The organism is Wolbachia endosymbiont (group A) of Sympetrum striolatum (genome assembly GCF_947250715.1).
Classification (GTDB): domain Bacteria; phylum Pseudomonadota; class Alphaproteobacteria; order Rickettsiales; family Anaplasmataceae; genus Wolbachia.
Genome location: NZ_OX366342.1, coordinates 461,372 through 519,042, shown reverse-complemented (window position 1 = coordinate 519,042; position 57,671 = coordinate 461,372). Strand labels below are relative to the sequence as shown.

The 57,671-nt window shown below is 35.0% G+C and carries 46 protein-coding genes, 1 tRNA gene, 2 pseudogenes and 1 riboswitch (2 of these 50 running past the window's edge); of the genes and pseudogenes, 19 read left to right on the top strand and 30 right to left on the bottom strand.

What is annotated here, in order from left to right; translation table 11 throughout:
- From OOK87_RS02490 to OOK87_RS02470, 5 genes are all read right to left on the bottom strand, one after another.
- Positions 1-476, bottom strand: partial view of a lysophospholipid acyltransferase family protein gene (locus OOK87_RS02490; RefSeq protein WP_319604560.1) — the 5' portion only. Its footprint begins 250 nt before the window's first position; only the first 476 of its 726 coding nucleotides appear in the window; the start codon lies at positions 474-476; its stop codon lies beyond the left edge, outside the window.
- A 55-nt stretch (positions 477-531) separates the two neighbouring features.
- Entirely contained in the window at positions 532-1,518 is a 987-nt protein-coding gene (locus OOK87_RS02485) for a tyrosine recombinase (protein ID WP_253309350.1), read from the bottom strand.
- 367 nt (positions 1,519-1,885) lie between these two features.
- The gene (locus OOK87_RS02480; RefSeq protein ID WP_253309351.1) at positions 1,886-2,521 is read right to left on the bottom strand and encodes a DnaA ATPase domain-containing protein; all 636 of its coding nucleotides are present in this window, start codon (positions 2,519-2,521) and stop codon (positions 1,886-1,888) included.
- A gap of 129 nt (positions 2,522-2,650) precedes the next feature.
- Positions 2,651-3,724: an AI-2E family transporter gene (locus OOK87_RS02475; RefSeq protein WP_264687965.1), complete on the bottom strand. Its 1,074-nt coding sequence runs from the start codon at positions 3,722-3,724 to the stop codon at positions 2,651-2,653.
- Between the two features lie 49 nt (positions 3,725-3,773).
- The gene (locus tag OOK87_RS02470; protein WP_264687964.1) at positions 3,774-4,682 is read right to left on the bottom strand and encodes a PGAP1-like alpha/beta domain-containing protein; all 909 of its coding nucleotides are present in this window, start codon (positions 4,680-4,682) and stop codon (positions 3,774-3,776) included.
- An 84-nt stretch (positions 4,683-4,766) separates the two neighbouring features.
- On the opposite strand from OOK87_RS02470, the gene ispF reads away from it, so the two are divergent.
- Together ispF and prmC are read left to right on the top strand one after the other, a co-directional pair.
- Positions 4,767-6,095 (top strand): 2-C-methyl-D-erythritol 2,4-cyclodiphosphate synthase, encoded by a 1,329-nt coding sequence (gene ispF / locus OOK87_RS02465; protein ID WP_253309354.1) that lies wholly within the window; start codon positions 4,767-4,769, stop codon positions 6,093-6,095.
- Positions 6,096-6,692: 597 nt separating this feature from the next.
- A complete protein-coding gene (gene prmC, locus OOK87_RS02460) occupies positions 6,693-7,532 on the top strand; it encodes a peptide chain release factor N(5)-glutamine methyltransferase (protein WP_253309355.1) in 840 nt (279 codons plus the stop codon).
- A 193-nt stretch (positions 7,533-7,725) separates the two neighbouring features.
- Here prmC and OOK87_RS02455 read toward each other — a convergent pair whose 3' ends face one another.
- From OOK87_RS02455 to OOK87_RS02420, 8 genes are all read right to left on the bottom strand, one after another.
- Complete coding sequence (locus OOK87_RS02455; RefSeq protein ID WP_264687963.1) at positions 7,726-8,577, bottom strand: P44/Msp2 family outer membrane protein; 852 nt, start codon at positions 8,575-8,577, stop codon at positions 7,726-7,728.
- Positions 8,578-8,699: 122 nt separating this feature from the next.
- The gene (locus OOK87_RS02450) at positions 8,700-10,715 is read right to left on the bottom strand and encodes a type IV secretory system conjugative DNA transfer family protein (RefSeq protein ID WP_253309357.1); all 2,016 of its coding nucleotides are present in this window, start codon (positions 10,713-10,715) and stop codon (positions 8,700-8,702) included.
- Between the two features lie 30 nt (positions 10,716-10,745).
- On the bottom strand, positions 10,746-11,738 hold the full coding sequence (virB11, locus tag OOK87_RS02445; protein WP_253309358.1) for a P-type DNA transfer ATPase VirB11: 993 nt from the start codon (positions 11,736-11,738) through the stop codon (positions 10,746-10,748).
- Position 11,739: 1 nt separating this feature from the next.
- Positions 11,740-13,236, bottom strand: a complete 1,497-nt coding sequence (locus tag OOK87_RS02440) for a TraB/TrbI/VirB10 family type IV secretion system protein (RefSeq protein ID WP_264687962.1) — start codon at positions 13,234-13,236, stop codon at positions 11,740-11,742.
- Between the two features lie 16 nt (positions 13,237-13,252).
- Entirely contained in the window at positions 13,253-14,068 is an 816-nt protein-coding gene (gene virB9, locus OOK87_RS02435; RefSeq protein ID WP_264687961.1) for a P-type conjugative transfer protein VirB9, read from the bottom strand.
- The gene (locus tag OOK87_RS02430; RefSeq protein ID WP_253309360.1) at positions 14,055-14,735 is read right to left on the bottom strand and encodes a VirB8 family type IV secretion system protein; all 681 of its coding nucleotides are present in this window, start codon (positions 14,733-14,735) and stop codon (positions 14,055-14,057) included. Before OOK87_RS02430 ends, virB9 begins: the two co-directional genes overlap by 14 nt.
- A gap of 72 nt (positions 14,736-14,807) precedes the next feature.
- Positions 14,808-15,890 (bottom strand): GTP cyclohydrolase II, encoded by a 1,083-nt coding sequence (locus tag OOK87_RS02425; protein ID WP_253309361.1) that lies wholly within the window; start codon positions 15,888-15,890, stop codon positions 14,808-14,810.
- A gap of 31 nt (positions 15,891-15,921) precedes the next feature.
- Positions 15,922-16,009 (bottom strand) — tRNA-Leu (locus OOK87_RS02420).
- A gap of 190 nt (positions 16,010-16,199) precedes the next feature.
- Between OOK87_RS02420 and OOK87_RS02415 the strand changes: the two genes are divergently transcribed.
- On the top strand, positions 16,200-17,465 hold the full coding sequence (locus OOK87_RS02415) for a metallophosphoesterase family protein (RefSeq protein WP_264687960.1): 1,266 nt from the start codon (positions 16,200-16,202) through the stop codon (positions 17,463-17,465).
- 27 nt (positions 17,466-17,492) lie between these two features.
- Here the strand turns inward: OOK87_RS02415 and dnaA are convergent, their stop codons facing one another.
- Positions 17,493-18,875, bottom strand: coding sequence for a chromosomal replication initiator protein DnaA (gene dnaA, locus OOK87_RS02410; protein ID WP_264687959.1), 1,383 nt, complete (start codon positions 18,873-18,875; stop codon positions 17,493-17,495).
- Positions 18,876-19,201: 326 nt separating this feature from the next.
- On the opposite strand from dnaA, the gene OOK87_RS02405 reads away from it, so the two are divergent.
- Positions 19,202-19,939, top strand: coding sequence for a type I glutamate--ammonia ligase (locus tag OOK87_RS02405; RefSeq protein ID WP_264687958.1), 738 nt, complete (start codon positions 19,202-19,204; stop codon positions 19,937-19,939).
- A gap of 3 nt (positions 19,940-19,942) precedes the next feature.
- Here OOK87_RS02405 and OOK87_RS02400 read toward each other — a convergent pair whose 3' ends face one another.
- A complete protein-coding gene (locus OOK87_RS02400; RefSeq protein WP_253309365.1) occupies positions 19,943-20,506 on the bottom strand; it encodes a hypothetical protein in 564 nt (187 codons plus the stop codon).
- A 175-nt stretch (positions 20,507-20,681) separates the two neighbouring features.
- On the opposite strand from OOK87_RS02400, the gene OOK87_RS02395 reads away from it, so the two are divergent.
- The 5 genes from OOK87_RS02395 (at position 20,682) to ubiA (ending at position 29,028) form a co-directional block, all read left to right on the top strand.
- Positions 20,682-23,756, top strand: coding sequence for an efflux RND transporter permease subunit (locus OOK87_RS02395; protein WP_264687957.1), 3,075 nt, complete (start codon positions 20,682-20,684; stop codon positions 23,754-23,756).
- 88 nt (positions 23,757-23,844) lie between these two features.
- Entirely contained in the window at positions 23,845-25,407 is a 1,563-nt protein-coding gene (gene nusA / locus OOK87_RS02390) for a transcription termination factor NusA (RefSeq protein ID WP_264687956.1), read from the top strand.
- A gap of 9 nt (positions 25,408-25,416) precedes the next feature.
- Positions 25,417-27,741 (top strand): translation initiation factor IF-2, encoded by a 2,325-nt coding sequence (infB, locus tag OOK87_RS02385; protein ID WP_264687955.1) that lies wholly within the window; start codon positions 25,417-25,419, stop codon positions 27,739-27,741.
- A gap of 9 nt (positions 27,742-27,750) precedes the next feature.
- Positions 27,751-28,167 (top strand): ribosome-binding factor A, encoded by a 417-nt coding sequence (locus tag OOK87_RS02380; protein WP_164225054.1) that lies wholly within the window; start codon positions 27,751-27,753, stop codon positions 28,165-28,167.
- Between the two features lie 3 nt (positions 28,168-28,170).
- Positions 28,171-29,028 carry a 4-hydroxybenzoate octaprenyltransferase gene (gene ubiA / locus OOK87_RS02375; RefSeq protein WP_264687954.1) on the top strand — a complete coding sequence of 286 codons (858 nt, stop codon included), beginning with the start codon at positions 28,171-28,173 and terminating at the stop codon, positions 29,026-29,028.
- Positions 29,029-30,165: 1,137 nt separating this feature from the next.
- On the opposite strand, the gene OOK87_RS02370 is transcribed toward ubiA, so the two are convergent.
- Positions 30,166-31,584: a hypothetical protein gene (locus OOK87_RS02370; protein ID WP_264687953.1), complete on the bottom strand. Its 1,419-nt coding sequence runs from the start codon at positions 31,582-31,584 to the stop codon at positions 30,166-30,168.
- Positions 31,585-31,706: 122 nt separating this feature from the next.
- Here OOK87_RS02370 and OOK87_RS02365 point away from each other — a divergent pair, with 122 nt between their 5' ends.
- Positions 31,707-32,984 carry an APC family permease gene (locus OOK87_RS02365; RefSeq protein ID WP_264687952.1) on the top strand — a complete coding sequence of 426 codons (1,278 nt, stop codon included), beginning with the start codon at positions 31,707-31,709 and terminating at the stop codon, positions 32,982-32,984.
- Positions 32,985-32,992: 8 nt separating this feature from the next.
- Here OOK87_RS02365 and OOK87_RS02360 read toward each other — a convergent pair whose 3' ends face one another.
- The gene (locus tag OOK87_RS02360; RefSeq protein WP_253307368.1) at positions 32,993-33,439 is read right to left on the bottom strand and encodes a hypothetical protein; all 447 of its coding nucleotides are present in this window, start codon (positions 33,437-33,439) and stop codon (positions 32,993-32,995) included.
- Between the two features lie 140 nt (positions 33,440-33,579).
- Here OOK87_RS02360 and OOK87_RS02355 point away from each other — a divergent pair, with 140 nt between their 5' ends.
- On the top strand, positions 33,580-34,614 hold the full coding sequence (locus OOK87_RS02355; protein ID WP_253307369.1) for an aspartate-semialdehyde dehydrogenase: 1,035 nt from the start codon (positions 33,580-33,582) through the stop codon (positions 34,612-34,614).
- 975 nt (positions 34,615-35,589) lie between these two features.
- Here OOK87_RS02355 and OOK87_RS02350 read toward each other — a convergent pair.
- Entirely contained in the window at positions 35,590-35,796 is a 207-nt protein-coding gene (locus OOK87_RS02350; RefSeq protein ID WP_264687951.1) for a hypothetical protein, read from the bottom strand.
- A 54-nt stretch (positions 35,797-35,850) separates the two neighbouring features.
- On the opposite strand from OOK87_RS02350, the pseudogene OOK87_RS07410 reads away from it, so the two are divergent.
- From OOK87_RS07410 to OOK87_RS02340, 3 genes and pseudogenes are all read left to right on the top strand, one after another.
- Positions 35,851-36,135, top strand: a pseudogene (locus tag OOK87_RS07410) (DnaJ domain-containing protein); the annotation flags it as partial.
- A 72-nt stretch (positions 36,136-36,207) separates the two neighbouring features.
- Entirely contained in the window at positions 36,208-38,112 is a 1,905-nt protein-coding gene (locus OOK87_RS07405; protein ID WP_406719584.1) for a TomO hydrophobic C-terminal domain-containing protein, read from the top strand.
- A gap of 87 nt (positions 38,113-38,199) precedes the next feature.
- A pseudogene (locus tag OOK87_RS02340) lies at positions 38,200-38,412 on the top strand (toprim domain-containing protein); the annotation flags it as partial.
- 535 nt (positions 38,413-38,947) lie between these two features.
- Here the strand turns inward: OOK87_RS02340 and OOK87_RS02335 are convergent.
- Entirely contained in the window at positions 38,948-40,012 is a 1,065-nt protein-coding gene (locus OOK87_RS02335; RefSeq protein ID WP_253309191.1) for a 5-(carboxyamino)imidazole ribonucleotide synthase, read from the bottom strand.
- Between the two features lie 96 nt (positions 40,013-40,108).
- On the opposite strand from OOK87_RS02335, the gene apaG reads away from it, so the two are divergent.
- Positions 40,109-40,510: a Co2+/Mg2+ efflux protein ApaG gene (gene apaG / locus OOK87_RS02330; protein WP_253307374.1), complete on the top strand. Its 402-nt coding sequence runs from the start codon at positions 40,109-40,111 to the stop codon at positions 40,508-40,510.
- A 341-nt stretch (positions 40,511-40,851) separates the two neighbouring features.
- Entirely contained in the window at positions 40,852-41,793 is a 942-nt protein-coding gene (locus OOK87_RS02325) for an Rpn family recombination-promoting nuclease/putative transposase (protein WP_264687950.1), read from the top strand.
- A 10-nt stretch (positions 41,794-41,803) separates the two neighbouring features.
- On the opposite strand, the gene OOK87_RS02320 is transcribed toward OOK87_RS02325, so the two are convergent.
- Complete coding sequence (locus tag OOK87_RS02320) at positions 41,804-43,402, bottom strand: ABC transporter permease (protein ID WP_264687949.1); 1,599 nt, start codon at positions 43,400-43,402, stop codon at positions 41,804-41,806.
- 129 nt (positions 43,403-43,531) lie between these two features.
- On the opposite strand from OOK87_RS02320, the gene trhO reads away from it, so the two are divergent.
- Entirely contained in the window at positions 43,532-44,359 is an 828-nt protein-coding gene (gene trhO, locus OOK87_RS02315) for an oxygen-dependent tRNA uridine(34) hydroxylase TrhO (protein WP_264687948.1), read from the top strand.
- Positions 44,360-44,523: 164 nt separating this feature from the next.
- Here the strand turns inward: trhO and topA are convergent, their stop codons facing one another.
- Both topA and OOK87_RS07505 read right to left on the bottom strand, forming a co-directional pair.
- A complete protein-coding gene (gene topA / locus OOK87_RS02310) occupies positions 44,524-46,974 on the bottom strand; it encodes a type I DNA topoisomerase (protein WP_264687947.1) in 2,451 nt (816 codons plus the stop codon).
- A 123-nt stretch (positions 46,975-47,097) separates the two neighbouring features.
- On the bottom strand, positions 47,098-47,193 hold the full coding sequence (locus tag OOK87_RS07505; RefSeq protein WP_425244434.1) for a TomO hydrophobic C-terminal domain-containing protein: 96 nt from the start codon (positions 47,191-47,193) through the stop codon (positions 47,098-47,100).
- Positions 47,194-47,266: 73 nt separating this feature from the next.
- Here OOK87_RS07505 and OOK87_RS02305 point away from each other — a divergent pair, with 73 nt between their 5' ends.
- Complete coding sequence (locus tag OOK87_RS02305) at positions 47,267-47,389, top strand: hypothetical protein (RefSeq protein WP_264687946.1); 123 nt, start codon at positions 47,267-47,269, stop codon at positions 47,387-47,389.
- 301 nt (positions 47,390-47,690) lie between these two features.
- Positions 47,691-48,704, top strand: a complete 1,014-nt coding sequence (locus OOK87_RS02300) for a pyruvate dehydrogenase complex E1 component subunit beta (protein ID WP_253309186.1) — start codon at positions 47,691-47,693, stop codon at positions 48,702-48,704.
- Between the two features lie 43 nt (positions 48,705-48,747).
- Here OOK87_RS02300 and OOK87_RS02295 read toward each other — a convergent pair whose 3' ends face one another.
- The 8 genes from OOK87_RS02295 to OOK87_RS02260 form a co-directional block, all read right to left on the bottom strand.
- The gene (locus tag OOK87_RS02295; RefSeq protein WP_253309185.1) at positions 48,748-49,089 is read right to left on the bottom strand and encodes a TrbC/VirB2 family protein; all 342 of its coding nucleotides are present in this window, start codon (positions 49,087-49,089) and stop codon (positions 48,748-48,750) included.
- A gap of 1,078 nt (positions 49,090-50,167) precedes the next feature.
- A complete protein-coding gene (gene lepA / locus OOK87_RS02290) occupies positions 50,168-51,964 on the bottom strand; it encodes a translation elongation factor 4 (protein ID WP_264687945.1) in 1,797 nt (598 codons plus the stop codon).
- A gap of 79 nt (positions 51,965-52,043) precedes the next feature.
- Positions 52,044-53,447, bottom strand: a complete 1,404-nt coding sequence (locus OOK87_RS02285; RefSeq protein WP_264687944.1) for a malonyl-CoA decarboxylase — start codon at positions 53,445-53,447, stop codon at positions 52,044-52,046.
- Between the two features lie 867 nt (positions 53,448-54,314).
- On the bottom strand, positions 54,315-55,004 hold the full coding sequence (locus OOK87_RS02280) for a thiamine diphosphokinase (protein WP_264687943.1): 690 nt from the start codon (positions 55,002-55,004) through the stop codon (positions 54,315-54,317).
- A 13-nt stretch (positions 55,005-55,017) separates the two neighbouring features.
- Positions 55,018-55,260: a SemiSWEET family sugar transporter gene (locus OOK87_RS02275; protein ID WP_253309181.1), complete on the bottom strand. Its 243-nt coding sequence runs from the start codon at positions 55,258-55,260 to the stop codon at positions 55,018-55,020.
- Positions 55,249-55,351, bottom strand: a riboswitch (TPP riboswitch). (Overlaps the previous gene by 12 nt.)
- A gap of 76 nt (positions 55,352-55,427) precedes the next feature.
- Positions 55,428-56,273: an SPFH domain-containing protein gene (locus OOK87_RS02270; RefSeq protein WP_264688468.1), complete on the bottom strand. Its 846-nt coding sequence runs from the start codon at positions 56,271-56,273 to the stop codon at positions 55,428-55,430.
- A 7-nt stretch (positions 56,274-56,280) separates the two neighbouring features.
- Positions 56,281-57,219 (bottom strand): M23 family metallopeptidase, encoded by a 939-nt coding sequence (locus OOK87_RS02265; RefSeq protein ID WP_253309180.1) that lies wholly within the window; start codon positions 57,217-57,219, stop codon positions 56,281-56,283.
- On the bottom strand, positions 57,216-57,671 hold the 3' portion of the coding sequence (locus OOK87_RS02260; RefSeq protein WP_253309949.1) for a YebC/PmpR family DNA-binding transcriptional regulator. The gene runs 285 nt beyond the window's last position; 456 of the gene's 741 nt are visible here — the last part of the coding sequence; its start codon lies off the right edge, out of view — the gene reads right to left on this strand; the stop codon is at positions 57,216-57,218. The genes OOK87_RS02265 and OOK87_RS02260 overlap by 4 nt, the downstream gene beginning before the upstream one ends.

Sequence of the window (57,671 nt, the reverse complement as noted above, 5' to 3'; positions counted from 1 at the left end):
TTTATATTTTGGTTTATAGTCGTTCTTGTACCTTCAGGAAATATTATTATGCTTCTATTTTCTTTTATACGCATTTTTGCTAGTTTAATTATATGGCGTATAGAACTGATACCATCTGAACGGTTAATAAAAATCATTTTCAGCGCTATAAGATGTAAACCAATGAATGGAATCCATTTCAATTCACGTTTTAAAATAAAAACCGCTTTTCTAAATAGTAGTATAAAAATAAATGTTTCAAATGGAGATTGGTGTTTAGATGCAATGATAAAAGGTTGCTTAGGAATGTTTTCCATTCCCCTCACTTCATATTTAATGCCACATAATAAACGCAGCATGAATAATACAACTCTCACCGAACAGACGAGGAAAATGGTTATTACATACTCAGGAAAGAAAATTACAGGGAGAGCAATTAAAGTATAGAATACTTCCCATAATATAAGGAAGAAATTAAACAATAAACTTGAAATCACAAACTCACATAAACTTATTTGAATTTAACTTTACTACAAATTAAAAGCAATAAGTTTAATTATTGATCATCTGAGTAATAGGATGCGAATCAGCTAATTTGTCCTTTAACTTTTCGTTAGCAATATGAGTATATATTTGTGTTGTAGAAAGGTTAGTATGGCCAAGAACTTTCTGTATCAACACAATATTTGCTCCGCTATCCAGTAGATGGGTAGCAAAAGAATGCCTAATCACGTGTGGAGAGATCTTATTTTCATCAATATTGCATTTTCTTGCTAACTCCTTCATTAATTGACCGACCCTCTGCCTTGTAATTGGTTTATTAGGTTTATCACCTGGGAATAGCCAATCGGATTCCTTTTCGTTAGGGATCAGATTGTCACGAACTGATAAATAATTTCTAAGGCTCTGCAATGCTTGTTCATTAAAAAGAATTTGCCTCTCTCTACCACTTTTTCCTTTTATTATTATATAGCATTCTTTGTTATTACTGTTTATTAAATGTGACACTTCACATAACTTCATATCAATTAGTTCAGAAACACGCATTCCAGAAGAGTAAAGGATATCTAAAATCGCACATAGCCTTTTACTGCTTATCTCTTTATTCGATTCGCTTGCTGATTTTCTCACTGCGTCCATTAGCAAAAATATTTCTTCGACACTTAAATACTTAGGCAAAGGACGAGAAACTTTTGGATTCTTTAATTCAGCATCATTAGCCGGTGCTGGATTAAAATCTATTATTCCGTCATTAAATAGACACTTATAGAAATTTTTCATAGCGGATATTTTTCTTGATATAGAGCTACTTTTATATTTTTTTTGTGTACATAGATATTTCACATAATCTTTAATATTGGTTTTGTTTACGCCAACCAAGGTAGTGCCGCTTTCTAATAAAAATTCTTCAAACTGGTGTAAATCCGAACGATAACTTTCCAGAGTATTTTGTGTAGCGGACCTCTCTGAAGCCAAAGCATCTATGTAATATGTTATGTAAAGATTTTCTTTTTTATTTTGCGACTGTTTATTTTTCATTATCAGCTCCTATATTTATTTCTTTGGCTATAATTTGATTGGAAGTGTTTCCTATGTGTCTTATGAGAAAATATGAGACAAATAAGGCATTTATCAATAGAGTGAACATCACAAACCTTTGCTTTAACCTTGCTTTAACCTTTTTTTTAAATTTAATCTTACTCTTATCATAGTTAAATTATAACGTCAAATCTATAAAAAACACCTTATAAAGTGAGCTCTACTATAAATATAGAATACTTCTTAGCTGTATCTATCTATATTTATTATAATTCTAACATGGACAGATAGAGATTTCAATTACGTTAGTGTTATGGGTGTTAATAAATTTTTAATATATACAATGAGTACTTTACAAAAGAAGAAATCAAATGGCATCTTTTTTAAATAAAGTGCTAATAAAAGGAACGGTCACATTTGACCCTATAGATTCATTATCTATCTTCTCTATAATTTTATCAATGCTATAGAAAGAACGTTCTATTCTTGCTAAAATATAATTAATCACTTTTAAATCAATTTTTAACTGTTTATCTGAAAATCGTTTTATTAGCATGATTCTTAATAATTCTTCGCTTGCAGGCAAAATTTTTACGCTGATAGTTGATAATATTCGAGAACTTAAATCTCTTAGTTTGAAGTTAAGTTTTTTTGGCGAAATTGAAGAAGTGATTAGCAGCTTCTTATCATTTTCTTTCATGTAATTGTAACAATGTAATAACATTTCTTCATCTTTAATGTTTTGTACGTCTTCTAAAATAAAAGCATCGCTATACCTAATCTCGCTTACAAAGTTATTCACATTGATAAAAATTGCATCGTTTATTGACTGCCAAATATGAGCAAGATGAGTTTTACCAGAGCTTTTAGGTCCAAAAAGAATGAGAGATTTCCAAGATAAATCCTCAATTACTGAATTATATATGTGCTTATTTTCATCTAAGATGATGTAATTTTGCCGACTATAATCAGCTTGATTGTTGTTAAATAAATTTAATTGCACATTAAACCTCTTACGTAACCTCTTTCTGGTAGTAATTTTTGCGCAGAAATTTACTTACGCTCCTCAAATATCTCAGGTATTCTGGGCTCATTTCTCCTCTTACCATAAATTGATTATGCAAAAGGTCTGTTAGCCGTTTTTATAAAGCTCACTTTTAAAATATTTATTGATTGCATATTCTACTGATACATTGAACATTGCTATTATTGGAATAAAAAGTAATATACCTGTAAATCCAAAATATGAAGCGCATATAGTAATTCCCAGAATAATTACAGTTGGATGTATATGAACTTTTTTTCCTATTAATAAAGGAACTAATATGTTTGAATCTATTAATTGTCCAACACCAAATAATAGCAAAACGGCAGCACTTTCAAACCATTCACTAAATTGAGTAATAGCGCTCAAAAACCCAATAATGGTATATAATAATGGTCCTATGTAAGGTATGAACGTTAATATTCCTGATAAAATTCCAATAACAATAGAGTGTTTCAATCCGATTATGCTCAGGCTCACAGAGTAAAAGACCATCATGACAATACATACATTTACCTGCCCCTTTAGATAATTAGATATGATGAAATCCACTTTGGAAAAATAATTTGCAACTTTTTCTCTATAAGAAACAGGAATTAATTTATTAGCTTTTTCTATAATTAAAGGCCAATCACGTAATATATAGAAAAACACTACAGGAGTAATCACCATTAATGATACCGTGTGAATCAAGCTAAAGCTTGAACTTAACACTTGGATTATAAAGTTACTAGCAATATCAAGAGCATTTATGAAATAAGATACATAGTCGCTGTAATTTTCTGCTAGATTTTTAGATAAGTGATCAAATAAGCTATCCTCGATTTTTATATTAAGAAATTCTAATACAGAGGGGATTACTTTAAGTTTTAATGAAGGCACTTTACTCACTAAGAAATTTAATATTGAAGTAATTTGAACATATATAATAGGTAAAACAAATGTTATAACTATTATAAAAGCTATTAATAAAACAAGTATTATAAAAATTACAGAACATGAACGCGGTATTCTATACTTTTCAAACTTGACTACTAGCGGATTAAACAAATATGCAATAACAATAGACATTAAACATGGAAAAATCATAGGACGCATCAGGAATAACATCCCTATTATAAAAAGCAGTATAAAACAAATAGTTATATGACGTTTTTGCATTCGTTTAGCATAGTCAATTTACTGAAAAATATACAGTTTATTGTAAATACTATCTATTCATTGTTTTATCAATTTTATTAAGTATTAGGTCAATCAAATTTTCACCCAATTCCCAACTAGATAAAACTCCGTTATGTGGATCATCTTCATACCTTTTCGAATTAACAATCTTGATCAATTTTCCACGTAGCAATACATCATTTTCTATTGCGTGCGCCAATTGTGCAGGTTGTGGTATTAAGTAATCTCTTTTGCTATTAATAACTATTATTGGCATATTCAATTTTCCCTCATCTCGCAACTTTCGTATATCGTTCACTAAATCAAAATCTAGATCTAAAGTCTTTAGCAATTTTTTAAAAATGGATGAGGGCAACATACTTAAAATTTTTGCTTGAGGGATCGGAAAATGCCCTATTGCTGTATGAAAAGAGCTGAAAGTGCTAGTAAAAATAACACTTCCAAGTTTAACGTTTTTGTCTGCAAAGTGCTTCAAAACTGCCGATGCAACTGCTCCTCCAAAGGAATGGCCAAAAAGTATAATGTTTTCAGGCCTCACACCCTTGTCCATTAATTCATTGATTTCTTCTATCGAGGGCTTAAGCAAACTTTGATCTCTATTTATAAAGGGAATAATAATAAGCATTACGGATAAAAAAATGCAAGTTAGAGCAGCTAAGCTTGCTAAACCAACTACTCCAGCTGTTATGGGGCTTATAAGTAGTAATATTGCAATGGGCGCTGATACAGATGCCACGAGGAACAAAAAGCTAACTGCAGCATAAGTTATGTAGTTTTGGAATATAGCCGAATATTTATGTGTATGAGCAATAGCTTTTAGCCTATTTCTGCCACATAAATGCTGTAAGCATTGTTGAGCATTTTTATGATTATCCCCTATTCCATGAAAGAATATAAGGTGTATCTCATTTTCTTTATTACACTTAGTAATGTGCATTCTAGCATCGTATTATATCTTATAAGATAATACACTCTTTTTTTAAAACTGTAAATAACTTGTTACTATACACTTACGCTGAAAATGATAAATATGCACACTAACAGACTTAAGAAATACAAAATAGCAGCATTAATAGTTGCAGCAGGAGTAGGCAGTAGATGCAGTAACACAATTCCTAAGCAGTATACAAAACTTGCAGGTAAATCTGTTTTATTTCATGCAATTAAAAGATTTCTGGCTAACCAATATATAGATTACATAAGAATAGCAATTAATAGAGACCATGAAAGTTTTTATAGGGAAGCAATGGATCTCTTATCCAACCATTATTTAAGTGAAAAATCAGCAGTACACTCCTTCCAGCGCGTGACGCTGGAATCTAGAAAAAAAGAAAGTATGGATCCAAGTAGTCAAGCTACTTGGATGACAGGAGGTGTAGATACTAAATTACTAAGTCCAATATATGGAGGAGAAAACAGGCAAAATTCAGTTAAACTAGGGCTTGAAAGCTTACAAAAAATTAACCCAGATTTTGTAGTTATACACGATGCTTGTAGGCCTTTTGTGTCAGATGTTCTGATAGATAACTTGGCTCAGTCCATGATTAATGATCAATATACAGGAGTAGTACCAGCAATAGAAGTCGAAGACACTATGTCATTGGTGGGTAATAATTTCGTTGAATCTACGATTTCAAGAGGAAAACTCAGAGCCATACAAACTCCTCAAATTTTTAATTTCAAAGAATTATTATCGTGCCATCAATCAGACAAAGAATTTACTGACGATTCATCACTAATGGTAGAGCACAAAAAACATGTTGCGATTATTAAAGGTGAGAAAAGCAATTTTAAGTTAACCACAAAAGAGGATATCAATATGGCAAAGCTTCTCTTTGAAGAGCCAAAATTTCGTGTCGGAACTGGTTATGATATACATAAGTTCATTAAAGTTCAAAATGGTGCTGAGAGCTTTATAAAAATTTGCGGTGTGAAAATTGAACACAACATGGCAATAGAAGCGCACTCTGATGGTGATGTTGCAATACATGCAATCGTTGATGCAATACTCGGAGCACTGGGATGTGGCGACATAGGAGAGCACTTTCCTCCTAGTTCCTCTGAATGGAAAGATTGCAATTCATCTCACTTTCTTGACTTTGCTGCTAAAAAAGCAAAGGAAAAAGGGTACAGCGTGTCTAATTTAGATATTACTATAGTTTGTGAGGAGCCTAAAATATCGCCTTACAAAGTAGAAATGAAGAAATTCATATCAAAAGCATTAGAGATTGATGATGAATTCGTAAATGTCAAAGCAACCACTGCAGAAAAATTAGGTTCTCTTGGAAGAAATGAAGGAATAGCAGCATATGCTTCTGTGTTATTGCATACAAACTTTTATTGGGAATAGAAACGAAAAAACTTCCTTGACAAACTCCGCCAACCCCCTTATCATGAAACTGAAGGTATTCAGTTATCTTCATCTGTGCAGATTAAACAGCAAGAAAACAACGTAGTTGGCGTCTTATTTTTAATTTTTTGCACTATGTGCACCTTATGTCTTCACAACATTTCTGGGTTTTTACCTATATAAGCTGAAACGCGCTTATAAGTCGTTTAAGACAGTATAGTACGCCAATTTGCAGGATTAGAGAGTGACAACTAGCTAACACGGGATTTCTTTTGCCTTTTTTTCTGCTTAGTAAGTTTCTTAAACATTTAAACTAAGGTGAGTTGCATTTAAAAGCAGCTAAATTGCAGTGTTTAAGACTTAAAAAACGCCATACTTGAAAGTATAATGTAAGTAATTAGCCAACCACGGGGCTTCTTTTGCCTTTTTTTTCATTTGGTAAATTTCTTAAATATTTATAGCTTATATCTAAAATAATACCTTGTATCTTTTTTCTGTTTAGGTTATGCAAGAACCCATGCTTGACACTTGGATTTAGTGCAGCTACCCTAAATTGGAATTGCTATTCTTGGCTGAAAGGAACACATTTTTAGAATAATGAAAACAATCAGCACTTTAATTCAAGAAGGATCGGAGTTATTATCGTCACATAAAGTTGAATCACCACATTTAGATTGTGAAATCATCATGCAGCACGTACTTGGAGTGGAAAGATCATTCATAATTATGAACCATGCTGATCAAGTGCCGATGGAGAAAGAACTTTTATTTTGGAAATTAACAAAAAAAAGAGCGGAAAGATATCCAATATCGCAAATAATAGGTAATCGTGAATTCTGGAGTAAAAATTTTATAGTTAACCAGCATGTTTTGGATCCAAGACCGGATAGTGAAACAATAATCCTAGCAGTGTTAAAATATTACCCAAATAAAAAGCAGAGACTAAAAATTGCAGATTTTGGTACAGGCACAGGTTGTTTATTGATATCCGTACTTAGTGAGTATGAAAATGCCGTTGGGATCGGTTTTGAAAAAAGCTTGGAAGCATACAAAGTTGCCTATCAGAACACAAAGAAACATAATCTTCTCAGCAGAGCCAAAATATTTCCAAGCTCATGGACAGAGTGCAGAGGTTCATTCGATCTTATAATCAGTAATCCTCCATATATTAAAAGAAGCAAATTGAAAGACCTGCAAGCCGAAGTGCAAAAGGAACCAAGAATTGCTCTTGATGGTGGAATTGATGGTTTAAACTGTTACTTGAGTATTTTTTCAATATTAAGGAGGTGTCTTAAAAAAAATGGGTTTGCGATATTGGAGATAGGTGAAGATCAAAATGATATTGACAAAATAATACCCTCATACAAATTAGCTTTTCAGGAATATGTACATGATTTGGCAGGAATGAAGAGGTGCATTGTTGTGCAAAAAACATAGCTAATGTTTTCTTGTATTATCTCCTTCATCCCATATTATCCTATGTCATTCCAGTACCCTCTACCTCGTCATCCCAGTACCCTCTCCTCGTCATCCCAGTGCGTGACACTGGGATCTATATTTAACTAGATCCTATGGTCAAGCCATAGGATGACAGGAACGGTTTTATGCATTTTTTAAAAGGGCAACATGTTTAAGCTTTGCTGGCAAAGTGGAAAGTAAGGCCAGCCTCTATGCCGTGTGTATGAAAAAAGCCATTCTGTATGGTAGTAGATACTTGATTATCACCTGTTTGTTCAACCATTTTACCTGTTGGCTTACCTACGCCATTATTAAAATTGGGATCCCACTTTGAGGTTTCTAGTTTGAACTCACTGCTACCAATAGCACCAAAACCTCTATATCCAATATGCATATTTACATCTTCGTTTATGCGATAATCAAGGCCAGCTTTTAATTGACCTGCGGGTCTTATTGACGATTTTTCAAACATTTTCATTCTTGTTGCACCGACTCCAATACCAACGTAAGGAGAAAAAGAGAAACGGTCACTTTTCCAATGATGATAAACATTTGCCATTAAAGACGCGTTTTCTATCTGGTCATGATTGACTATTGCTCCATATCTCTCTTCTGGGTTAGCTTTATCCTTTATGTAGGATATTGTTATCTGGCTGCTTGCTAAACCAATATTATCCACTTTTACAGAAGAATACATTCCTTCCAATTCAGCTCTGTAGCTATTGCCATTCAATTCCCCTGTATAACCAAGTGCCACATTTGCAGCAAAAGGTGGATTATAATCTCCTTTATACTTACTTAGTGATTGACCTTCTGTATTCTGAGCACTCCTGTCATTTACAGATACATTATTGTCAGCTGTAGCAGCAGTATCTCCAATTTTTGCTTTCAACTCACCCATGTAATTTAAATATTGACCGTAATACCCACTGCCAAAGTAAAACCCTTCTGTTTCACTTGCAAAAGATTGTTGTGACAACAGCAAAGCAAGTGCTGTAACCGCTAATGTTTTTTTACTAATCATTACTACTCCCCTAGTTAAAATAGCTAATCTAATACTAATTAATTAAAAATGGCTTAATATGAAAAACCTAATTATTTGCATAACTTGCACTTTTCTGAGCTAAAAATAGGCAAAGTTAACCTTTATTTTTGATCATTTTTTAATTTATCGTCAATATCCTCATCTTCAAATTCATCCTCCTCGTCTTCGTCATCAAACCCATCATCGCTCCTCTCGTCATCAAACCCGTCATCATCATCTTCAAACTTATCGTCAATATCTTCATCATCAATATCTTCGTCTGCAAATTCATCTGATTCATCATACACTGCATCCTCTGTTTTAGTTTCAGCAGGATAATCAGCAGCGCTAGGCCCCTCAAGAGCATTATTCCCCTCGTTATTAACCTTATCTTTGCTCGCAGCAGCAGAAAGAACTTTGTTTGGGTCATATGGTTCTTGTGTAGGCACACGAGTTTGCTTGAGCAGTCTTTTTGTGAAGGTGCTATCACTATAGTACAAAATTTTCTTTGATTTAATTGGGTAAGTTGACTCTATTAAAATTATCTGATCGTCGCGTGGCAACATAATAACTTCTTGAGGCAATAGCAATGCCCTCTGTGTTTCAGAGATATGCAACGACCTTGAAGCAGGATTTAAATCTAAAAATTTAGGCTTATTCAACGATTCTTGTTGTACAGTTTTGTTTCCTATAAGTTGCGATATTAAATTAGCTGTTTCAATATTATTGGCTGCAAAAGTTATTCTGTAAGTCGAGTTTGACAAAAAGGAGTTCATTCCTGCTTCTTCGTATATTCCTTTGAGCTGCTCAGTATCTTGAACAATTAAGAATAACCTAACTCGATAACCACGAAAATATGCAATACCTGTTTGAAATTGCTCCATTTTTCCAAGTGTAGGAAACTCATCCATTAAAAACAATACGCCATAAGGCTCGTCATCCGATGGCAATTTTCTACATAAAAACTCAGTTGCCTGTTGGTAAAAAACCTGCATTAAAGGCCTGAGCCTAGTCAAGTTGTCAGGAGTTAAACCAACATAAACTGTAGTTTTCTTCTTTTTAAAATCTAAAATATTAAAATCACTTGACGCAGTTGCAGTATCAATCAATGGGTTTGCCCACAATTCAAGCGATGAGTTCATAGTTGATACAACACCCGACCTTTCTTTATCAGCTTTTTGTAAAAAAGCTGCAATATTCATATATGCTACAGGGTGTAGTATTTTACCCATTGTATCAAGAGCAACAGCAAGATTATAAACTACGTCATCACTACGCATCGTACGCACAACTTCACCAAAAGATTTAACTTTCTCTGGTGCAGCAAGTAAGTATAATACCACTCCAACAAATAAGCTTCTTGCTTCATTTTGCCAAAAGTCTTGTTCAGGCATGATGAGGTTAGCTATTTTTTGCACATCGTCAACCATCTGCCCAGGTTTTTTACTAATCCATTGTAATGGATTGTAACAGTGACTTATTCCATCTGGCTGCGCTGGATTCCATACGTATACTTTTTGTCCTTGTCGTTCTCGCCAACCACTTGTTATTTCATAGTTTTCTAATTTTATGTCGTGTACAATTACCGAGTCAGTCCAAAATAATAAATTAGGAATTACAAAGCCAACACCCTTACCAGAACCTGTAGGTGCAAATAACAATGCATGCTGAAACCCATCAGCAATAAAGTATCCTCTTTTATCTTTACCAAGCAATAATCCCTTTTTGCTTCTTAATCCTGCTTTTCGTATGTCTTTCTCTGATGCCCACTGCGAGTCTCCATGAAGTGATTCTTTCTTTTTAAATGGTCGCCACTCAATTATCCTTTCTCTTAAATTCCATAAGATAATCATTAAAACAACAATAGGCATTGTAGAAGATAGAATTAATTTTAATTTGAGCTCAAGGCTATATAACTCTGGGTGGTGCCAACAATATTGTATATGATCAAAAATCGTTGGCCAAAGAGCTTGAGGGAAAGGCGTCAAACTAGGATTAATTGCCTTAAAATCCACAGCATCCGGACCGTCAACTAATAGAAAGAACAATATACCAGATAGATAGAAGCAAAACTCAAGTACGCTAAAAGCTACTACACCTCCTATGAGAATATTACGTAGGTGATTTCCATTACTCATAAACTACTCTTTTTTAACTTATGTATAAATTTAAGCATTTTCGCTTGCAGATCTAGTAAATAATATCTCAGAAATGCTTCTTTTGCCCCCACCGGTTCTTTTTAGCTGAATAACAATATCAATCACATTTCTAATGTATGGTATAATTTGGTCTGGAGGAATGCCAAGATTTGCCTGCATAACCATCAATTTTATTTGCTCAAGGGCCATTGTTGGACTATCCGCATGAAGGGTTGATATTGATCCAGGGTGACCAGTATTTATCGCCCTAAGAAAACTAAAAGCTTCCGCTCCACGGAGCTCACCAACTATTATTCTGTCTGGCCTTAAACGTAAGCACGCCTCTATCAAATCTTGAGTGGTTACTTTTGCTCTGCCCTGCCCTCCTTTGGAGGCAATCAGATGCACTCTATTTGGATGATCGTTCAAAACGATTTCCCTTGCATCCTCAACAGTAATAATTCTTTCCTCAGTTGGAATAGCACGCAAAGTAGCATTAGTAAAAGTAGTCTTACCAGTGGAAGTTCCACCGCTAATTATAATATTTTTCTTACTTATTACAGCGTATTCTAAAAACTCTTTTATTTTTTTTTGCCTTAACAGTAAATCCAAATGACGGTCAACTGGATTATCAGTTGCTTCTGTAACAGTTTCAGAAAAAGCCCCCATTTTTTCGTAATCATCGAGTGCTAATTGCATGCTAGAAGGCTTACGAATCGACATGACTACTTTATCAGGTTCACATGCTGGTGGAAATACTATCTGTATACGATAACCATTTGGTAATGTTGCCGAAAGTAAAGGTGCTTCTTCGCTAAGTTTTTGTTCTGTAGCTTGAGCAATCAGTCTGCCAAGAGATTTCAAATGGTTAAGATCGAATACTTCTAATTTTTCACACCTTATTTCACCGCGATTTTCAATCCATACTTCCTTTGGCTTATTTATTGATATTTCATTTACGCCTTCTTCTTGAAATATGCCTTGTAATGGCTCCAAATATGTATCAAGTGCAGCATAATTCATTTCATTGATTTAATATTGCCTGTGGAGGAAATACTATATCTTGGTTAACAAATACTTTCAACGCGGTGCCTTGATCAACATAAATAGTTGGTTTTTTATCTGTGTATCTGCCTACTATATCCCGCATATCTTTAGAAAAATCCTCGATTGATTTCCCGATTGCTTTATCATAAACAGACTTGCTTCTTTTCTGAGTTTGCCTCAACAGTTGACGTACATCGTCTAAAGTTATACCGATATTGTCACTAGTAATTGCATCAACTCCACTAGCTCCAGAACTTTTTATCACACTTACTATTTCTTCCTTTATTATTCTCAGTAAATCCTGATCACTTTTAGCATTCCGAATTTTTTCAATAGCCCTAAGACCCAATTTCCATTTTTCGTCTCCTACCCTCCCAACTTCAGTTTTTATAGCATCCTCCAATCTCTCAACAATAGCCCCTTTGAGAGAAGAGATATCTATTTCAGTTGCAGTGATGGATCTCACCGCATCCATAGCAGTTAGCGTATCAATAAGATTAGAGGCCTTTTGCCCTATAACAGCCGAACCAATTGAAACACCAGCAAGTGCCACTGAAGAGAATAATGCACTTACTATTTTATTATCAACTATTCCAGCTATTCCTGCTCTGCCAAGTTCATCCGTACCAAGTGATGAAATAGCAATATCTATTCCATGAGGAAGAATGACCCTACTCCAGTTTATATTTACACGAGCTCTTGCGACATTCGAGTCAAATGAATAACTGCCTATCAATCTTGAGCCTTTAGGTATTAAAACTGTATCACCAGTTTCTGCATAAACATCTCTACTCACCATAGCACGCAGCATTCCTTGCAGATCAGAGTTTATTGCAGTTTCAAGAACAGCATCAATAATTTTACCTTGAGTAACCATTAAACCAAGCTTTCCTACTCTGGTAGCTTTGCTCGATTGTGCTGAAGTGTCAGATAAAATAGCATCAGCAGCCTTATTCTCTCCACCATCACTTGAAATTGTTAACATTTGTGCACTACGTCTGTCTCTAGGATAACCGCTACCCCCTATTGTAGGAAACGAGGTAGGTAAATTGCCCATAACATTACTAGAAGGAAAATTTTGCTTTGGCAAAATAGGTATATTTGACACAGGAGTTTCTTTTGGTTTCTCTTCTTCTTTTCTAATTTGTTTTATTTCTGGTATGATTGGTGGTGTAGGAAGAGGAGGTAAGGGTGGTAAGGGATCAGTTATTATTCTTTCAGGAACCATTACATTATCTGGAACTTGTTCCAACTTTCCCTTCAATTCTTGAACATTTTGCTTTGTTTCCTCTTTTTTAATAACTTCTGAACCCTCTTTATGAGAAGGACTAAAATAGAGATAATACACTCCACCAACCAGAAGCACTAAAATAATGACCATCAATGCCCTATGAACTTGATTAGAGCCAACTGTTACTACCTTGTTCTCTATTTCTGATTCATCTTCTGAATTGTTACGCCTTTCTTTATTCATATTGCATATACCACAGCTAATCTGAACCCTCTTTAAGTGACCTATTTATAATTTCAACTTCACCATCTTCATAACGCATAAATAGCTTTTTATGTACTCCTTTTATTATAACATAATCATCAAATAACAGCCTTTTACAAGGTTTATCCTCCTCTTCTACAAAAATCTGAGGTATTTTATTATTATTTCTAAATTTTAAATAGGTTAAATAACCATCATCAAATAGCTCAATCGGAACTATATCCGCATTACCACCTTCATCAATATATGTATAATTGTACTTCGTATCATTTTCTTGTATTATTTTTTCTGGCTTGTCTGTAGTATATTGCATTTGAGTAGGTAAAGAAACCTCATCTAAATCAAGATCAAATTCACCTTCTTCTTGAGGATAATAAAAACGTACTACGTAAGATATATCCTTTTCAGCAGAATAATCGTGACCCACTTTCTTAGCATCAGTATCTGAGTATTTATCGTAGTTTGGCCTTGAGATTAAATCAAAAATGTAATTTCTTTTTTTAGTTGTTGTAATAATCATGTTAGTGCGACTACTAACTTCAAATGGCATGATAAGCAATTTATTGTCATAAGGATTAATTTTCCAACTTGATGCATCACCAACAGCGATATTTTTAACTTTTTCTCCTTCCGCAAATTCAATATAAGAATAGTAACCCTGACTAAAAACCACCGTAAATACTTCATTAGGGCTATACACAAAAGTCTTTATTCTACTATCTACAGAAATAGGCTCATTATAATTAATGGATGCGTTTAAATTGCCACTTACAAGTAAAGCTAAAACTAATAATATCCTATACATATTCATCATCTACTCTATATGAAATAACTTGAAATCCTAATGGGTTAATATATCTTTGCTGATCATCCATTTCAAGCGATGCATATCTATATGACATAATAACTATCTTATTTTTTCTTGTGGAACTTCCATCTTTCCGTATAAATTCCACAAAAAACCTCACCTGAAGAGCATCGTTACCCAATTTTTGAATTGAGCGAATTTTAAATTCACTTTTGGTATCTGAGTACAAATTAAAAAGATCATCCATATTCTGTGATCCTACATAATTTCTAAATTCATTATACACATTAGGTGAGGAAAACAACCTCACCTTTGTATAATAGTTATAATTATAATGATATGGATCAAAAACCTCCCTTGCTTTTATATACTCTGAAATAAAATAAACGTTTAGCGCTTCATTTGCAGAATATTGTTTTACTGTGACAGGATCAACCAATTGCACTATTCCTGATTTCTTGTCAATTTCTATAACAAATGGCTCAATAGTGCTACTTGTGCTAATTTTAAATATGACTAATATGCTGATAGAGATCGTTGCTAATAATATTAATGCAAATAAAAGTAGAATATTCCTTTGAGCAATAACTGTGCTGTAGCGGTTTGAATTCCAATCTATATCCTTATCTAAGGATTCAGTATTTTTTTCTCGCTTAAAAAATCTTAGCATTTTAGTATTCCTAAAAATCTTAACTTATGTTAATAAACATAGCAAATTAACAAAGTAGTTACAACAAAAAAGCTAAAAAACTCTTAATCTATGGCCTAGCTTACCAAACTTTGTCTCCATATATGAATCGTTATATTTATTACGTTCCACAATAAGTGGTAGACACTTTGTAACTCCTATACCACTACTTTCCAATTCTGACAATTTCCTATCATTGTTTGTAAGTAATTGGATTTTGTTAATGTTCAATTTATTAAGCATTTTAGCTGCAACAGCAAAACTCCTTTCATCATCTTCAAAACCTAATATTCTGTTTGCATCAACAGTATCAAGATTATGTCCTCTTTGCACACTGTAAGCTCTTAACTTATTAGTTAAACCAATGCCTCTTCCATCTTGCATCAAATACAATATAATACCACTTCCAGAGTCAGCTATCATTTGAATTGCTTGATGTAACTGACTTCTGCAATCGCATGATAAGCTATCTAACAAGTCACCCGTATAGCACGAAGAATGAATTCTTACTAATGGTTCGCCATCTTTATCTGGATTGCCAATGATAATTGCATGATGTTCTCTTCCACCACTTTCTGTTCTATAAGATATGATATTTACTTCTTGAGTCTGTTTTAAAAATAATGATGTTTTGCACACTTCATATACATCCTGATTTTCTTGAAAATTATTTATGAATGACGTGTCCAGTGCAATAACGTCATTTTTCTCGCACCAATTTCGCATTTCATGGTTATTCTCAAAAGTCATATCAGCCACTAACGCGTATGGCAATAATTCTGAGAACTTAAGCAAGGCAATAGCACATTCATCTATTGTCTTTGAGCATTGCAACTCTCTTATGCAATCTTCCTTTGAACAGTTTATTAAATGGAGCAGTTCATCAAAATTATTCACCAACAGACGTTTGCTGTTATGTTCTTTATTCTGAGATATGTATTTTACCTTACTTGAAGTTAAAGTAACATATACATTACTTGATATAAGCTTGTATTGATTAAATAAATCTCTTTCTAAAGCCTCAGCAGCAGCGAACAATAGGTAATTACTTTTATCATATATTACAATTGGCCGGCCGCGCCTGATTTCGCTGATAGCTCTTTCTACCTTATTGCTACTCTGATTTCCTATAAACATTTTTACCCATATTAAGCAGCTATGAAAAAACTGGTGCGGCCGAGAAGACTTGAACTTCCAAGGCCTTATGAGCCACAGCGACCTCAACGCTGCGTGTCTACCAATTCCACCACGGCCGCACTATATTCTAGTTTTTATATAGTTATTTTAAATTATTTAATCATTTTAGAATTTTTCATCTAGAGTGTCAATCTGATACTAGAATAATTTAGAAATTACTTGTATAATTTGATTATGAATTTTGTGATTATAAATTTTAATCATTTAAGACAACCTTACTACTAATTTTTAACTTAGGTTTTTATACAAATGAATGTAGATAATATCTTTATTTTTTTAGCTCTCTCTCTTATAACTAGCTTTCATTTCGTCCATGCACAGATATTATACACATGGTCTCAAGTTATCCCAGAAAATAAATTAAGCATACGTGCAATTACAGACAATGACATGTGTCCCATTGTTTATGTCGATGGCGAGGAAATAGAAATGCTGAATCGCAGCTCAATTAACAATGGTGATCATAACGAAACAGTTTGTGAACTGACAGTACAAACAAGTGCCAAAAACATTAGTATTGAGGATCTACGAGTTCCTATATTACCAGAAAAGGTTAATAAAATTGCTTTTATTGGTGACACGGGTTGTAGAATAAATATGTTATTTCAGCAGGAATGTAATTCGGTAGATAGCTGGCCTTTAAAAAAAAATTTAGATTCAATCGCCCTTCATAAACCAGATTTAATTATCCATGTTGGTGATTATCATTATAGACAAACAAAATGTAGAAATACAAAAAAGTGTGGCGATATTTATGGATATAATAAAAAAGCTTGGTACGCTGATTGGTTTGAGCCTGCAAAGGATATTTCATTACAATCCCCTTTCCTTTTTGTTCGTGGAAACCATGAGAGTTGTAATAGAGCTTATGAAGGATGGTTCAGGTATCTAGATTCATACCCCTTTTCGTCTGAAAAATGTGGAAACTTCGTTTCTAGTTGGTCCTTAGATGCTGGACCGATGAAATTTTTTATCTTCGACTCTTCATCCGGTGAGGATATTTTTACAACCCAAAGCACAATTGATGCTTTTGAAAGGCAATTTGATAAATTGATACAAGATAAGCCCACGTGGTTTTTAACTCATAAACCGCTTTGGAGATCTCCAAAAAAAGAATTTTTGACATTAAAAAGCCATGGTAATCTTACACAAATTGAAGCTTTTGGAGATAAATTTCCAAGCAATGTCACTACCATAGTTTCTGGCCACATTCATATAGCCCAGATTTTATTAATGGATAATGTTCCAGACCAGATTATAGTTGGAAACGGTGGTGCATTATTACACGCTCAAGATCAAGAGCCTGTTTATCAAAATGTAGAATTTGACTATTCAAATGGTAGAAACTACTTAGCACACGAGGTTAGAAACTTTTTCGGTTTTGGCTTTGCAATACTAAACTTAGATGATCACAAATTTACCTTCTATAATCAACACAATAAGGAAATGTATTCTGCGAAGCTAACAGAAGATTTTAAACTTAAACGGATTAAAACTATAGTCGATTCATTTTAGGACTTGTTATTAGCTATTTTAACAACGCTACTTAAACATTTTTTTTAATCGATTGATTTCATCAGCAAATTTTGAGTCGGTCTTTATAAAATTTTCTACTTGTTTTACTGCATGTATAACGGTAGCATGGTCTCTGCCACCAAAGTTTCTCCCAATATCTGGTAGGCTTTTTTGCGTAAATTTTTTGGCAAAATACATAGCTATTTGTCTTGGCCTTGCAAGACTGCGAAGTCTTCTATTGGATTGCATATCTGCAACCTTTATATTGAAAAATTCAGCTACTTTCTTTTGTATTTCTTCTATTGTGATTGACCTATGATTTGACCTAAGAAGATCGATTAGGGTTTCACTAGCTGATTCTACCGTCATACTTCTTCCAATTAATGAGGTATGGGTAACCTTATTTAATGCTCCTTCTAATTCTCTTATATTAGATTTTATGTTCCTTGCTAAAAACTCTAGGACATCTTTCGGAACATACATATTCATCTGCTCCACTTTTGCCTGCAATATACCAAGCCTTAATTCAAAAGTTGTTTCATTAATATCTGCCACCAACCCCCAACCGAGTCGTGATCTTATTCTTTCTTCCACTCCATCAAGATCACTAGGAGACCTATCAGCTGATATAACCAATTGCTTATTTTGGTCTATCAATGCATTGAAAGTGTGAAAAAATTCTTCTTGTGTACTATCTTTACCACTGATAAATTGCACATCATCTACCATCAATACATCTACTGATCTAAATTGCTCTTTAAATAACATAATATCTTTGCTTCGCAGCGCTGTAATATATTGGTACATGAATTTCTCTGCTGATAAATATACTACTTTTCTTTTTTCTGATGGGGAATTGATTATGTGCCAGGCTATAGCATGCATTAGATGTGTTTTACCAAGTCCCACTCCACCATATAGAAACAAAGGATTGCTGCCTAATATTGGATCTATAGATTCTGCCACACGCTTTGCCGCCGTAAATGCTAATTCATTTGGCTTTCCCACTACAAAATTATCAAAGGTGAACCTTGGATCCAGCGGCGAACCAAGATTATGATTACTTTCCTCTCTGTTTTTTAGTATAACATTAAAATTTGAATTCCTTTCCTCAATTACTTGAATATCAATAGAACGTATGCTTTTATCTTCGCTTTGCCATAATGATAATATTTTTTTCATGTAATGAACTGTAATCCACTCTTTTATAAACCTTGTTGACACGGATAAAAGAACTTCCCCATTTCTGCTACTGACAAATTTTAGCGAACTCAGCCAGCTGTTATATGTTGCTTCTCCATAAAGATTATAAAGACAATTTTGGATTTTTTCCCAAGTAACATTGTGATCCGTTACTGTAATAATCTGATCAAAAAACATAGTAGAAACCTTAGGGCTAGTTAAGTTCATATACCATACCAAGAAAAAAGCAACAATTAGAAAAATATAAGATAATCAATAGCTTACTGCAAAATGAAAAGCTAATACTACTTAATACATACTAAAAATTATGGTGATTTTTTGATGAGTTGTAAAGGGTATAAAAACACTAAAATTGATCATTTTTATTTCAAAAAAATGAAAAATTTGTAAATGTCGCTTGTATCGAGGATTAGAAGCATGCTATTAAAAATAGTAATACATTATGTATAAATAAGATGTTAAATTTACTGGCAAATAAGTAAAGTATTCATATAAATATAGCTAACCTAATATAGATTTACTGAAGCAAATTTATGATTATATTAAGTAATTTGAGTTGTCATGCTGTATTCGGTATTGAACTAGAGTTTTACATTGAAGGAATAGAAAAAGAATATTTATTTCTGAATAGCATCAAAAATAAAATAGCATTTCTTGAATTTTCCTGCGAGAAGGAGAATTCTACACATCAATATGAGATAAAAAGTGGTTGTTATACGAACTCCGACAATTTAATTAAGCATTTTGAGTTAGCAAAACAATTACTTACTGAAGTAGTACAAAAACTTGGTGGGAACGTTTCTTTTAAAGCAAAGCCTTATTTGGATAGAGCAGGCAGTGCATTAAATGTGCATGTTAATCTCGTGAATTCAAATAACGATAACTTATTTTATATCAATGAGCAAAAGTGTAGTGATTATTTGATTCATAGTATTGGCGGATTATGTGCAATAATGAAAAAACATATGTTGTTTTTTGCTCCAAATGATGATTCATATTTAAGATTTCAGTACCCGGATATTCACACTCCAACTACGATTAGTTGGGGAGTAAATAACAGAACTGCTGCGATAAGAATTCCCTATTTTGGCAACGATTCCAAAAGATGCCGCCTAGAGCACCGTGTTCCTGGAGCAGACTGTAACCTTGAAAAAGTACTCACAGCAATAATTGAAGGTATAGTTTTTGGTATAGAGAACAAAATTGCTCCGCCAAATAGGGTCTACGGCATTGCATCTGATTCTCAATATAAGATGAAGAGTTTGATATAAACTCTAACCACGTTGGTTAACAATATCTTCCATAGTTAGCCGCTCTGGCATTCTCATTAAGTTATCACTGAAAAAAGTCCTCGGAGCATTGGTAAGTTCTTTGATTTTTTTGTCATATCCATTCATATGCATAGGAGGGGATCGCATTAAGTCCATATAGTTCGTTGCGTATTTAGTCCGACTTGTATCATCAGCGTTAGTGCTTTTAGAAAGTGAATTACCTTTGAAATCCATATGTTCAGGTAGTCCATTTTTCATTTCTTCTTGTGCTCTTTTATTTTTTAATTCTTCTGCTAGCTCAGTTTCAGTTCTTTTTGGTTCTTTTACGGATATTTCCGTATCTTTTTCTTCACCTTCATCTTCTGAAACACGAGTAATTTCAGCTTTAGTTCTTATTTTATGAATCAGCAAAAGTAATAAGTAAGTAACTGCAGCAGCAGAAACGATAATGGCTATCTTTGCGGCAATGTGGATTGCTGTTAAAAATATTAAAGCTGATAAAGCTCCAGCTAATCCAGACACAATAACTTTTCTCTTGCCTTTTGTTACATTTAAAATTGCCACCATAATAACCTCTCAAATACTGTTCTAGAATTATTATACAGAAATTTTCTTATACTTGCAATTTTGCGAAAATTTTAATTATTTGCGTAAAGTTTTAAAGCTACACAAGGATTAATTAATATGCAACGTATCTCGACTATAATATTGTACAAACACACATATTTAGTTAACATTCAACATGCAGAGCTTACTCATAGAGCGAAACAGGGCGGTGGTATTATTACTTATAGTAATTTTTATCTTCGGTTCATACGTTTATGTAAAAATGCCAAGGGAAAGTAACCCTGATATACAGATTCCTATAATCAGCGTGTTTGTTGGACTTCCTGGGATTTCTGCTCAAGATAGTGAAAAGCTATTAGTGCTGCCTATAGAAAATGAACTAAGATCCATCGAAGGTGTAAGAGAATTGAGAGCTTTTGCAACTAATGATGGTGCTCACATGATACTCGAATTTGGAACAGAGTATGATAATAAAGAAGTGCTCGATAATGTCCGTTCAAAGCTTTCAAACATAAAATCGAAGTTACCTGTTGAAGCGGAATCTCCGATAATCAATGAAATAAACTTGAGCTTATTTCCGATACTCAATGTCGGCTTAATTGGTAATTTGCCAGAAAGAGCCTTAACTGAAATAGCACGCAAGCTAAAGAAAGAAATAGAATCTCTGCCAAATGTTCTCAAAGTTGAAGTGGCAGGTATGCGTAAAGAAACAGTGGAAGTTATAATTGAGCCCACAGTTCTAACAAAATATAACATTCAATCAAACGAAATATTCCAAGCTATATCAAGCAATAATAGACTAGTGGGAGCTGGGTCACTGGAAAATGATACCGGTAAATATTCGATTAAAATATCAGGGTTATTAAAAGATATAGAAGATATTATGAATATTCCTATTAGATCTCAAGGCGATGCAGTTTTGAGAATCAAAGATATAGCAAAAGTATACCCTAGGTTTGAGGATCACCAAGGGTTTGCTCGCATTAATGGATTACCTAGTGTCGTGCTAGAAATTTCAAAACGTAACGGAAAAAACATAATAGACACAGTAAATCAAGTAAAATACTTAATGGATAAGGCAAAAGATCAATTACCTGAAAATTTAAAAGTGGTGTACTTAAATGACCAGTCAAAAAACGTCCGCGATGTGCTTGATGACTTGGAAAACGGCATAATATTCGCTGTGTTGTTAATATTGATCATAATGATGCTTTCTATGGGAACAAGGATTGCTATTCTTGTGGCACTCTCGATACCCGGTTCCTTTCTCATTGGGATAATAGCTCTTTACTTTATGGGCATAACCTTAAATATCGTTGTGCTCTTCAGTTTAATCATGGCTGTTGGCATGCTGGTTGATGATGCAATTGTGATCAGCGAATATGCCGATAGAAAGATGATCTGCGGAATGGACAAAGTAGAAGCCTTTCACACTTCAGTTCGTGATATGTTTTATCCGGTTCTATCATCGACGTTAACTAAATTAGCAGTGTTTTTTCCTCTATTATTCTGGCCTGATACTGTTGGTAAATTCATGCAGTACATACCAATTACAATAATTCTAACTTTGACTGGATCGCTCATTATGGCTTTGGTTTTTATACCAACACTTGGTGCAATATTTGGTAAGCCTTCAATAACTTCAAAAAAAGAAATAAAAAAAATGAGTGCTATAGAAAGTGGTGAGATAAAAAATGCTGGGTCTATAATAAGAGCTTACATACGCATGCTAGAGAAGGTTTTAGATCATCCTAAAAAATTCATATGTGCTACTGTATTCGTCCTGTTTTCATTTAGTGTGCTGTACTTTACCTTTGGTCCTGGAGTGAAGTTTTTTCCGAAAGTGGATTCAGATAATATTTTAATCAGTGTTAAAGCAAAAGAAAGCTTATCAGCCAAAGAACGAGATCTGATACTCAAAGAAGTGGAAGAACGCATTTTGAGCGTTGAAAAAGAAATTCATGTTTCTTATGCTAGATCAGGAGCATTTTCAGACAACGTTATCGCCAGAATTCAACTAGAACTTATGGATTGGCGCTTCAGGCGCAAAGCTAAGCACATATTAAACGATATAAGGAGCAGTGTGCAAGACATGAAAGGAATAATAATTAATGTTCAAGAGGAAAAGTCAGGACCGTCGGCTGACAAGCCAATACAAATTAACCTCAGCGGAAGTGCATCCAATCTGAATTTAGCAGCAGAGAAAATTCTAAAAATTATGGACCAACCTTCATCCGGGTTTATAAATATTCAAGATAGCAGATCAGCACCTGAAATAGAGTGGAATATGAGTGTTAATAAGAGTAAGGCTACAAGTTCTGGAGTAAGTGTTGCAACCATTGGCGATTTTATAAAGATGGTTACAAATGGAGTGTTGATTGGAAAATATAGACCAAATAACACGGATGAAGAAATCGATATTGTACTCCGTTTCCCCAGAAGGGACCGCAACATGAAGACTATAGATAATCTTTTTATCAATACAGTTAATGGCCCGCATCCTATGAGCAACATAGTAAAATATGCTCCCGAAAAAAAGGTAAACAAACTAAATAGGATTGATGGATTACGTACAGTGACAATTTCCGCTGATGTGGATACAGGCTATCTTGTTAATGAAAGAGTAAAGTTCATTCAGAATTCTATTGCCCAGGATTGGGACAAGGGAGTAAAAATTGATTTTAAAGGCGACAAAGAAGATCAACAAAAATCAGGAACATTTTTGTTAAAGGCTTTTATATTAGCAATTACACTAATGATATTGGTATTAGTGACACAGTTTAATAATGTATACCATACATTTATCGTAATGACAGCAGTGTTTTTATCCACAACATGTGTGTTTTTTGTTTTCTTTCTTATCCAACAAGTTTTCGTAGTTGTTATGTGTGGAGTGGGGATAATTGCTTTGGCAGGAATTATAGTAAATAATAACATACTATTGCTTGATGCCTTTCATCACCAAATTAAGGTACACAAAAATGACATCAAGCGATGTGTAATAAACGCTGCAATTTCTCGCGTTAGGCCAATATTGCTTACCGTTGCAACCACAGTTCTTGGTTTAATACCGATGATTACCAGGTTAAATATCAATTTTTTTACGCTACAAATCACATATGATGCTCCATCAAGCCAGTGGTGGGTTGACATTTCAACAACCATAGCAAGTGGAATATTGGCTGCAACGGTCTTAACTTTATTCTTTACTCCGGCGTTGCTTGTCATACAAAGACATGAAAAAACTTGACTTAAATTAGCAATCATTTAACATTTAAGATAGCGTTCTTTGCCCGTTGAAGCTATAATTATAACTAATTACATTGGATTTATTTATTATGATTGCTAATCGTAAAAGCAGTGTTAAGCAGAAAAGTAACAAGAATAACATAGTTGGAAGCCTTGATGTAATAAAAACAGCAGGAGAACTTTCACTTCAAAAAGGTTTAGATTTTAATGTTGTAATAAAGGCACTAGAAAGTGCTATAGAAGCAGTGGCTTATCAAAAGTATGGTAGCAAAAGTAAAATTGTAGTTAATATAGATAGAAATACAGGCAAAGTTACTTCATACAGAAAACTAAAAGTTATTGATGACGAATCAAATGAAGAAGAGAACACTGAGTATGAATCAATTACGCTGACACAAGCTAAATTAATAAAAGGAGATGCAAAAGTTGGAGATACTGTTAGTGAATTGCTCTCTCTTAACACTGATCTTGCTTCAGCAAGGATTGCCCAGCAAAAGATTGCTCAAATAATTAAAGATGAAGAGTCAAAAAAGCAATATGAGGAATTTAAAGATAAGGTGGGAGAAATAAGGTATGGTATTGTTAAACAAGTAGAATATTCAGATCTTATTATAGACATAAATGGCACTAGGGCATATCTTCCATTGCGAAATTTGACCGGTGGTGAATCATTTCATGAAGGCGATAAGGTTAAAACTTACATACAGACCGTTAAGCGCTCTGATGATGGACGTCAAATTATTCTTTCTAGGACTCATGAAGGCTTTTTAGAGGCATTATTAAATCAAGAAATACCAGAAATTGCTGACGGGTTAGTAACAATTAAAGGTATAGCTAGAGACGCCGGCTCAAGGTCTAAGGTTGCTGTTTTCTCTCCTGACAAGAACATTGATCCAGTAGGTGCTTGTGTTGGAGTTAAGGGAGATAGAATAAAAACTATTATACACGAATTAAATGGTGAAAAAATTGACGTTATAAATTACTCCTCAGATTTGGGTCAATTTGTTATTAAAGCCATTACTCCTGCAGAAGTATCGAAGGTTATTATTGATGAAAATGAAAATTGCATAGAGTTAATAGTTGCTGAAGATCAATTGAGTTTAGCTATAGGAAAAAAGGGCCAGAATGTAAGATTAGCTTCAGAGCTTGTTGGATGGAAAATTGAGATATTAAGCACTCAGCAAGAATCAGAAAGGCGAAGTAAAGAACTTAGTCAATGTTCAGCTTTATTTGCTGAAGCTTTAAACTTAGAAGAGATTATGGGTCAGCTATTAGTAACAGAAGGTTTTTCAAGCGTAGAAGATATATCCAACGCTTCAATTAAAGAGCTTTCTTCAATAGAGGGCTTTAATGAGGATATTGCAAACGAACTTCATAACAGAGCAAACAAGCACCTGAAAGCAGAAAATGATAGAAAAATAGAAGAGCTAAAAAGTCTAGGTATGGAAGATGATGTAATCAATTTAACTTTATCAATAGACAATAAAATTGCTCTTAGTAAACATGATATTAAGACTTTAGAGGACATAGCAGATTTATCAAGTTATGAGTTTTGCAGCATACTCTCTTCCTCAGCTGATAGTAAAGAAAATCTAAAAGATACAGTAGACTCAATAATCATAGAAGCACGTAAAAAGCTTGGGTTAATATAATAAAATAATATGAATAATGAAGATATCAGTAATAAAAAATTAACGCTCCAAGGCTTAAGCAAGCTTAAATTAGACCTCAATTTAAACTCTTCAGCTAGCCCAAGTACTGGAGCTACAATAGTAAAAAAAAGAAGAAAAAAATCTCATGATGCAGAAGAACATAATTTATTTGACGAGAGTAAATTAGGTTCTTTAACAGAGAAAGAACAAATTTTCCGCATTAATGCTGTGCAGAATGCTGCTTTGCTGAAAGAAAGAAATCAGAGAGAAGAAAAAGAGAAAACAGCAAAAGAAGACAGCAATAAAGAGATTGACGAGAAAAATGAAGCGGACACTTTATCTAAAGAAATAAATAAGAAAGTTTTAAGTAATACTCACTTAGTTGAACTAAGAGAAGATAATATTGACTATGAGAGCGACGATAAAAAGTCTTCTAAAGTCAACAAAGATATATATTCTAAGCATTCTAAACTGGTAATTGCACAGGCAATAGATGAAAAAACTGAACAACCCCCTGTATTTAAGCAAAGATTTGGTATAAGAAGTAGAAAGTCAAAGTTTACTAAGGGTAAAAATATATCAAGAGAAGTTATTATACCAGACAAAATAACTATCAGGGAGTTATCTGTTCGTATGGCAGAAGATAGCAAGAGTGTGCTAAAAATGTTCAAAGAAGAAGTCGGTGAGAGTTATAGAGTAGATGATCTGGTGGATCCAGATATAGCATATGAAATAGTGGAAAAATTCAATCATACGGCTAAACGAGTGAGCGATACCAACAGAGAAAAGGATTTATTTTTCATAGAAGACAGGGAAAGCTTGTCTAAAGAACCTAAACCACCAGTCGTCACTTTTATGGGACACGTTGATCATGGTAAAACCTCATTGCTCGATGCATTTCGTGAATCTGATGTTGCAGAAAGAGAGTCAGGTGGCATAACTCAACACATAGGTGCTTATCAAATAACGACAAAAGATAAGCAAAAAATTACTTTTATTGATACACCAGGACATGAAGCGTTCACTGCAATGCGTGCACGTGGTGCCAATATTACTAATATAGTTGTAATAGTAGTTGCAGCTGACGATGGAATCATGAAACAAACAGTTGAAGCAATAAATCATGCAAAAGCAGCAAATGTTTCTATTATAGTTGCTATTAATAAAATTGATAAATCTGAACCTGGTGATGTAGAAAAAATAATTAATAGTTTGCCTCAATATGATCTCATCTCTGAAGAGCTTGGTGGTGATATTATGATTGTGCCAGTATCAGCAAAAAAGAAAACTAATTTAGATAAACTAGAAGAGGCGATTTTGTTAATCGCTGAATTAATGAAGCTAGAAGCAATAGAAGATTGTCGAGCACTTGGATGGGTAATAGAATCCAAAATAGATAAAGCGAAAGGAATATCAGCTACATTGATAGTTGAGGAAGGAACGTTAAAGGTTGGTGATATATTGGTAGTTGGTACAACATACAGCAAAGTACGTAGTATGGTTAATCACCTTGGTCAAAGAGAAAAAGCAGCACTACCCTCCGCTCCAATTGAAATTACTGGTCTAAATGGTGTGCCAAATGCTGGAGATAAATTTGTTGTTGTAAATTCTGAAAAGCAGGCGCGTGAAATTGTTGAATACAGGCTAGAGTTGATCAAGAAAAAGAAAGAAGATTTAGACGACAATAATTTAGATATATTCAGTCGTAATAACAGTGAAACAGAAGAACTATCTGTAGTTTTAAAGTGCGATGTAACTGGTTCTATTGAAGCGATATCAAGTTCAATTGATAAACTCGGTAAAGACCAAGTGAAATTAAATATCCTACACAAAGCAGTAGGAGGGATAACAGATTCAGATGTGCTGCTTGCAGAAGCATCAAGTGCAGTAATTTTAGCTTTTAATGTAAAAGTGGACTCAAAAATAAGGGACTTGGCAAAACAAAAAGGTGTAGAAATACATATTTATAACATAATATACGAGCTCATTGACGACATGAGAATGTATTTAACTAAAATGTTAAAGCCTGTTACACGAGAGGTTCGTGTTGGTTCTGCATCTGTGAGGCAAATATTTAACGTATCTAAAGCTGGTAATATCATTGGATGTTACGTAAGTGATGGAGTCATAAGAAAAGATTCTTTAATTAAGGTAGTGCGTGGTGGCAAATTGGTGCATGAAGGAAAGTTAAAAGCACTACGTAGATTTAAAGATGATGTTAAAGAAGTAGGTGTAAACTTTGAATGCGGAGTATCACTAGAGGGTAATATCGATATTAAAGTTGGAGATATTTTGGAAGCTTATCAATTAGTGCAAGAAGAAAGGGTGTTATAGTAGATGGATATGAAAAAGGAAATTAGAAACCTAAAAATAGCATCGGTATTGCATAGAGCAATATCAAGAGTCCTAATGGAAGGTAAGGTGTTCAATAAAAATGTAGCGGTATCTGACGTAAAATTAAGTAAAGATTTGAAAAAAGCAGATGTATATATTGTGTTATCTTCATTGAATATCCAAGTAGCTGACTACTCAGATTCAGAAAAAAGTACATGGATTTCAGCATCACGCACTGGAGATCCTTCTGAGGATAATTGTGATATTAACACTGTTGTTAATGAAATGAACCAATCTGCATGGTCAATACGTAAATCTATATTGTGTTATGTTGATTTGCGATTTATACCTGAGTTAGTTTTCAAGCCTGATTTAGCGTTCGATAATTTTGTTAATGTAAGCAAAATATTACATAATCACACTTAATTAATGTATTTCAACCGTTACTTTTCATTAATGAGACTGCACAGTTTAACAGGTTTGTGGCTTGTGCTATTTCCCAGTTTGAGCGGTATTCTTTTAGCCTCAACTTCTCTATCGTATCAGGCTCTTTTTCTCCTTGTTTTATTTACTATAGGTGCATTTTTAATGAGACCTGCAGGGTGCATAATCAATGACATTTTCGATAGGGAAATAGATGCGCACGTTGAACGAACAAAATATAGGCCACTTGCAAGTGGTGCATTAAACATAAAGCAGGCTTTGGTTTTACTCTCACTGCTACTATCTATCGCCTTGGTAATTTTATTGTTAACTAATAAAACCACACTCATACTTGGAATAATCTCAATGTGTATGATAGCTACTTACCCTTTATTAAAGCGGTATGTTTGGTGGCCACAATTGTTCTTAGGGTTTACCTTCAATATGGGATCGCTCATGGGCTCAGCAGCAATAATAAACCAGATCAGTATAGAATCCTTGCTGTTTTATATAGGATGCGTCTTTTGGACACTTAGCTATGACACCATATACGCTCATCAAGATAAAAAAGATGATGAAAAACTCGGAATGAAATCTACCGCATTATATTTTGGTGATACAACAAAATCTTGGTTGAAAAGATTTTATTTAATATCTCTTATGACGTGGCTATATGCTGGTATCTTATCATCATTAAATAACATCTTTTATATTGCTCTACTTGCTGTAGGGTTCATATTTCACCGCCAATACAAAAATTTCAATCCTGACAATCCCAGTCAATGCATGTCCATATTTAAAAATAATTCCTACGTAGGGTTGCTTCTCTTTTTTGGCATCCTTTTAGATAGAATTATCACCTAGGTCTCAAGAGTTTTGGCTCTAATGAAGTCAATAAACTCAGGTAGCTCGCAGAAACGAAAAAACTTCCTTGACAAACTCCGCCAGCCCCCTTATTATGATAACAAGGGTATTTATGACTCAAAACTTGTTTTTGACCTGCAGGCTCAATAACAAAATTCAGTAAAAAACTTAGGGTATTTTTTGGCGGATTACATAAAATTATAGCGGCTGCATGTCTTTTAAATTTTTTCTACATTCAGCCAAATCGCGCTTATTTTAAGCGTTAGCACATTATTACAGCGCCACTTACAGTAATATAGAGTCAAAACTCGCACCACGGGGCTTCTTTTGCCTTTTTTTTTATTTGGTAAATTTCTTAATGTTTCTAGCTAAAGCAATTTAAGAGACCGAAAATGGTGTCATTCCAGCGCGTGACGCTGGAATCTAGTCTTTATTATGCAGCCACTTATTTAAAGTTAAGTTTTCTGGATCCAAGTAGTCAAGCTACTCGGATGACACCTTGACGATTTGAAGAATCGTCATCCCGCTACGTGTTAGCGGGATCTATGCTAAGAGATACCGCGAATGAATCGCGGTATGACAGTCTGCGGCGATATGACGGTTCGCGGTGGCATGACGATAACTTCGTCATCCCGCTGCTTGTTAGCGGGATCTAGAGATACCGCGGCGGTATGACGGTCTGCGGCGATGTGAAGGTTCGCGGTGGCATGACGATAACTTCGTCATCCCACTGCTTGTTAGCGGTTAAGAGATACCGCGGCGGTATGACGTAGGGAAACCTTTCTTGGTTAGCTACAGCAGCTTGCAAACCATTCAGAAAAGGGAAGACAAAACTATAAAAAACCATAGGCGCCAGATGGTTTTTAGCTAAAGTCAAGTGTCTGGAATTTTAGACATAGAATCCCCCATATGAACAAGATTCAGAAAAAATGCAACGTACATTGGGCAGAGATTAAGTATATGTATACACGCTGAAGAAGATACGCCACATTTTTAACTGAAATTTAGATGAAAAGTCTGCAGACGGAGATAGATTTTGAGCTCTCTAAATATCTCTAATTGTCATTATAATAAGGCTTTGAATATGCAGAAGTAATTTTTTTAGTTAAAATAAAAAAGTTTTCTGCTATAGCACTACTAAGCAGCAGAAGACCTTGCATGACCTCCAAAAAATGCTTTTACTCTTTCAAGATAAGTAGGTGGTACTGGAGGAATTTCTATACCATCTATAACAGCGCTTATTGCTTCTTTTACATCATCGCTTGTAATTAACTCTTTTAATTTATGCTTTATAGGGCCTCTTCCAACATCTTGCCCATACCTATTGTAATAATCCACATATAATTCATTAAAGACAGATTGTTTTGCTTCTTCTATCAGTTTACTGATGTTGCTTTTTATTTGAGGATCCATATCACCATCAGAATAAAAATTATCAAAATTGTCCTTTAAAACTGTAATTTTTTTATTGTTACAGCTTCTCAGGAATTTTTCTGTAATGCTTGGCATTCTCTCATACACTTGAGCGTTTACCTCAACTGTAAAGTTATTTTTATCTTCAAGACAACTGAGTGAATAAATAATACGATTGAACATTCCTAGATTGCACTTACCATTTCCCTCTTTGAAACGTATCAGTAACATGCACTTTAGAAAATCTATATCTGACTTTTGATCCTTAGCTGCAGTCAAAACTAAATTTGCAGCTTGCGTGAGAGTAAGGCTAGTTTTTGATTCTCTATAAGCTGCTCCATTGGAACCATTAAAGTTAAGATAAAGTTTTAATTGCTCTTTTTGCTCAGTTGTAAGCTCATCTGAATTATTTATGTAGTCTTCAAACTCTTTATTGAGTACATTTGGTTGAGCTCCAAATTTCTGTTTTAACTCTTGAGCGCATTGGAAAATACTATGTTCAAAACTACTCGTGTGAACACTTTGACTGCCAGTGCCCACATCACTTACATTAAACAAAAAGCTTAGCTGCTTTACATTCAAACCCAAAGGTGAGAAAAGCCTCACTAATGGATACTTTATCAATTCAAGAAGTGCTACTGGAATTAATAATACAGCATTTATAAGCACAAGAAATATGTGATTACTTGGTATTTCTCTTCTAGTACTCAGTAGCAGCCACCCATTAAGGGCAGATATTTTCGATGCACAGTACAAAAATGGTAATTGAATGTAATATATTAAATATATAGAGAAAAATAGAATCTTATCTTTCAACCCTATTGTTGGGTCGTTATATACTTCAGAAAAAATACTATCATCACTGTTTTTATTTTTGAAAGACTGATAGTTGCTTGTAATTTTTTCTGTAAAGATAGAACAGAGCTTATGTATGCCATAGCATGCAACACAGGCAGCAAGAGAAATTGCAAGTGTTCCAAAAGCAGCTAATACCTCACTTGAAGTTTTGGCAAGAAGGAATGCATAAAGCGCATTAATAAAGATCTTAAGCAGAGAATCATGATAAAATAATGTTCCAATAGCAGCACCAATTAATAAAACATACCCACAAACAACTAAAAATGTTTTTAACCTCGGATTCATAGCCTTCTCCTAATAATCTATTTCATTATATGCATAAATTTAAAAAATGCAAGTTTTTATAAAGATCGATTGAAATTTCTGAGCTTCAGTTATATCGTTAGTCTATTTAGATAAAAATTATTGTGTCAAATAAAATAGGTTTTTGGGCTATTTTTGCCTTAGTGATTAGTAGCCAAATTGGCTCTGGAATTTTTATGCTTCCAATTAGCCTTGCTCCATATGGCATGTACAGCCTTGTAAGCTGGGTGATATCAGGGCTTGGTGCTATATCTCTTGCTTTGGTTTTTGCCTTACTCTGTGCAAAATTTCCAGAAACGGGTGGTCCTCACGTTTATGTAAAGCATGCTTTTGGCCCTGCTGCAGCTTTCTTTGTTGGTTGGACATATTGGGTAATTTCATGGGTTAGCACGACAGCAGTAATCGTTGCAAGTATTGGCTATCTTACTTCGCTTTTTCATGGAGATATTCAAAATATACGCTTATTTTTAGAAATACTATTATTTACGATCATTACACTAATAAATTTAAGAGGTGTCACTGCTGCTGGATGTGTTGAGCTTTTATTGATGACTGTCAAAATTACCGCACTGCTTGCTATACCAGTAACAGCGTTGTTTTTCTTTGATAGGAATAATTTTATCATAAGTGAGGAAATATCAACCCTCACGATGTCTCAAGTCCTTGCTCGCTCTACACTACTCACTCTATGGTGTTTTATTGGACTTGAATCAGCAACAGCACCTGCAGGATCAGTCAATGATCCAGCAAAGACTATACCAAGAGCCATAGTACTTGGCACAATCTCTGTTGCAGTTATATATTTCATTAATAGCCTTGCAATCATGGGATTGATAAACGGCAATGATCTAGTTAATTCAAAAGCGCCGTATGTTGACGCAATAAAAATTATGTTTCCTGGTAATTGGCATTTGATCATTTCTATTGTTGCTTTTATTGTTTGTGTTGGCAGTTTAAATGCTTGGGTACTAGCTAGTGGACAAGTGGCCCTTGGCCTTGCAGAAGATAAACTGATGCCACAGTTCTTTGCTAAAAGAAACAAGCACGGTTCTCCTTTCTGGGGCATAACAATCAGCTCCGTTGGCACTTCAGTTCTACTAATTCTCACTTCAAGCAACAATTTTGCTAAACAGATCACATCAATTATCGACTTTTCTGTAGTTTCATTTTTATTTGTTTACCTTGCATGCAGTCTTGCTTTTCTCAAGGTTATTATAAAGGAGAAAAACTATTACAAATTTTTAATTGGCAGTATAGCAACAACCTTTTGCTGCTGGGTAATATTTGAAACTTCTGTGAATACCTTCCTGATCGCAAGCTTATTCACCGCAAGTGGCATACCCATTTATTTATTTTGGTACTGCAGAGCTCCTGCACAATAAAATAGAGTTTAACGACTTTTCTTATTGTCCACTTGTTCAACATTACCCTTCTCAAGTTTACTATCTACTTCTTTTGCGTGTTCATCATCTACACTAGTCTCATCTTTTATCTTACTGGAGTGACCTGCTTGCGATTTTTCATATGCTTCCATGTTGTCATATATAGGGTTACTGATGATTTCTATTTTTTCAGGTGTGAAAATCCTTGCTAAAAATCTCCCTATTATTGGTATTGATCTTAAGAAATCTCTTAGCTTTGAAGATTCTTGTCTTTTATTTAGGAACTGTTGGTCTATTTTAAGGTTTTTTACACCATACTTTTTATCATCAAAATTTATTGCAGGCTTTCTTTTTTTCGAAAGAACATTTTGAGCCTTTAATCCATTGGTTCTTTCAGGCTCTTGAGGTGTAGACATTGCAGGTTTAACCTTAGTTTCATTGTATTCTTTATTCATCTTTCACTTTATTATGTAATATTACTAATATTGCATAATAATAGCTAAATTACAATTAATTGCAAGGTAAAAATATTAAAACAATTGTAAATTTTGTCAGTAAAAATATAATAGAACTTTAAAGTTAGAGGTTCATCTATATGGGATACAAAATTGCTGTTATTGGAGCAACCGGAAGAGTAGGGCGTGAGGTATTAAGCACGCTTGCTGAGTTTCAAGATGAGGCAATAGATTCTGTTATTGCACTTGCGTCGAAAAAATCAGAAGGGAAGAAGGTGAGTTTCGGTAATGAAGAATTAACTGTCTTGTGCCTTGAGAATTATGACTTCGTTGGAGTTAATATAGCCATTTTCTGTGCCGGATCTCATGTTTCTGAGAAACACGTACCGACTGCAATTGAGGCTGGGTGCATCGTAATAGATAACACTTCCCATTTTAGAATGAAAGAGGGTGTGCCACTCATTATTCCGGAGATTAATAAAGAAAAAATTATGGAATATAAAAACCACAACATAATATCCAACCCAAACTGTACTACAATACAGATGCTGCTAGTACTACATCTATTACACCAGAAAGCAAAAATAAAGAGAATCGTTGCTTCAACTTATCAATCAACTTCTGGCGCAGGCAAAGCAGCAATGGATGAGCTCTATGACCAGACAAAAAAAATCTTCATGAATGAGACTAAAAAGCCCGAGATATTCCCCAAGCAAATAGCGTTTAATTGCATTCCCCATGTAGGGAAATTCATGGAGAATGGTTCTACAGAAGAGGAATGGAAAATGCAAGAGGAGACAAAAAAAATTTTAGAGGAAGATATAAAAGTTACTGCAACTTGTGTAAGGGTACCCGTCTTTATCGGCCACGCTATGGCAGTAAATGTGGAATTTGGTCAACATATCACTGAAGAACAAGCTCGTGAAGTGCTAAGTGAAGCCGAAGATAGTGGAGTTTTAGTATACAACAGGCGTGAAGACAGTGAATACATAACTCAAATTGATGTTGTACAGGAGAATGCTGTATATGTATCGCGTATTAGACGAGACAATACTGTTGAGCACGGATTAAATATGTGGATAGTGGCTGATAACCTGCGCAAAGGTGCAGCACTAAATATAGTGCAGATTCTTGAGATTTTGATAAGAGAGCATTTGTCAATCAAGTGCATATAGAGTGCACGTACGTTGTAATTCGAAGGAAATTTGTATACCACATGGCAGCGCGTGACGCTGGAATCCAGCTTTTTAAACCATGAGAGCTACGAAAACTTACTTGACACCCTTCGCCAGCCCCCTTATCATGATAGTGAAGCTATTTATTTATCTTCGCAATCTGTGCAGGTTAATGACAAAAAACTTAGGGTATTTGGCGTCTCATGTTTAATTTTTCGCACTACGTGCATCGCATGTCTTTAAAAATTTTTAGGTTTTTACCTATATAAGCCGAAACGCGCTTACAAAGCGTTTAAGACAGCAAAAAACGTCAAATTGACAAGGGAGAATTTGAATACTAGCTACTCTGGGTTTTCTTTGCCTTTTTTCCTGCTTGGTAAATTTCTTAAACACTTGCGGTGTAGGTGAGTTGCATTTAAAAGCAGCTAAATTGCAGTGTTTAAGACTTAAAAAACGCCAATACTGAAAATAGACAATGACTAGGGCTTCTTTTGCCTTTTTTTCGTTTGGTAAATTTCTTAATGTTTATAGCTAAAGTAACTTAGGTTCACCGACAACCGTCATCCCGCTACGTGTTAGCGGGATCTATGTTAAGAGATACCGCGAATGAATCGCGGTATGACGTAGGGCTACAGGTGTCATCCCAGTGCCTAGACACTGGGATCTAGCCTTTATTATTTGGTTGAAATTAAGTCTTCTGGATCCCAGTGTCAGCTACTTTCATGACATCATCATAAAGTAAAATGAGATCCCAGTGTTAGCTACTTGGATGACAGGGGAAGGTATTTGGATGACACCGTCATAAGGTGAACCAGTGCTCCTTTTTTTGTCATCCCAGTGCGTAACACTGGGATCTAGCCTTTATTATTTGGTTGAAATTAAGTCTTCTGGATCCCAGTGTCAGCTACTTTCATAACATCATCATAAAGTAAAATGAGATCCCAGTGTTAGCTACTTGGATGACAGGGGAAGGTATTAGGACGACACCGTCATAAAGTAAAATGAGATCCCAGTGTTAGCTACTTGGATGACAGAAGAAGGCACTGGGATGACAGGAGAAGGTACTAGCCTGACAACCTTCATCCCGCTGCTTGTTAGCGCCGTGGCGGTATGAAGTAGGAAGCTATAGTATATAGAAATTCCAGCATTGTCTACATCTCTACTTTTCCTGGGTGAGTTCACTTGATTTTTATGTCATATGATGCTAATATATATTATTTGTGAGTTGGGGTATATATGGCTAGGAACTACTATGAAATACTAGAAGTAAATAAAGATGCTACTCCGGAAGAAATAAACAAAGCTTATAAAAAATTAGCACTGAAATATCATCCTGATAAACTCCCACCTAAAAAAAAAGAAAGATATCGAGAATTGTCAGAAAAGCAACGTGGTGGTGGTATTTTATCTGAGTCCGAATCGAAAGAAATGCAAGATCTTGTAATGCCATTTCTAGATGTTCAAAAGGCATATGAAGTGTTATCCAACGAGAAAAAAAGAAAAGAATATGATAAAAGTGGTTGTGAAGAGAAAAATACAGCAAAATCTGATGATTTATTTGCAGATTATATAAGGAAGCAACCATACCACTTTTTGTACCAATCAATTCTTGCAGGTGATCTAGAATCTGTACGCACAGTAGTAGAAAAGTTCAGTGTCGATATTAATATTAAGTATGATTGCATATATATTGGTATTACTCCGATTAATTATGCAATTAAAGAAGATCATGAGCAAATTGTTGATTATTTGATTAGCAAAGGAGCAAAAGTATCTCTTATTGACGCTTTACGTCTTGCTATCAAATTAAATTCTTATAAAACCGCAGGCTTGCTGTTAGGGAAGTTAGATGTGGACGATATTAATGTGCAAGATAGTGACGGGAATACGATTTTCCATGATTTCTTTAAGTATTTTAATAACCCTAATTCTGATGATTTTGTTCTAAAAAAGACGTTATTTAACTTTGATGCTTTTAATTTTGGTCAACCTTCTTCTAAGAAGTCTTCTTCCGAAAATAGTAGTAACCCTAATGTTCAGAAAGATACACAAGATAATAACATCAGTTGTAATACAAGTCCTCTCTATAAAAATATAATTAAGCTTTTTGATCAATGCCAGTCAAAAATGAACTCAATGGAATTTAGGGAAGGTTGTGCAAGAGAGAGTGTAATTATATCTCTTAAGAATGCTGTTTCCTTTTTTCACTCACTTATAGATAAAGGTGTACGTTACGATATTTCAAATAGTGAACACGTAACTTCACTTGATGTGTGTATTGACCAGTTTGTAGATAATCATAGAAAGAGTTTATGGACTGATTACATCTTTTATTATGATCGCGTGGAAACAGAGAAAGCATACTATTCAATGATGAATGTTTTTGTTGAGAAAGGAATTATAGGATTAAAGGATGCAAACGGTATTCCTATATCACACAAGATTGTAGAGCATAATATTTATCCACACGTCGAAAATAAAGCAAACATTGACTTAATGGAAGAGGATAGCAGTGGCAAAAACGCATTAGTTAAAGGATGTTGTGATGTTTCTACTATAGAATCTTTAATTGAAAATGGAGTAGATCTAAATACTCCTGATTCTTTAGGGCAAACCTTGCTGCATTACGTTGTTTCAGAATATTGCAACAGCGTTGAGGAGGTAGGTCAGAGTTTTCAGCTTGAAGAAGTAAATAAACGTTTTTATCCCAAATTAGAAGCATTAATAAAAGGTGGGGCAAAAATTGATGCTAAGGACAATAATGACAAGTCCCCAATAGACCTATTGGTAGAAAGAGGTAAAAATATGAAGGAAGATATTAATTGTTCTGCTGAGGAAAAATCTGCTGCTCTTAAAAATTCATTAGAAGTTTTGGGAATAAAACAAGAAGAAGAAAAAACTCCTGAACAGGAGCAGCCTGAAGTTTTGGATCAAGTAAATCAAGACGATGATGTACTGCCAAGTAACCTAGAAGAAGAAAAAACACCAGGAAATAAGCAGGAGCAGCTAAGCCAACCTGAAATACCAGTTTCAGATCAAGCAAATAATACTCAAGGCGATGGTGTACAGCTAAGCAACCCAGAAAAAGAAAAAACTCCTGAACAGGAGCAGCCTGAAGTTTTGGATCAAGTAAATCAAGACGATGATGTACTGCCAAGTAACCTAGAAGAAGAAAAAACTCCTGAACAGGAGCAGCTTGAAGTTTCAGATCAAAAAATTGGTATTCAAAACAATAATCAACAACCAAGTAAACCAAATGCTGCTGCTCCACGAAGTGAAAAGAGAACTATTATAGCTGCTTCTGTACTGGCAATAGCTGGAGTTGCTTTAGGAATAACTATTGCAGTTTACTTAGAAATGTTGGCGGTTGGAGTAGCGGTTGGAGTTTGTTGTCTTATTGCTGCTGCAATCATATATTGTTGTAATCAGCCTTCAAAGTCACTTGAAAATAGCAAGGTCCAAGGGTTTTCTGGAAACCATGAACAACCTACTCTGTAAAATTCACAAGACCTATTAAAATATTTTTTTACTTTTCATCGTATATTTCTCAACATATTATCTTTAAGTACCAAAATAATTAACAATATGGCGTTATTAATAGTTGAATCACCTGCGAAAGCAAAGACAATAGGCAAATATTTAAGTAAAGAGTTCAAAGTAACTGCATCCTTTGGACATGTGAGAGATCTTCCAGCAAAAAACGGCTCTGTTGATCCAGATAATGATTTTGCCATAAAGTATGAGATTATTGAGAAAGCAGAAAAATATGTAAAAGAGCTGGCAAAGCAAGCGAGTAAAACATCACCTTGCAACAGATCCATCCCAGTGTCTGGGCACTGGGATGACATCTTTTTTCTTGACTCTTATATCTCAATGTTCGTACAAACACAAAGGCAGTGCTTGACACTGGGATGAAACCTTGACAACCGTCATCCCGCTACGTGTTAGCGGGATCTAGAGATACCGTGACGGTATGACGTAGAGTCAGCGTTAGCCATAACACAACACTTTTATACTCACCAACTCAGTATCCAATCTTGGATCCAAGTGCTTGACACTGGGATGACAAGAGGGGCTACTTGGATGGAAACCAGTGTCAGCTACTTGGATGACACCCTCATAAAGTGAAATGAGATCCCGCTAACACGTAGCGGGATGACGAGAAAGGGGCTACTCAGATGACAACAAATGGGCTACTTGAATGACATCCTTCCTGGTGTGCTCAAATAACAATGTTCGTACAAATACGTGCTAGAGTGACACCGTTTACTATGTAACATCTCATCATATCACAATGTTCGTACAGTTGTGGCAGAATGACGTAGAAAAACTATTAACTTAAATCTATATTGACATGTCCCATTTTACGCTTATCTCTAACCTCTTTTTTTCCATATATGGTTAAACTAGCTTTTTCGTTGCTCAAATACTTATGAGAATCATATATATCGTTACCTATTATATTTTTCGTCATACAAGGAAAGCGTAATACTACTTCCTGCATAGGTAGCCCGCATATTATCCTAACCAGCTGTTCAAATTGACTAACGTTACATGCATCCAAGCTCCAGTGGCAAGAATTGTGAGGTCTTGGAGCTAGTTCATTAACTAACAATTCGTTATCTTTAGTAACAAAAAATTCAATAGCCAGAATTCCTATTACATCGAGCGCATTTGCTATTTTCTTTGCAGCTCGTTGTACCTCTTGAGTTAATTTGCTATCTATTTTAGCTGGCACTGTTGAAGTATCAAGTATTCCATCAACGTGGTAATTTTCTGCTATAGGAAAAAAAGCTACTTTACCGTTTTTATCTCTTGCAATGACTATTGAAACCTCTTTCAGTAAATCAACACTTGCTTCAAGAATGTACTCTGTATTCCAATCAAAGGAAGCAAATTGCTTCACTTCAGAATCATTCTCAAGCACATATTGCCCTTTTCCATCGTAACCCATTTCTGTTGTTTTCAGCCTTGTTGGATAGCCAAAAGTTCTACTGCTTTTCAGTAGCTCATTATAATTTTGTATACTTTTGTATTCAGCAGTTTTTATACTCAAGCTTCTAATGAAATCTTTCTCTCTAAGCCTATTTTGTGCAATGTGTAACGCTTTTTTACCCGGATAAAAATTTACATCGATATCAATTGCACTACATGGAATATTTTCAGACTCAATAGTGACCAAATCCACACTCTGTGCAAAAGATTCAAGCGCTTTCTTATCAGAGAAATCTGCTATTGTGAAATCATCAGCAACAGAGCAAGCCGGATCGTCCTTAGCACTGGCAAAAACATGTGTTTTTTGTCCAAGTTTTGTTGCAGCGATAGCAGTCATTTTACCTAATTGTCCACCACCTATTATTCCTATTACTTTTTTGCTAAGCGCATCTGGTTCGTTCATACTATAAATTGATATTTCCTAATTAAAGTATACTTGAAAAATCTATGAAAAAAGTATATAATTAAAATACTATCTTTTTATCATGAATATTCTATAATGATAGAGTACACACTAACTACCAACTTTGTTGAAGTTACAGTTTTACCAATTTATATTGAAGAGCAATCCATTCCTTATGAAAATTGCTATATATGGATGTATAACGTTAAGATAAAAAACAAAAGCCAATCAACTATTCAATTATTAAGTCGTCATTGGCAAATAATAGATTATAAGGGAAAAATAAATGAAATTGCCGGAGTTGGTGTTATCGGAGAACAACCTGTGATAAAATCTGGAGAGGTATTTAAATACACAAGTGGAACATACTTAAATGCACCGTCAGGAATAATGCAGGGTAAGTATGAATTTCTGAATGAAGAAAGCATAAAAATTTTTGAGGTTATGATACCACCCTTTTCTTTGGATAGTCCATACGTCAAAACTAGACCCCATTAACTATCAAAATAGTTTATTTGTAACCAGACTGCATTCTGTGATTTTTAGCAAAACATGATCTTTCATTTGAGCTTTCTTCAATTTAAAATAAATACAGAAAATTGCTGCCTATAGCTAAACTGACTTAGATTTACCGACAATTTGAAAAACCGTCATTCCGCTACTAGTTAGCGCCGCGGCGCTATGACGGTTCGCGGCGGCATCCTCGTCATCCCGCTACTTGTTAGCGGGATCTATGCTAAGAGATACCGCGGCAGCATAGCTATAGCTATCTTCAAAAATATGGTTGAATAATTGTTAATAATAGTGTATAATTATTAATATTTTCAAGCATTTTTGCCATGGCTCTTTCAAAATTTCTCGATCCTCGCAATGATTTGTGTTTCAAAAAAATCTTTGGAACGGAAAAAAATAAGAATATCCTGATCCACTTTTTGAACGATATTTTAGGGTTTACTGAGATAAATGCAATACAAGAAGTTGAGTTTCTTAGCACTATTATGGATCCCGAAGTTGCCTCTGATAAACAAAGTATTGTTGATGTTCTCTGCAAGGATTCTCACGGAAATAGATATATAGCAGAAATGCAGCTCGCTAGAGACAAGGGCTTCGAAAAACGCGCTCAATTATATGCCGCTAAAGCCTACTCAAGACAATTAGATAAATCTGGCAACTACATTGATTTAAAGAAAGTCTTCTTTATTGCTATATCAAATTGTAACTTACTTCCTGAAGAAGTTGATTATATTTCTACTCACAATATACGTGATATAAAAACTAACGGCCATTACTTAAAAGATTTTCAATTTATCTTTATAGAATTGCCCAAATTTTCAAAAAGTAAAGTAGAGCAGTTAGAAAGTATAGTAGAAAGGTGGTGTTTCTTTTTTAAATACGCAGAAGAAACAACAGAAGAGGACTTAAAAGAGATAGCAGAAAAAGCGCCAATAATAAAGCTAGCATATGATGAATTAGACAAGTTTCGTTGGAACGAAAAAGATTTAGTAGCTTACGAAGAAAGAATAATGGATCTACGGAAAGAAGAAGCCATTCTTGAATACAGACTTGATCTTGCTGAAGAGAAAGGTATACAAAAAGGTATAGAGAAAGGAAAAATTGAAGGGAAAATTGAAGGGAAAATTGAAGGGAAAATTGAAGGGAAAATTGAAGGGAAAATTGAAGTCGCAAAAGCAATGCTGGCTAATAATGTTGATGTCAACACTATTGTCAAGTTTACTGGCCTTTCTATTAGTGAGATTGAAGAATTAAGTGGAAATCTGTGAACGGTTACGTTTATTTTTTATCCTTATCATCAAGTGTAAATAAGGTTATTGTAGAGATTAAGCCTATTATAACTATTATCAACGAAAATGGGGCAGCTTCTCTATAGCGCTCATCGCTTACAAGTTCATATATTCTAGTTGATATAGTTTCAAAACTAAATGGTCTTATAATGAGTGTTGCTGTGAGCTCCTTGATAGTATCCATAAATACGAGCAAAAATCCCGATAATATACTCTTCTTGATGAGAGGGATATGAACATTCAAACATGTGGAAATAGGCCCATGACCCATGGTATATGCAGTCCACTCAATTTCATTTGGTGTTTTTTTGAGCCCTGATTCTACCGCCTTGAAAGATATAGCAAAAAAACGAAATAAATATGAGTAAACTAATGCGCCAATAGTTCCTACCAAGCTAATTTCCACAATATATTGAGTAATGAAAGAAGATATTCTGCTTAAAAATATTATTATGCTAATTGCGATAATTGCATTTGGAATTGCGTAGCCTAAAGAAATGAGACGTGCTACATTATTGATTACCTTACTTTTACGCGCCGTATATCCAATCATTATTGCAATGCTAATTGAGATTAATGCGGTGATAAATGATAAACTAACGCTATTTGCTATTATATTATAGAACCTTGCTTCGTATATGAAAAACCCCTTCTCTATGCTCCAATATATGAGCGGAATCATTGGCAAAATAAAACCTATTAATATCGGCAATACACACATAAGATAAGCAAAGATCAATGGTATAGTGCCACTTACACTCCGTTTGTTGTGATAATCTGCATTAGCGTTGATTGAAGAGTAAGATATTCCTTTTTTTTGTAGTTTCTTTTCGATAGCTATTAGTGTTGCAACGAAAATCAATTCTGCAACTGCTAAAACAGTAGTTGAATATTTATCATGCAGTAAAAACCAGGTGCGATATATTCCTGTCGTAAAAGTATCGATAGCAAGAAACTGTGGTGTGCCGAAATCCGTAATTACCTCCATTAGTACCAAGGACAACCCAGCTATAATTGATGGACGTATGGAAGGTATGATGACAGAAAACAGGCTCTGTAATGAGGAGAACCCAAGTGTTGACGCAATAGTGACTGAGTTACTAACATTCTTTAGACTTGAGCGGACTAGCATATAAACGTATGGATATAAACTAAATCCCATTACTAATATTCCACCACCTAGGGATTTTATTTCAGGAAACCAATAGTCACCTTTGCTCCACTCTAAAATGTCTCTTAATGAGCTCTGCACCGGACCTGAAAATTCTAGTGTATTTACATAGACGAACGCTACTATATATCCAGGAATCGATATCGGAAAGAACAAAGCAATCTCAAAAATTTTACTTCCAGGAAATGAAAAAAATGTGGTGAGCCATGCTGGAATCACTCCAAATATGAAGGATATCCCCCCCACTCCTATCATCAAAATTAGCGTACTCAGTATATATTCAGGGAAAAGTGTGCTGATTACCCATCCAGAATTTGCTGATTCTGTAAATAGAATCGATATTAACGATAGTATAGGACAGACGAATAATATACTTACTAAAAATAAGAATATATTTTTAAATACTCTCAAAAACATTAATTTGGATCTATATTTGATATTAAAATGTTATATGTAAAAACTGAAGATATCCAGTAATTAACAGCCGTACTATTGAATATCTTTATAATTTTGTATATCATGTTTTTAGTTGATAAGTGAATAATCATGAGCTTCGTCATTGCAACTTTCTATCACTTTGTAGAACTCTCTAATTATTATGACATGAAAGACGAAATAAAAACTGCATGCGACAACATTGAATTAAAGGGTACTATACTCCTTGCAGAAGAGGGTATTAATGCAACCGTATCTGGTGAAAGAAACGCGATTGATAAAATATTCGATTTTCTACGTTCTGATTATAGGCTAAGGGACCTTACATGGAAAGAGAGTGCAGCAGAATATCAACCATTTAGCAAGATGAAGGTAAAATTAAAAAGAGAGATTGTGAATCTTGGTGTAGGCAATCTTGATATTTCCCTTAAGGGTAAATATGTTGATCCAGAGCATTGGGATGATTTTACTTCTCAACCTGACGTTTTAGTAATAGATACACGAAATGAGTATGAAGTGAAATTAGGCAAGTTTAAAAATGCAATCAATCCACATACTCAGCGTTTTCGCGATTTTCCTGAGTGGGCAAAGTCTTTCTCTGAGAGTAAAGACCTGAAAGTAGCTATGTACTGCACTGGTGGGATTAGATGCGAAAAATCAACAGCGTACATGAAAAATCTTGGATTTAACAATGTATACCACCTGAAAGGCGGCATTCTTTCTTACCTTGAAAAAACTTATAATAAAAATGGTAATTGGGAAGGTGAGTGTTTTATTTTTGATGATAGAATTACTGTTGACAACTCACTTACTCCAAGCAACACAATAAAATGTATATTCTGCTCAAATCAAGTTTCAACGGACAAGCTGAAGTCAGTTCCACGTGGCCAAGTGGTTTGTTCTGATTGTAAACTTCAGTGTTATAGCTATAATAAATAAAACATCATGCCGCTGCAGTTGTATGCACGTTGTGATTTGAGAGCAACCTCTACCAGAAAGGGTGTCATGCCAGTGCCCAGACACTGGCATCCAGGTTCTTTTTTTCTAGATTCCAGCGTCGCGCGCTGGAATGACAATAAAGAGCATATGGTTATGCAAGAAGTCTATTTCTTACCCTTAATCAACTCTAAAGCCTTCTTCAAATCTATGCTTTCAATATCTGCATTCTTACCCAAAGCAACGTTTGTTCTATCGCATTTTATATAGAATCCGTACCTACCGTTGCAGATGAAAACTTCTTTTCCTTTTTCATTAACCCCGAGAGATTTTAACTCTTTGCGTGGACTGTTTGCAATAATTTGTACAGCTTCGCTCAATTCTGTATTCAGCACCTCTTTAGAGCTTTTTTTAAGAGAAAAATATCTACCATCATAAAAAATATAGTACCCAAATCGTCCAAGGCCTATTTTTATTTCCTTTCCGGTCTCAGGGTGTTCTCCGATTACTTTTGGCAAGGAAAGTAACTGAGTAGCGGTATTCAGATCAATATCATTAACATTTAGATCCTTTGGTATGGAAACTGTTTTTTTCTTTTTGGACTCACTATTAAACTCAAGGTAAAGCCCAAAAGGACCTTTTTTAATTACTACCTCTTGGCCTGTTATATCATCTACACCTAAACTTTTTGGATATTCTAAATTGTCATTACTACCTGTAATTTCTTTTGTATGGTTGCATTCAGGATAGTTAGAGCATCCAAGGAACACTCCTGCTCGCCCAAAGTTCAATTTTAATATACCATCAGAGCAAGCAGGGCATTTCTTACCTATTTCTTCTTTTCCTTCCTCTGAACAAAACCAATTAACTACCAAATCGTGAATGCCGCTGAAAACTTCATCATGTGTCATTTGCTTGACAGAATTTACATGACCAAAAAATGGCACCCAAAAGTGGCTCAATTCTTTTTTCCAATCTGCATGTCCATTTGAGATTAAATCAAGCTTTTCTTCCATTTGTGCTGTGAAATCATACTCTACACAACGCTGAAAAAAAGTTTCTAAAAATATGGTAACGATCTTACCACGACTGCTTGGAATAAATCTTTTATTATCCAGTGTAACATACTCACGATCCTGCAATACCGAAATAATTGTCGCATAAGTTGATGGACGGCCTATACCGATTTCCTCCATTTTTTTAACGATACTTGCTTCACTATAACGAGGTGGCGGTTGAGTGAAATGCTGTTTTGGCTCAACTGAAATCAGCTTACACGCTTCCCCTTCCTTCATGGCAGGTAGCAGGCCTTCATTTTCGGCTTCCATGTTATCTTGATAGACTTTATAAAAACCATCAAAGAATATACTTGATCCACTTGCTCGCAGAATCACTTTCTGATCAGTAGAACTAATTTCAACTACCACTTGATCAAGAATCGCCGATTCCATTTGACTTGCAATGGTTCTTTTCCAGATTAAATCGTACAATTTAAATTGCTCTGGCGTTAAGTAATCCTTAATACTACCCGGCGTTCTATTGATATCAGTTGGACGAATTGCTTCATGTGCTTCTTGAGCATTTTTGACCTTTTTTACATATTTACGAGGAGACTGTGGTAAATATTTATCACCATATAACGACTTAATTGACCCTCTAATTGAGTTTATAGCCTCATCTGCAATATGAAACCCATCTGTACGCATGTAAGTTATCAACCCTACAGTTTCACCACCAATATCGATACCTTCATATAAATTTTGCGCTATGCGCATAACATTTTTCACATTAAAATACAGCTTATTCACTGCATCTTGCTGTAGAGTAGAGGTAATAAATGTAGGAAGCGGATTTCTCTTAACTTGCTTGCGTTCTACTGTGCTTACAGCATATTGCCTTGATTCAATCTCCCTGACTAAGTTCTTTGCTTCTTCTTCATTTTTAATATCAAATTTTTCTAGCTTCTTATTGTCATAGTGACTCAGCATAGCAAAAAAAGCCTCATCTTTGCTATTTTGCATTTCTGCCTTTATGCTCCAATACTCCTGTGTTATAAACTTACTGATTTCATCTTCTCGTTCGCATATAAGCTTTAATGCAACAGATTGAACTCGCCCCGCAGATTTGCTTCCCGACAATTTTGTCCACAGCAGCGGTGACAAGCTAAATCCAACTAGATAATCCAAAGCTCTGCGTGTTTGCTGTGCGCGCACTAAGTCCATATTAATTTCACGTGGATTCTTTATTGCTTCTTGAACTGCTCTCTTTGTTATCTCATTAAAGACTACTCTATAAATGTTGTTTTCATTACTGATTGCTTTCTTTTCTTTTAATGTCTCTATCACATGCCAAGCCATTGCTTCCCCTTCTCTGTCTGGGTCTGTTGCAAGATATATATCTGATGCTTTACTCGCTGCTTTTACTAACTCTTTTATATACTTTTCTGCTTTTTCAATGGTTTCATACTTTATAGCAAAATCATTATCCGGATCGACAGAACCGTTTTTTGCTGGAAGATCCCTCACATGTCCAAAGGATGCAGCTACTTTGAACTCTTTACTTAAATATTTGCCTATTGTCTTTGCTTTCGCAGGTGATTCAACTATTAATAATGCCATATTGTTAATTATTTTAGTATTTAAAGATAATATGTTGAGAAATATACGATGAAAAGTAAAAAAATATTTTAATAGGTCTTGTGAATTTTACAGAGTAGGTTGTTCATGGTTTCCAGAAAACCCTTAGACCTTGCTATTTTCAAGTGAATTTGAAGGTCTATTACAATAGTATATGATTGCAGCAGCAACCAGACAATAAGCTCCAACTGCTATTCCCACTGCTATAGCTAACCCAAGAAAGGTTTACCTGAAGGATAGAATAGGTTATAATGGCATATTAAAGAGATGAAAAATGCCAAGCCCATATAGTGAAGACCTCAGAGAACGAGTTCTCAAAGCAGTTGATGAAAAAACAATGACGATAAAAAGAATTAGTGAAATATTTAAACTGAATATAAAAACAATATATTTATAGAGGAAAAGGAAAAAAGAAACAGGAAACATAAAGCCATCTTCAGGCTATCAAAAGGTGACTGAGCCTCATCGGTGGCAGAATCTGGGTCACGAGGTCTTCTTCCTACACTCCATGTAAGAGCAGACAGTGCCTCAAAAGAACTGCCACCTATCCACTCTGAGAAGTTATTATCTTCTCTTGCTTTCAACCAAGTAATACTTATTCATATCATCTGGGTAAGGTCAGTTTGTAAAACTTAATTTGTACGCTTCCTAGTAATTCTGATATAGTTACTTTAGTTAAAGTCTATAAAAGTTTATAAATGGCAACCTTAAGTGTAAGAGAAGCTTTATGCACAGCGATCAGAGAAGAAATGCAAAACGACCCTGACGTGTTGATCATCGGTGAAGAAGTTGCAGAGTATGATGGTGCCTATAAAGTAACAAAAGGATTACTGAAAGAGTTTGGAGAAAATAGAGTGGTTGATACGCCTATTACCGAACATGGATTTGCTGGCCTTGCTGTTGGAGCAGCATTCGCTGGATTAAAGCCAATTGTCGAATTTATGACTTTTAATTTTTCTATGCAGGCTATCGACCAAATCGTGAATTCTGCAGCAAAAACAAATTATATGTCAGGTGGACAACTTGGATGCCCCATAGTATTTCGTGGGCCAAATGGTGCTGCAGCAAGAGTTGCTGCACAACACTCTCAATGCTTTGCATCTTGGTATTCGCATATACCGGGATTAAAAGTGATAGCACCTTACTTTGCCTCCGATTGCAGAGGTCTGCTTAAAGCTGCAATTCGTGACCTGAGTCCGGTAATATTTCTAGAAAACGAAATAGCTTACGGACATGAACATGAAGTTTCTGACTCTGAGCTGTCAAATAAAGACTATCTACTTGAGATAGGCAAGGCTGCTGTTATACGGGAAGGAAAGGATGTAACTATCACTGCTTTCTCACTGAAATTAATGGATGCTTTAAACGCAGCAGATTTACTTTCAGGTGAAGGTATAGAAGCTGAAGTTATTGACCTCAGAACCTTAAGACCACTTGACACTCAAACTGTTATTAACTCTATTCAGAAGACTAATAGGTTAGTTAGTGTAGAAGAAGGATGGCCATTTGCAGGAATAGGAGCAGAGCTGTCAGCCGTTGTTATGGAACAAGGATTTGACTACCTTGATGCTCCAGTTATGCGCGTAACTGGCAAGGACATCCCCTTACCTTACGCTGCAAATCTAGAAAAAAAAGCATTACCACAAGTGGAAGATATAGTTGAAGCCGTGCATCAGGTCTGTTTTAGAAAAAAAATAATTTTTAACTTCTAATACAATATATAAAAGCAATTTACTGGCAAAATGTTATCGGAATTTATTTCTGTTTGTCCACTCCACATTGGTCCATCAAAGAAGTATTTCCACCTATACCACCCATTACTTTTGTCACAATAGTTTTAGCACCGAAAAATACAGCACAAAATATACCGAGTGCAAAAAGAGCTGGCCATGGCATTCTACCAAATATCGCAAGCAAAGCTGCACCTATTATCACTACGGTCATAAGCGGTCCACCTATTCCCCAAACGTAGCCAATAATATTACATATTACTTGAGCAGTTGTATCAGCATTAGTGTCAGCGGCAGCACTCCCAACATGAGAAAAAGAAATAAATAATACTATAAAAAGAATATTAAAAACTTTCCTAGGGTTCATCCCTATACCTTAAATTTAGATATTGCAATTATACCTAAAATACTATAATTTTTAGTAAAGCTAGCATAAAGATTGAATAACAAACGGTGCCACAAAAGTAGTTGACACACAACTGCACGAACATTGTAATATGGCACGATATCACATAGTAAACGATGTCATCCCAGTGCCCAGACACTGGGATCCGTTTTCTTTTTTCTAGATTCCAGCGTCACGCGCTGGAATGACAGCAGTCCTATGTCATACCGCCGCGGTATCTCTAGATCCCGCTAACACGTAGCGGGATGACGAATTGCTTAACCGTAATACCGCCACGAACCGTCATACCGCCGCGGCGCTAACAAGTAGCAACTGTTCTCCCTCGTCATACCGCGATTCATTCGCGGTATCTCTTAGCATAGATCCCGCTACAAGTAGCGGGATGACGAGATGCCACCACGAACCGTCATACCGCCGCGGTATCTCTAGATACCGCTAACAAGCAGCGGGATGACAGCAATCCTACGTCATACCGTGATTTATTCACGGTATCTCTTAGCCGCTAACACGTAGCGGGATGACGGTTGTCGGTGAACCTAAATTACTTTAGCCATAAATGTTTGAGAAATTTACCAAACGAAAAAAAAGGCAAAAGGAACCCCATGGTTGGCTAATTATCTATATTAACTTTATAAATTGGCGTTTTTTACTCTCAACGCTCCAATTTAGCTACTTTTATAACAAAATTGTAAACGTTAAGAAATTTACTAAGCAGAAAAAAGGCAAAAGAAACCCCGTGTTAGCTAGTTGTCACTCTCTAATCCTGCAAATTGGCGTACTATACTGTCTTAAACGACTTATAAGCGCGTTTCAGCTTATATAGGTAAAAACCCAGAAATGTTGTGAAGACATAAGGTGCACATAGTGCAAAAAATTAAAAATAAGACGCCAATACGTTGTTTTCTTGCTGTTTAATCTGCACAGATGAAGATAACTGAATACCTCCAGTACCATGATAAGGGGGCTGGCGGAGTTTGTCAAGTAAGTTTTTTCGTTTCTAACGGTTGTTGCCAAAAACTATACAAGAAGTCTTTTAAGATCAATCACTTATCTTCAAAGCTTGAATAAAAGCATTCTGTGGAATATTTACGTTCCCTATAGAATGCAACCTTTTTTTACCCTTCTTTTGCTTTTCAAGTAGTTTCATTCTTCGCGTTACATCTCCACCATAGAGTTTAGCTGTTACATCTTTTCTATATGGATTAATCGTTTCTCTGGCAATAATTTTCCCGCCCACTGCCGCTTGAATCGCGATTTTATATTGCTGACGTGGTATTAGATCCTTCAAGCGTGCGCATATTTCACGCCCCCTTTTTTCTGCTCTGCTTTTGTGAGCGATACAAGCCAGTGCATCTACGGGCTCTCCATTAATTAAAAAGCTTAATTTATCTATTTGGCTTACCAGATAGCTGGAAATTTCCCAATCCAAACTTGCATACCCCTTGGAAATTGATTTTAATCGATCATAAAAGTCAAAAACAACTTCAGACAGTGGTAACTTATATCTTAACAATGCTGTTGTTGTGTTACCAATGTAAGATAAATCTTCCTGTTCTCCCCTCCTCTCTTCACATAATGATAGAATCTCACCTAAATATTGGTCAGGGACCATTATAGTTGCAGTAATCCACGGCTCTTCTACCATTTCAATCTTTGTTGGATCTGGCATGTCACTAGGATTATGAATGCTCAGAACTTCACCACCTTGCGTTGTAACCTTATATATAACACTCGGTGCAGTTGCTGTTAGATCTAAATCAAATTCTCTCTCGAGCCTTTCTTGAATAACTTCAAGATGCAACATTCCCAAAAAACCACAACGAAATCCATAGCCTAGCGCATTTGAAGTTTCTGCTTCAAAAGTAAAACTTGCATCATTCAAATGTAATTTTTCCAGTGCTTCTCTTAAATATTTAAAGTCGTCCGTTTTATTAGGAAAAATACTACAAAATACCACAGGGTGCACTTCTTTAAAACCAGGCAATGCCTTGCTGCACGGTCTTTTCTCTTCAGTAATAGTGTCTCCCACTCTACAGTCTGCAACTTCCTTCATTGAAGCAGTGATAAAACCAACTTCACCTGCTGAGAGTTCACCTGTCATTACTTTTTTAGGAGTAAAAATACCGATATTGTCCACTTGGTATGTAGAGTTATTAGACATCATAACAATCTTCATGCCCTTTTTTAGCACTCCATTTTTAATTCGTACTAAAATTACTACTCCCAAATAAGTGTCATAATAACTATCAACTAAAATTGCCTGTAGTGGAGCATTCACATCACCTTGAGGAGCTGGAAGTTTTGTCACTATAGCTTCTAATACATCCCTTATTCCAAGACCAGTCTTGGCTGATATTAAAACTGACTCACTTGCGTCAATGCCAATTACTTCCTCAACCTGGAGTTTTACCTTTTCTGGATCTGCAGCAGGGAGATCAACTTTATTGAGTACAACTATTATTTCATGATTGTTGTCAATAGCTTTATATACATTTGCAAGAGTCTGAGCTTCAACACCCTGGCTACTATCTACCACTAAAAGTGAACCTTCACATGCAGCTAAGCTTCGACTTACCTCATAAGAAAAATCAACGTGACCTGGGGTGTCCATGAGATTTAGGCAATATTGATTACCGTCGTTTGCCGTATAATTGAGTTTTACCGTCTGTGCTTTAATTGTAATGCCACGTTCACGCTCTATATCCATTGAATCGAGTATTTGATTGATCATTTCTCTTGCTTCAAGGCCGTTACATTTCTCTATTAAACGGTCAGCAAGCGTTGACTTACCGTGGTCTATATGCGCTATTATTGCAAAATTTCTTATGTTGTTCATTTATGGCCTACTATACTTAATTAGTAAAACTATTTTACATTTTAAGTGTTGTGAGGGCAATTATTTATTAAGAGACTATTTACTCCTTCAACATAGACGACACTTTTTTCGAGCAGGAAATCACTTTATTAACCATATAGTTTTCATGATTGTTATCTATTTTAGGCAACTCATACAGATAATTCACCATCATTCCAGCCGACTGACTAATACCCTTTTCAGAAGTATCCGCCATCCAGTTTAATTGTTTTATTGATGCGCCATTGCTTAAATGAAAATGTGCCACCGGATCATAAGCATTTCCATTACTATTATTCACTTTTAGTAAATAATATGTACACAGTTTAAGCATGCATTGTTTAGTTTCATTTGTACATTCAACGTTAGTTTTTAATTGCTCTGCACTTTCTAAAATTTCTGCACTAGATTGTTTTATATTTAGTTTGCCCAATAAAGTGACATCTTGGTTTAGATTGTTTTTTAGCCATTTCGTAAAGCCAGGTATTGGAGAAAGAGTTGCGTATGTTTTTATACTTTTAAACTCTTGCGATAGCTTTTCTACAACCCTTTTGATCAAAAAATTACCAAGGCTGATTCCAGATAACCCTGCTTGAGTATTTGATATTGAGTAGAATATAGCAGTGCTTGCACTACTTGGATCACTTGAAGGTACTGATTCATCTAAAAGGTGTTGAATGCTATCTGCAATCTTATTCACCAATGCAACCTCTACAAAAATTAGAGGTTCGTTTGGTATTTTGTAATGAAAGAAAGCAAAACAGAGACGATCAGAATCTAGTCTGTTTTTTAAGTCATCCCAAGAGGAAATTTTATGCACAGCTTCATATTTTATAAGTTTTTCTAGCAATGATGCAGGTGAATCCCAGGTGATTTGACGAAGATCGAGTAGATCAACATCAACCCAAGTATAGAGTATATTTTTTAATTCATTCTCTAGTGGATTCAAGCTTCTATATTGGTTCTTTAGCTTAAGCACATCAGAACGCATATCAACAATAAACTTGAGGCCTTCTGGTAGAGAAATAAATTGCTTCAATATTTTAGAACGCGGTGATTCAAGAATTTTTATTAAATCCTGTTCAAATTTATAGTTTAACTCGGGATCTTGGTTTTTCTTATACTCTTTAATTTTCTCATCTATTTCCGCTTTATTCGGATTAAATTTTTCTGCCAGGGTTTGTAGAAATTTTATTTTACCTTTCTCTGATAAGCTCAAGTACAGGTTACCAAGAGATACAGCGTTCTTACGTGCTGAAACCTCTCCTCCCTTTGGGTTTAAGCACTCGTTCATCTTCAAGACTAAACTATCGATATCGCGACTGTTGCTTAAATCAGGACCGATGTTACCAATCCACGATCTTACAGCATCTGCCACTCCACCTAGTATTTTAAAAAAGCTTCTTACCGCTTTTTTGTCTTCAACTTTCACTATATCAGTTTTTACCAATGATTCTTTTGTCATAGATTCCCTTTATTATACATGGCTAATGCAAGTCAGGTTTCCCTACGTCATACCGCCGCGGTATCTCTAGATCCCGCTAACAAGCAGCGTGATGACGAATTTGTCGTTTGTCAAATCGTCGGTAAACCCAAGTTATTTTAGCTACATATAGATTAAGTTAAAGGAAAATTTTAGCTACATAGCAGGCACTATTACTGAATTATTAATAATTCAGTAATACAATAGACTTCTTGCACTACCTCCCAAGCCACAACTGTCATTCAGTAGAAACAAAAAACTTCCTTGACAAACTCTGCCAGCCCCCTTATTATGATAATAAGGGTATTTATGACTCAAAACTTGTTTTTGACCTGCAGGCTCAATGACAAAATTCAGTAAAAAACTTAGGGTATTTTTTGGCGGATTACATAAAATTATAGCGGCTGCATGTCTTTTTTATTTTTTCTACATTCAGCCAAATCGCGCTTATTTTAAGCGTTAGCACATTATTACAGCGCCACTTACAGTAATATAGAGTCAAAACTCGCACCACGGGGCTTCTTTTGCCTTTTTTTCCGCTTGGTAAATTTCTTAATATTTGTAGCTGAACGACAACCGTCATCCCTGTAAAGGTCAAGTATCCCGCTACGTGTTAGCGGATGAGATACCGCGAATGAATCGCGGTATGACGGTTCGTGGCGGTATGACGGTTAAGCAATTCGTCATCCCGCTGCTTGTTAGCGGGATCTAGAGATACCGCGGCGGTATGACGTAGGACTGCTGTCATTCAAGTAGCTGACACTGGAATGACACGTCATAAAGGAACCAGTGTTAGCTACTTGGATGATACCTTTTTTCTACTTAGTTTGGGTTATGCAAGAAGTCTATTTACTTCTTAACTTGACGCACATGATGTCTTGCAGCATCATCTACTGCTTCTAAATAAACCATCGCCAAACATATACCACTGTGTACTTCTATAGATAACTTACTGCCTAAACTTCGATTAAAGCAAGAATTCTTTCCTGGAAAAGCAAGGTTGCTAAGATGCAGTTCCCATTTTAATCCTTTGGTTGATATTTGAGCTCTCGGTATACCAAGTAAAGATATTTTAGTATCTTTCGGCAAAGAAAAATGGGTAATACTTTTTTGTAGGATGTAACCTACCATGGGAGGTGAAGGTGTGTAAAAGATACTGCCCGTACTTAGAAAAATGTTAATATTCTGTAGTATGTGATCAATTGCTCCTCCAGTAATACCCGTTACTATTGATGGCAATAACTTTACTGTTTTTAAGTGAGCGATTGCTTTAGAAAAGTCGCAATAATCTTGATCAGGTAGATATATCGTATTCAAATTAGCACGTAAATCCAGATTTACGCTATCCAAATCTCCTACTACAAGATCAGGTTTTACACCAATTGATAGAAGCTTGTTTGCTCCTCCATCTACAGCAATAATAGGTATATCTCGTTTAAAAAACGATGAGCTCGGTATTTCTCCATTTAGCACTACAATAGAACGATATTGTTGTTGTGTACTGCAGTGCAGCACATGATCATGGTGCAGGTTTTGCATCGTAGTAACATTTTTAAATAATTGATATTATGCTAATCACTAATCCAGCAATATTGCTAAGCACCACAAAAATTGAGCTCTGGTAAAGACCATAGCCAATCCAAGACAATGAACAAATAAGATAGTTTACTAACATTAGCATCGATACATCACGAGTAACTTTAGTGATATATGCTTTATATACTTGAGGTGATAATCCAATTAGAGATGCAATTAACGCAATGAAGCCGAAGCATTCTTCAATATTTATATACATACATTTTCCTACGCTTGCTTTAACAATATCAGGTTCAAAGGGTTGTACTTTATGTACTCTCAGCTTTTCTAGAGCACCCCTAATGCGTGTAATTTATAACATCATTTAGTCTATTAATCAAGAAATTAATAGTGACTTGCATTCATGAAACCCAATCGGCTTCTATGCTAATTATTATCCAAACTAATCGTCGGTTGTGCATCTTGCTCAGAGATTAGGGCAACCAACAAATTATTTATCAATTGAACCTTTTGCTTGCCATCTAATTGTAAGCTTTTGTTTTTTTCAAAATGAGCTATTACTTCCTCGACAATTCCTATTGCATTTTGCACTATATGCCTTCTTGCCGAAGTGATAGCATGTGCTTGTTGACGCCTTAACATTGCTTGTGCAATCTCGGACGAATACGCCAAATGCGATATTCTTGCTTCTGTAATCTCAATTCCTGCAATATCTAATCTTTGTTGTAACATTGACCGCAATTCATCTGAAATTTTATCAGAATTTTTACGTAAAGATTCCTCATCGCTTTCGCTATCATACGGATAATTGCTTGCTAATTCTCTTATTACTGAGTCACTTTGTACAAAAACAAATTCGTGATAGTTGTTAACATTATAATACGCCTTTGCAGGGCTGTTTACTCTCCAAACAATTACTGCAGAAATCTCTATTGGACTTCCATTTGCATCATTCACTTTTATTTTTTCTGTGTTGATATTTTGAAATTTTAGGGAAACTATATATTTGCTTGAAAAGGGAAGCGTTACACATATTCCAGACTTAAAATAAGTTCCAATATAATGACCAAAAAACTCTATCACTCTTGCTTCATTAGGGTCATTAATAAAAAATCCTTGAAGAAAAGTCAAAATTGAAACAGCAGCAACTCCAAGCGCAATTGTGCTGTCATATGCAAAAAAAAGCAGCGATAAAATTAATCCTAGCGCTATTAGTACAGGAAAAAACCGGAGTTGACTTAAATTTCTATCGTTTATCGTATTCTTATCCATATTGTCTTTAAACTTCTTTTTCACTTGAACCCTCTCTGTTGATCGTTTTATTTATCTTATTTACAAATAGTTTAAACTCTCTTAATTCATGATCAGGCAATTTTACTTCAGTTTCATGCGCTATCGTAAGCGGATCGATGTGTTTGCCGTTATATATAACTTCGTAATGTAAATGGGGTCCTGTTGCAACACCAGTGCTACCAACATAGGCAATGACCTGCCCCTGTTTTACTTTAGAGCCTAACTTTATATCGCCACTAAATCTACTTATATGCGCATAACAGGTTGAATATTCATTTTTGTGTTTTATTTTGATGTAATTTCCATAGCCACCATTCTTTCCTATATATTCTACCACACCCTCTGCAGCAGCGTATATGGGAGTGCCAAGCTTAGCTGCATAATCCACTCCTTTGTGAAAAGCAATTTTACCGCGAACAGGATGCTTTCTATTGCCAAATTTTGAGGATATGCGATAATCTCCATTTAAAGGATTTGCAAAAATTTCGCCATTTTTTAAGCTTATTCCTTCTTTATTAAAATACCTTTCTTTGCCGTCTTGCGATTTATAATGATATAAACTAATAGCTTTCTTGTTTATTGTCAGTGAAGCATATAAAATCTTTTCTTCAGTCTTCTGATTACTGAGCGATCTCTCAAAAAGAACCTCCAATTTACTCTTCGGCACAATGTCTTTTTTAAAATCAACACCAAAATCTTTATATATGTTGATCAATTTTACCACTGTATTTGGCGCCAACCCTTCCGTGTCAAAAAAAGAGGATTTTATGTCACTAGATATGAATAACAACTTTCCATCACTTTCTGTCGTCAAAGTAGCTTTTTTTTTTCTGATTCCATGCTGGAATGGCTGTGCAAGATCTGTTGATGTTTCAGTAGCATATGCTGGTAAAATACAAAGCAATACAAATATTACCAGCCTCATAGCTTATCAACAAAAGTAAAATTACCTTCAACATACTGTACATCATCATTATCTTCTAATTCTTCAACCAATGTGGATAATTTATCGATCAACTCTTTATCGCTAATTTCAACTAGATCCTTTGGTTGCCACGAAAGACGAGCAAGTTCTGGTTCTCCGAATTTTGCATAAAAGGCATCGCGTACTTTACCAAAATCTTTTATTTCACAAGTTATAACGTGTAATCCTTCTTTGTCATTTTCCTCAACATTCAATACTTCTAACTCGATCCCATAATTAAATAAATCATCAAAATTCACACCCTCTGCTTTATAGACGATTAAGCCTACATGATCGAAAAGGTAACTAACACTTCCTGTTTCTCCCAAGTTTCCACCCTTGCGAGAAAATATATAACGTACCTCAGAAGCAGTACGGTTGCGGTTATTAGTCAAGGCATGGACAATAAGTGC

Excerpts from the sequence above, each read along its gene's own strand:
- OOK87_RS02400 (WP_253309365.1), bottom strand. The coding sequence starts at position 20,506 with ATGGTGGCAATTTTAAATGTAACAAAAGGCAAGAGAAAAGTTATTGTG.
- OOK87_RS02395 (WP_264687957.1), top strand. The coding sequence starts at position 20,682 with ATGCAGAGCTTACTCATAGAGCGAAACAGGGCGGTGGTATTATTACTT.
- OOK87_RS02360 (WP_253307368.1), bottom strand. The coding sequence starts at position 33,439 with ATGAATAAAGAATACAATGAAACTAAGGTTAAACCTGCAATGTCTACA.
- infB (WP_264687955.1), top strand. The coding sequence starts at position 25,417 with ATGAATAATGAAGATATCAGTAATAAAAAATTAACGCTCCAAGGCTTA.
- virB9 (WP_264687961.1), bottom strand. The coding sequence starts at position 14,068 with ATGAATATGTATAGGATATTATTAGTTTTAGCTTTACTTGTAAGTGGC.
- OOK87_RS02355 (WP_253307369.1), top strand. The coding sequence starts at position 33,580 with ATGGGATACAAAATTGCTGTTATTGGAGCAACCGGAAGAGTAGGGCGT.
- OOK87_RS02455 (WP_264687963.1), bottom strand. The coding sequence starts at position 8,577 with ATGATTAGTAAAAAAACATTAGCGGTTACAGCACTTGCTTTGCTGTTG.
- OOK87_RS02320 (WP_264687949.1), bottom strand. The coding sequence starts at position 43,402 with ATGTTTTTGAGAGTATTTAAAAATATATTCTTATTTTTAGTAAGTATA.
- OOK87_RS02325 (WP_264687950.1), top strand. The coding sequence starts at position 40,852 with ATGGCTCTTTCAAAATTTCTCGATCCTCGCAATGATTTGTGTTTCAAA.
- OOK87_RS02425 (WP_253309361.1), bottom strand. The coding sequence starts at position 15,890 with ATGTTTATAGGAAATCAGAGTAGCAATAAGGTAGAAAGAGCTATCAGC.
- OOK87_RS02450 (WP_253309357.1), bottom strand. The coding sequence starts at position 10,715 with ATGAGTAATGGAAATCACCTACGTAATATTCTCATAGGAGGTGTAGTA.
- OOK87_RS02485 (WP_253309350.1), bottom strand. The coding sequence starts at position 1,518 with ATGAAAAATAAACAGTCGCAAAATAAAAAAGAAAATCTTTACATAACA.
- OOK87_RS02470 (WP_264687964.1), bottom strand. The coding sequence starts at position 4,682 with ATGCACATTACTAAGTGTAATAAAGAAAATGAGATACACCTTATATTC.
- virB11 (WP_253309358.1), bottom strand. The coding sequence starts at position 11,738 with ATGAATTATGCTGCACTTGATACATATTTGGAGCCATTACAAGGCATA.
- OOK87_RS02405 (WP_264687958.1), top strand. The coding sequence starts at position 19,202 with ATGATTATATTAAGTAATTTGAGTTGTCATGCTGTATTCGGTATTGAA.
- topA (WP_264687947.1), bottom strand. The coding sequence starts at position 46,974 with ATGGCATTATTAATAGTTGAATCACCTGCGAAAGCAAAGACAATAGGC.
- OOK87_RS02280 (WP_264687943.1), bottom strand. The coding sequence starts at position 55,004 with ATGCAAAACCTGCACCATGATCATGTGCTGCACTGCAGTACACAACAA.
- OOK87_RS02295 (WP_253309185.1), bottom strand. The coding sequence starts at position 49,089 with ATGAACCCTAGGAAAGTTTTTAATATTCTTTTTATAGTATTATTTATT.
- OOK87_RS02380 (WP_164225054.1), top strand. The coding sequence starts at position 27,751 with ATGAAAAAGGAAATTAGAAACCTAAAAATAGCATCGGTATTGCATAGA.
- OOK87_RS02440 (WP_264687962.1), bottom strand. The coding sequence starts at position 13,236 with ATGAATAAAGAAAGGCGTAACAATTCAGAAGATGAATCAGAAATAGAG.
- OOK87_RS02270 (WP_264688468.1), bottom strand. The coding sequence starts at position 56,273 with ATGGATAAGAATACGATAAACGATAGAAATTTAAGTCAACTCCGGTTT.
- OOK87_RS02335 (WP_253309191.1), bottom strand. The coding sequence starts at position 40,012 with ATGAACGAACCAGATGCGCTTAGCAAAAAAGTAATAGGAATAATAGGT.
- OOK87_RS02370 (WP_264687953.1), bottom strand. The coding sequence starts at position 31,584 with ATGAATCCGAGGTTAAAAACATTTTTAGTTGTTTGTGGGTATGTTTTA.
- OOK87_RS02415 (WP_264687960.1), top strand. The coding sequence starts at position 16,200 with ATGAATGTAGATAATATCTTTATTTTTTTAGCTCTCTCTCTTATAACT.
- ispF (WP_253309354.1), top strand. The coding sequence starts at position 4,767 with ATGATAAATATGCACACTAACAGACTTAAGAAATACAAAATAGCAGCA.
- prmC (WP_253309355.1), top strand. The coding sequence starts at position 6,693 with ATGAAAACAATCAGCACTTTAATTCAAGAAGGATCGGAGTTATTATCG.
- OOK87_RS02430 (WP_253309360.1), bottom strand. The coding sequence starts at position 14,735 with ATGCTAAGATTTTTTAAGCGAGAAAAAAATACTGAATCCTTAGATAAG.
- OOK87_RS02305 (WP_264687946.1), top strand. The coding sequence starts at position 47,267 with ATGCCAAGCCCATATAGTGAAGACCTCAGAGAACGAGTTCTCAAAGCA.
- apaG (WP_253307374.1), top strand. The coding sequence starts at position 40,109 with ATGATAGAGTACACACTAACTACCAACTTTGTTGAAGTTACAGTTTTA.
- OOK87_RS02265 (WP_253309180.1), bottom strand. The coding sequence starts at position 57,219 with ATGAGGCTGGTAATATTTGTATTGCTTTGTATTTTACCAGCATATGCT.
- OOK87_RS02275 (WP_253309181.1), bottom strand. The coding sequence starts at position 55,260 with ATGTATATAAATATTGAAGAATGCTTCGGCTTCATTGCGTTAATTGCA.
- trhO (WP_264687948.1), top strand. The coding sequence starts at position 43,532 with ATGAGCTTCGTCATTGCAACTTTCTATCACTTTGTAGAACTCTCTAAT.
- ubiA (WP_264687954.1), top strand. The coding sequence starts at position 28,171 with ATGTATTTCAACCGTTACTTTTCATTAATGAGACTGCACAGTTTAACA.
- lepA (WP_264687945.1), bottom strand. The coding sequence starts at position 51,964 with ATGAACAACATAAGAAATTTTGCAATAATAGCGCATATAGACCACGGT.
- nusA (WP_264687956.1), top strand. The coding sequence starts at position 23,845 with ATGATTGCTAATCGTAAAAGCAGTGTTAAGCAGAAAAGTAACAAGAAT.
- OOK87_RS02475 (WP_264687965.1), bottom strand. The coding sequence starts at position 3,724 with ATGCAAAAACGTCATATAACTATTTGTTTTATACTGCTTTTTATAATA.
- OOK87_RS02285 (WP_264687944.1), bottom strand. The coding sequence starts at position 53,447 with ATGACAAAAGAATCATTGGTAAAAACTGATATAGTGAAAGTTGAAGAC.
- OOK87_RS02300 (WP_253309186.1), top strand. The coding sequence starts at position 47,691 with ATGGCAACCTTAAGTGTAAGAGAAGCTTTATGCACAGCGATCAGAGAA.
- dnaA (WP_264687959.1), bottom strand. The coding sequence starts at position 18,875 with ATGAACTTAACTAGCCCTAAGGTTTCTACTATGTTTTTTGATCAGATT.